Here is a 57,671-nt window from a genome sequence, read left to right as displayed (position 1 = left end):
TTCCGGGGAACAGAGGAATCCAACGGCGGCGGCCACCTCTTCAGGCCGGCCCAGGCGCCCGGCAGGAACGGTTTTTGCCACTTCCTCAATGTTGAGTCCCTGGACCATATCTGTTTCAATGAATCCGGGGGCCACGGCATTCACCGTGATGCCCCGGGAGGCGATTTCCCTGGCCAGGGCCTTGGTGGCACCGATGAGTCCTGCCTTTGACGCCGAATAGTTGACCTGGCCGGACTGTCCCATCTGTCCAGAAGTGGATGCGATGTTGATGATACGGCCCTGCCGTTTGGACAGCATTTTTTTCACCACGGGTTTGGTGACGTTGAAAAAACCGGTGAGGTTGGTATCCACCACCTTTTGCCAGCTGTCGGCTTTCATCATGGCCATGAGCATATCCGCCTTGACCCCGGCGTTGTTGACCAGAATATCAATCCGGCCTTTTTCTTTCAGGATTGTTTTAACGGCGGCCAGGGCAGCCTTTTCATCGCTGACGTCAAAGGGGAGCAGGGCGCCGTCCCCTCCTGCCTCCCGGACCATTTCCAGGGTGGTTTCAGCCGCCTGCCCGGCAGACTGGAAATTAATATAAACAAACCGGCCCGAGGCCGCCAGCATCCTGGCAATTGCCCTGCCGATTCCGCGGCTGGCACCGGTAACAAGGGCGATTTCATGTGAAGCCGTCTTGGCATCCGAAGTCATTAAAGCTCCTTTTGTTTTAAAATCTGCAAAATACTCAGATGGCGGTGGCACCTGAGCAATCATATGTCGTATCTGCTTTTTTGGGCGGTTTGTCAAGATGCCCCGGACGAGCTTAAAAGACCATGGCGTAGATTTGCCCGTGGGCTTTCCAGATGCAGGTGTCGCAGCCTTTGGTGCTGGAATTGAAGCGGGAATCGTCGGCCATGGGGAATTTGACCTGGTCCGTACCCATGATAAACAGGGAGCCCGGCCTGCCGTTTTTTTCCACGGCAAAATAGGCGGCCCGACACTGCCCGACGGCACAGAGGCGGCAGCCCAGAACGGTGCATCCAAGTTCTGCCGGATCCGGCAGGATGAGGGGAAAGCCCAGTTCCTTTGTCATTACGGCAAGGGCGTGTTCGGTCTGATTTGCATTAAAACTGAAGCTTCGGTTTCCCTTGAGGTGACAGGCTGCTGCCTGGCGGGAGAGTTGGTCCAGGTTTTCAAAATTTCCAGGGGAGAGGAAATTCAGGAGCAGAAAAACGGTGAGGGCGAGCCCGGCGGTTAGGGTTGTGATGATGGTTTTCCGGTTTTGTTTCATAGGCCTGGAAAGCCGGCTTTCCCCATCAAGGGCGTCATTGATCCGCCGGGCCATGCCGCCGGGTATCTTTTCTTGCTGGAAGGCGGCGGCAATGCATTGTTCCAGCAGGCTGTCCTTTTCAAAAAGCTGCCGGCACCTGGCACAGCGGGCCATGTGTCCGGCGGCGCCGGGGGGGATTGTTTTTTCATGGATATCGCTGCTGGTAAGCCAGTACTGAAATTCTTTGCAGTCCATTCTATCTTGCAGTTTGTTTGGTTAAATTAATGTCCAAAATGTTCTTCCCCGATGTTTTCATTGTTTTCAGCAGGCGGGTTTTCACCCCTTCCCTGGCCCTGGTCAGCCTGGACATCACCGTCCCAATGGGGATGTCAAGGACTTCGGCGATCTCTTTGTACAGCAGGCCGTTCATGTAGTAGAGGGTGAGTACCTCCCCGTATTTTTCCGGCAGCCTGTCGATGGCGGCCCGGATTTCCCTGGTGCCGGTGTGTTCTACCAGAAGCGCTTCGGCATCCTTCTGCCGGATATGGGCCTTGAGATAATCAATATACTCCCCCTGTTCCAGCCGCTGCCTGGCCTTGTCTTTCTGGCAGCTTTTCAGGAAATTATTTCTTAAAATCCTCAGCAGCCAGGGTTTGCACCTTGAGGTGTCCTTTAACTGGTGGAATTTGTTAAAGGCCATCAAATAGGTTTCCTGTACGATGTCTTCGGCATCAAAAGTATTCCCTGTATATTTTAGGGCCACATTGTACAGCAGCTTCATATGGGGGAAGGTCAAGGTTTTGAACTTCCGGGCCGGCCTGTTCTTTTTTAATATCATGGACTCATTTCCCTGCACCTCCTTCGCCTTACTTTGTAAGTTAAGCAGGAAACAGTCCGATGCAAACTATAATTTATTTTTATGACAGGCCGTTGCCCGGGTTTATTCCATTTCTTTTGGCTGGGAAAATGGTTCCAGATGGACCATAACGGTTGAATGGTAAGTGGTTGATATCACCAATAGATTGAAATTAAAGATAATAAAAATGCTTTTTTGCCCTACACACAGAGGAAAATTAATTCAAAGATCACCCAGTTATCTTGTCAAAGACCCATCCACTTTCTATTTCAGGATAGAGTGCCAAAAGATTTAAAAATTAATCGAAAGGAGTTGAGGTTTTATTTAAAAATCGGTATGTTGTCCGATGCAAAATTGAAATCGAGATATTTGGCTGGACAGTTTCAGCTATTGTTTAGGAAAATACAGCATATGAACCTCACAGAAGAGCAGATCAATCAATTGATCAAGGAATTCAGAGACAGTCTCTATGAGCAGTGGGATAACCAAAGCACCCAAAAGCAGACATTGGATTATCTGTGTATCCATTCAGAAGAGATTAAAAGTGTGTATTTTAATGAGTTGTGACGTTTACCTCTACAAAGTTTTGAAAGAGAATAAAAAATGATCATTATTTAAAATTCATTTGTGAGGAGAATTTGATAGGGATTTACGAAAATATGGTTCCAGGATCCCCGCTCCAGCAGAAGCCAAATCCTCCGACGTGGCAGATTGAAGGGCCCATTCTCGGATCTGGCTTCTACTTCCGCTGGCGCCGAGGCTGATCTTGGCATCCAACCCGTGACACAAAATTTTGAAAACTCCCAAATACTACATTTAAAATGGATATATCTGAGTCCACCTTTCATCATTCCAATGGTTTTCTGGGAATATTTTTTTAAAAAGACTTTGAACTTCACTATATTTTTCAGACCTTAATATATTGCTGTTTTCACTTGTAACTTTCCAATTAAAAGTTCCAATATTTGTCACCCCGTCACTCTCACCTAAAATAGTGTAGTATACTCTGCTAGAATGACTTGACCATGCACCACCAATGGTCCTTTTGATTTGGAAACGAATTATTCTATAATAATCCTTAGATGTTCCATAAAAATAGAATAGTCCCTCATCTCCTGTTTTCACTGTAAATTTTTCGGATTGATTCTTGATTGTTACTTCTAGGTTTTTTAGTGCCTTACCATTCAAACTCACAGCACCGCCTCCTACCCCGGAGCCTTCATAAATTACCCTTCCAACGAAAAGAGTTTTTCCTTTTTCTGGAAGAGCTTTTGGAGGAGTCATAGGAACACATGAGGACAAGAACAACACCATTAGAACCAAAGGCAACTTTTTCATCATCAACAATCTCCATTCAGATAGTAGTAATTAGCAAATCACGAAAAGCCTTATAGCATAAACACAAAAGCAAGCACATCAGGGAAACCCTGAAAAACTATCTTTTTTTGACATTCATATATTTCAAATGACACTCATTTGTGAAAGTCTATTACCCAACCCAAAGAATTCTATGCAAGCAGGAGAGCCTTCTGTGTCATGTTTTAGAGAGACACTTTTTCATTCTTTCCGAATATAGATCTCGGTTTAAAAAACTCTCAGAGCCAAACAAGACATTTCAAGATGAATTTTAGCAATTGAGTTATCCCAGTGTTCAAATGGCAGGATAATGTCTCTTGGTTTAGATCGTACGGAAAAGTGGATACTGACTCCCATTTTTTAGGCTGGTATGGTTTGGATGTATGGGCTTATTTGGAAAAAAGAATTTACACATTACCCATAAACACAGGAAATTAACGGCAAAAGAACCTTTTCTGCTTTGCTAATAATTTCAGTCAATTATTGCTCCCTTCTCAATGCCATAGGGTTCCAGATGGACCATGACGTCGATAATCCAGTCGTTTTGGGCCATCAGGACCCGTTTGACCACTTCGGAAATATAGTGCCCCTTGGATACGGTCAGGCTGCCGTCCACCTCAAGATGGAGGTCTATGTAAAACGAGCCGGCCAGTTTCCGGGTCCGGATTCTGTGGACCCCCAGGACCCCCGGGATCTGGGTGATCGTGGATTCAACGGTTTCAAGGTCCCTGGCGGACATGCCCATGTCCAAAAGCTCCCCCAGGCCGGAAAAAATAATATCCAGTCCGACCTTGATGATGAATATGGAGACCACGATGGCGCCGACCTGGTCGAGGAAGGCCAGCTTCGGGTTGGCCAGAGATGCCAGAACCGCGGCCAGGACCGGGATGGAGGAGAGGGCGTCGGTCCGGTGATGCCAGGCATTGGCCTTTACAGATGAGGATCGGGTTTCCACACCGACCTTGTAAGTGATTCTGAAGAGGAACTCTTTTACAATGAAGGAGAGCAGTGGAGCCAGGAAGGTGACCCAGGAGAGGGGCGCCTGTTCTTCCGGGGCCATGAGGGTCAGGACTGCGTTGTAGCCGATTCCCAACGCCACGCCTATGAGGATGAGCCCGATGCAGAGGGTGACCATGGATTCGATTTTATGATGGCCGAAGGGGTGGTCATGGTCGGCCGGCGCGGTCCAGTATTTTACCCCGAAAAGGATGACGAAATCCGAAGAGGTGTCTGAAAAACTGTGGAGGGCGTCGGCGACAACCGCCTGGCTGTTGCCGGCCAGGCCCATGGCAAGCTTGGCCAGGGACAGGATAATATTGGCAAAGAGACCTGCCAGGGTAATGTTCCGGATTTTAATTTCTGCGTCTCTTCCGTTTTCCATTGGGTGTTTTCCTAGTTCTCATTGGTGATTAAAGGCATGAATTTCAGGTTGGCTTTGGGGAAGGGATAGTTGCGAAGTTCATCAATGGCGGCCCATCTGTGGTCAATGGGGCCGTTGAGGGTCACCCTGCCGGAGAGATAATTGCAGTAAAAGACGTCCATTTTTATTTTAAAATGGGTATAGGCGTGGGAAATCCGGGTCAGGAATGCGGCGGTTTCGGCTTTTATGCCGGTCTCCTCCAGTATTTCCCGGATACAGGCCTGGCCGGCGGTCTCCCCTTTTTCCACCTTGCCGCCCGGAAATTCCCACAGCCCGCCCAGAAGCCCGTCCAGTTTCCTGCGGGTGATAAGCACCCGTCCCTGTTTCCGGACGATGCCCACGGCAATGTGGCGGGTGGGTACCTGTTGTTTTTTGATGCGTACCGGGAATTGGTCTGTGAGGTGCCGCTTAAAAGCACGGCATTGCCGGGAAAGGGGGCAGCCGCCGCAGTCCGGGGATTTCGGGGTGCAGACCAGGGCGCCCAGCTCCATGACGGCCTGGTTGTGGGTTCCTGGATCCCGGGCGTCCAGCAGCCGGGTGGCCAGGGCTTTGAATGTTTTGTGGGAGCTGCTGTGATTTACCGGGGTCTCCAGGCAGTACAGCCTTGCCAGGACCCGTTTGACGTTTCCATCCACAACGGCATGGGCCTGGCCGAAGGCAATGCTCTGGACGGCTGAGGCAATATAATCCCCCACCCCCGGAAGGGATAAAAACATTTGAAAATCTTCCGGAACCCTGCCGTCCATCTCATGGGCCACGATATGGGCGGCCTTGTGAAGGTGCCTGGCACGGGCATAGTATCCCAGGCCTTCCCATGATTTGAGGATGGGTTCAAGATCGGCACCGGCCAGGTCCTGGACACGGGGGTATTGGGCCATGAAGTTCAGGTAGTATGGGATAACGGTGTTGACCTGGGTCTGCTGGAGCATGACCTCTGAAACCCATACCCCGTATGGGGAGATGGATTCCCGCCAGGGCAGGCGGCGCCGGTTGGCAATGTACCAGTTCCGCAACGCCGTTTGAATCTGTTTGGCCTCGGGGGATGAAGGTGTCACGAGTATTCCTTTTCAGGGGGGCTGGCCGGATTAAACTGTTGTATCCGGGCGGTTAATTCTGCCTGGGCTGCAGCATCATGTTCTTTTTTATACCGCAGGGCAAGGTAAAGGTCCATGACGGCAGTGATGTCATTTGCCAGGTCAGGGCGCTTTGCCGTACACATCTGTGCGAAATCGGCAGGCCCCTGTCCCGGCCTGGGGGGCATTCCCGCCTGTTCTGTCTTTTTGTAGAACCTGCCCATGGCCCGGGCCACAGGATCCGCCGGGGTGCTTTCCTTTCTGAACCGCCGGACCAGGATGAAGAGAAAAAGGGCCAGGCCTGCCAGGGTCAGGCCGGCCAGCGCCGGGGCCGCCGCCCGGTTACCCCGGATGATCCCCGATGCGGCCAGCCAGGCCTGCTGTTCCAGGTGGGAATACCCTGTGAACCAGGATTCCCATTTCAGGTTAACGGCATCCAGGGCGAATTTCAGCCGGGCGGTCATGGGGATGGACGCCTGTTGTCCGGCACTGCCTGAAGGGGAACCGTCCGGATTGACCAGGACGCGTTCCGGCGAAACTGCCCCAGTGGGGTCCATCCGGGTCCAGCCCCGGTCCGGGTCGAAAAATTCCACCCAGGCATGGGCATAGGCCTGGCGGACAATGAGATAGGCCCCGAAGGGGTTGAGTTCTCCGCCCAGGTAGCCCCCCACCACCCGGGCCGGGATCCCTGCCCCGTTGAGCATAAAGGCAAAGGCAGAGGCATAGTGTTCGCAGTATCCCCGCCGGGTATCGAAGATAAAGGTGTCCAGGGGATGGGGCCCGGTGAGCGGCGCGTTCAGGGCGTAGACAAAGGGGTTTTCCCTGAAATAATCCAGGATGTGCCGGGCCTTTTCCACGGTGGTGCCCTCTTTTTCCGCAATTTTCCGGGCCAGGGCCAGGGTCCGGGGGTTTCTGGGGCCGGTGCCGGCGAGAATTTGTTCCGCAAGACGTATGGGGGAGGTTAAGCCAGTATTGCCGCTTTCCGAGAGTTGCGACACCACGGTGTACTGGGTTTTTTTTATGATTTTTTTTCTTGATTTCAGTGTCTGCCGATTCCCCAGTACTGCCCAGGGCGGTCCCTGCACCGGCCGGTCCAGGGCCATGAGACGGCGGCTGTTGCTGGGTTCCATGATGATGGTATGGCTGACGCCGGTGCCGGTGGCTGAAAGTTGTCCCGAAGGGACCGGCACGGTTTCCCAGTCCGGGGCGGGACGCCATGCACTGCCGTCAAATTTTTCAAATACAATGCCCCGCCAGTAGAGTTGCTCCGGTGCCGGTATATTTTCTTTAAAGGTCACCCTGAACGCCGGTGTGTTATCCCTGGCCATGGCGGAAATCCGGCCCGGCTGAAGGCTGTCGGTGAATCCGCTTCTGCCCCGGTCCGGATCCTGGATGCCGAAGACTGAATCCGGCAGCCTGGGGAATACAAGGAAAAGGACCGCCACCATGGGCAGGGCCTGGGCCAGGATGGTGCCGGCCAGTTTACGGCTCCTGGAGAAGCTTGCCCCCGGCGAATTGATCCGCACCATGGCCGTAGTGGTGACATAAACGCTGAATAGCATGTATATGAGGGTGAACAGGGAATCGGACCGGAACAGGGAGGTGATAATCATGAAATAGGTGAGCAGAATGGTGATCATCCGGTGGCGGTGGGAGGGCATTTCAAAGGGTTTGATGGCGGCCATCAACGCCATGAGCCCCACAAAGGCATCCCCGCCGATGCCCCTGCGGAAGGTGAGCAGAAGCCCTGCCAGCCCGGCAAAGGTCAGCAGGTAACGAATCACTGCCGTGGGAAGGGGCCATCCGGTTTTCAGCCGGGCCAGCATATATCCCCACATGGTAAAGCACCATAGGTTGATCCACAGGGGAAGGCCTGCCACGTGGGGGGCGACTGCCGCAATCAGGGCCGCAATGATGGGCAGGACTTCTTTGCGTTCTTTTTCCAGGGAAATGATATTTTCCGGTGCCGGGGTCATTGGGACACCTCTCCGGGAGAATAGAGGGCCAGAGCCTTGAGACAGCGGTGAAAATGCTTTTTCCCCGAGGCCGGCCGGATTTCGGTGGGGCCCAGGCGGATCCCGTACCTGATGTTGCATTTTTCCGCTTGGATCACCCCGTTGCAGACAAGGGAAAGCTTTTTTTCAAGGTCTGTTCCCTGGATCAGGGAGAGGTCCATTACTATTTCACTTCCCTTATCCGCCGTAAAATTCTTGATGAACATGCCCCGGCCCCGGGAAAATGTCTTCCATGAGATCCGGCCCATGGGACTGCCTGGAATATAGGGTTTCAGTCCCTGGAAATCGTCCGGTCCGCTTTCCTCTGCCTTTTGATCCCCCCCATCCCCATCCCCTGCCGCAGCCGTGGGAAAGGTTCCGGAAACCGGGGCCGGATAGACCAACCCCTTTGCGGGGAAAGGGAGTTCGGCCCTGAGCCGGAAAAGACCGAAGGGATAGGCCGATACCAGGATAAGTGGCCCCGGGCGGTGGTAGCCCCGCCGGGAGGCGGGCAGGGGCAGGTTGAGTACGCCCTGCCCTGAAAAGGATTGCGGCGGTTCCTTTCCCAATGCCAGGGAAAGGGCCTGGCCCTGGTCCGGGTGGCGGCCGGTTTTGATCCTGGCGGAAAAAACAAGGGACTGCCCCATGAATACAGGCTGGACATGCATGGGGGAGATGGCCAGGCCCGTCAGATTCCTGTACGAGTGGAACAGGGAAATCGCGGTCATGGTGCCCAGTAAAAATACCAGAATGAATCCGGCATTGTTGTTGTAGTTGATAGACCCCAGGAGCATGGCGATGAGAATGCCCAGGAAAAGCAGTCCGGCCTGGGTGGGGCGGATGGACAGGTCTTTTCGCCCGATCTCCATCACACCGGAATCCGGACCTGGCTGAACAGCTCCATAAACCTGGCTGCGAGCTGTTCCCCGGACTGGGTATCTATGTCCCGGCTGAACCTCAGCCGGTGACCGGCGGCCCAGGGCAGGATTTCCTGGAGGTCCTCCGGGATGGTGTAGTCCCTGCCCGTAACATAGGCCCAGGCCCGGGAGGCCTTTAGGATGGCCATGCCCGCCCGGGGGGAGAGGCCGATTTCAAATTCCGGGGAGGTCCGGGTGAAGTCCAGGATATTCTGGAGGTATTCCAGGAAATGATCCGAGGCATGGACCGCTTCCACCTCGTTCTGGATGCGGATCACATCCGGTTTTCCCATGCAGCAGGCCAGCTCCGCCATGACCCGGTCGCTGCCTTCGCCTTTCAGAATCCGGTTTTCCGCTTTCCGGTCCGGGTATCCCAGGGAGATGCGCATGAGAAAGCGGTCCATCTGGGATTCGGGCAAGGGAAAGGTGCCGGCCTGTTCCAGGGGGTTCTGGGTGGCAATAACGAAAAATGGGCTGTCCAGGGGGCGGGATCGGCCCTCAATGGTGACCTGCCCCTCTTCCATGGCTTCAAGCAGGGCGCTCTGGCTCTTTGGCGTGGCCCGGTTGATTTCATCCACCAGAAAAATCTGGGTGAATACCGGGCCGGGATGGAAATTAAAGCCGCCGGTATTCCGGTCAAATACCGATACCCCAAGGATGTCGCCCGGCAGAAGGTCCGATGTGAACTGCATCCGCTGGAAATCCAGCCCCATGCACCTTGCCAGGGTTTTGGCCAGGGTGGTCTTGCCGATGCCAGGAAAATCCTCGATGAGCAGGTGACCCCGGGCGAAAAAGCAGGCCAGGGCAAGTTTGATTTCCTTTTCCTTGCCGAGAATAACCCGGGAGACCTCCTTCACCATTTTTTCTATTTCCTGGGACATGGCTTCTCCGTTATTTTTTATCCGGTTTTACCCGGCCGGTCTTCCAGTTCCGGATCAGGTTGATAAATGTCCGGGTGGCGGTTCCCGAAGGTCCTTTGGGGATATAGGGCTTTTCAGTGAAATCCCAGGCCGTCCCCGCGATATCCAGGTGGGCCCAGGGCGTGTTGTCCACGAAATTGGACAGATAGGCCGCCGCCGTGATGGTGCCGCCGGGCCGGCCTCCTGTGTTTTTAATGTCCGCCACCTTGGATTCGATCTGTTTTTTATAGTTTTTATCCAGCGGCAGCCGCCAAACCGGTTCGCCTGCTGTGCTGCCGGCCGCTTGAACCTGCTTGACCAGTTCGTCGTTGTTGGATACCAGGCCGGTGTAATGGTGGCCCAGGCCGATGATCACGGCGCCGGTGAGGGTGGCGGCATCGATAACGCAGTCCGGTTTGTAGGTTTTAATGCCGTAGGCCAGGGCGTCTCCCAGGATGAGCCGGCCTTCGGCGTCGGTATTGATAATTTCCGAGGTCACCCCGTTGAAGTGGCGGATGATGTCTCCGGGGTGCATGGCATTGGCCCCGGACATATTATCCGTTGCCGGCACCAGGGCCACCACACCCACGTCGGGTTTTTCCTCGGCCACCGCGGCCATAGCCGACAGCACGGCGGCTCCGCCGCACATATCGTATTTCATATCTTCCATACCGGACGAGGGCTTGATGCTGATGCCGCCGGAGTCAAAGGTGAGGCCCTTGCCCACCAGAAGGATGGTTTCGCTTTTCTTTTCTGGCTGATATTCCAGGATCACCAGCCGGGGCGGCACAGAAGACCCCTGATTCACCCCCAGGATCCCGCCCATGCCCAGCTGGACCATCTCCTTTTTTTCGATGCACCGGTAGGAAAGGCCCGTTTCTTTGGCCAGGGCCTTGGCCCAGGTTGCAAAATCCGCCGAGGTCCAGCCGTTGCCCGGCTCGTTGGCCATGTCCCGGGCGGCGCAGGCGGCAAAGGCCGCGTTTTTCCCTTTTTGCACCCCTGTCCGTACGGCGGCCAGTTCTTCTTTGCATACGAATCTTAAAGCCGTAAGGCCGGGATAGTCATCCTTTTTTTTGGTGGTTTCCTTGTATTTGACAAAGCGGTAATCCCCCAGGATGATCCCTTCGGCAAATATTTCCGCGGCCGTGGGAAGGTCAGAAATTCCCGGGGCAAGGTGTTTTGGGGCGGGCAGGGCAACGACGATTTCCTTTGCCTTTGTTTTTGCCGCTGCCTTTGCCATGCTGCCGCCGCCCTGTCTGAGCATATCCAGGGCCAGGGCCTGGTCTTTCTCCTTGTTTACGGTTCCCAGCCCAAGGACCAGGATTCTTTTGGCCGCCGTTTTTGAACTGCCGGCCGGGTAGAATAAGAGTTCCTCCCCGGCTTTCCCGGTAAAGTCTTTGAGTTCATATGCTTTTTTAACCTGGGCCTGGACGGCTTTGTCACAGAGGGGGGCCTTATCTTTCACTTCCACCGCAGGATAAATGAGCAGATCAGTTTTAAAGGTTTCAGCAGCTTTGTTGGTTGTCGTGATACGGTTCTTTTTCATGGAGTCCCCTTTGCTATGGTATGAAAGAAACTATCTGTAATCAGTAAATCTACCATAGAAGATGGGTCGGCAAAAGAAAATTTCAATGGGGCGTGGGGCGCAGATATTTCAGTTTTTGTGATCGGGTCAGGTACCGGTGAGTGTGATTTCTATTTTCCGGGTTCTGGGGCCCAGATCATGGTTGATGACCACCACCTGCTGCCAGGTGCCCAGGGCCGGGCGCCCCTCTCTCACGGGTACGGAGAGGGATGGACCCAGGATGGCCGCCTGGATATGGCTGTGCCCGTTTCCGTCGTGCCAGGCCAGCTCATGGTCATAGAGCCGGTCCGGCGGAGCCAGTTCATTGATAGCCCGCTTCAGGTCCTCCACCACCCCTGTTTCATACTCAATGGCCGTGACCGAGCCGGTGGAGCCGGGGACAAAAATGTGCAGGATACCGGTGGTGATGCCTGAATCGTATACCAGGGCGTTAAGTTCCTCCGTGATATCGCAGATATCCGGTCCGGCGTCCATTTCACGGCTTACAGTATGGGCAGCGATTTTAAGGGAATTCATGACAAGTGACATACCAGCATTGAAAAGATTCGTAAAGGGACAATATTTCTTTGTATGGGACCCATGCTTGATGTAGGATATCGTAATGGACAACCCATGGGGAATGCAATGACAAAAAAACCGACCTATGAAGCACTTGAAGCCCGGATCCGCGAACTGGAATCTGAACGCTCCGCGGATGACGGCATCTCCCTGACCCGCATCATGGAAAACAGGGCGGTCGGGTTTTACCGGAGTACGCCGGAGGGGCGTTTTATCTGGATAAACCAGGCGTTTGCCGAAATGCTCGGGTATGATTCTCCCCAGGCCGTGCTGGATAATGTTTCGGATATTGCGGTGCAATTATTTTCAAATGCATCGGATCGGGGGCGGTTTACCCGTGTCATGGAAAAACATGGGAAGATTGAGAATTTTGAATATCCCATACAACGCCGGGACGGACAGATCCTCTGGGTATCGGAAAGTGCCCGGAGCATCCGTGATGCGATGCAGAATATTATTGCCCATGAGGGCATGGTGGTTGATATCACCAGACGGCGGCAGGCGGAAGAGGAGAAAAAAGGGGCCGAACAATTCATCTTGTCTCTGATTAACGCCTTGCCCGTTCCGGTATTTTACAAAGACAGGGCGGGGCGGTACCAGGGATTTAACGATGCCTTTGAATCTTTTTTCGGACAAAAAAGAGAGGCGTTGATCGGGAAATCCGTCTTCGATATCAATCCGGAGGCACTTGCAGAAATTTATCATGCCAAAGATGAGGCCCTGTTTGAATCCGGAGGCACTCAGCGTTATGAATCCCAGGTCCAGAACGCCCGGGGAGAGATCAGGGATGTGATTTTTGATAAATCCGTATTTATGGACAAGAAGGGACGGATTGCGGGGTTGATCGGAACGGTTCTGGATATTACCGAAAAAAAAGAATCCTTGCGGGCGCTCCAGGAGAGCGAGGCCCGTTTCAGAGCCATCTTTGATGACGCCAATGACGGCATACTTGTGGCCCATTCGGAAAAAAAGACATTTGTAATGGCCAACAATGTGATCTGCCGCATGCTGGGATATTCAAAGGAAGAGCTTTTCAGCCGTTCCGTCCATGACATCCATCCTGAGCAGGAACTGCCCGATGTGTTAAGGGTCTTTAAAAAACAGGCCAGGCAGGAAATAAAAATTGCGCCCGACATCCCTGTGAAGCGGAAAAACGGTAGCGTATTTTATGCCGATATAAATACCGTTCTCCTGACCATCGGAGAGGATAAGCTCCTGGTGGGCATTTTTAGGGATGTCACCCAGCGCAGAGAGATGGAAGCGGCCCTCAAAAAGAGCGAAGAGCGGTTCAGGGAAATGGCGGATCTTCTGCCCGGTGCCGTTGTGGAAACCGATGAAGCGGTCAATATCACCTATATGAACCGCATGGGAATGAAGATGTTCGGCTATGATCAAGTCGATATTGCATTGGGGATGAACGGCCTGGACCGGGTCTGCCCCGAGCAGCGGGATCGGGCGGCCCGGCGGCTCCAGGAACGAATCCAACGGCAGTCTGTTTCCCCCACTGAATACAGGATGCTCTCAAAAGACCTAAAGGAATTCTGGGTCTATTTAAACGCCTCCCCAATAATAAAAGACGGCCAGGTAAAAGGGTTCCGCATCGTTCTGACGGACATCAACGAACAGAAAAAGATGGAATCGGAAAGGGAAGACCTCATCGGTGAACTCCAGGATGCCCTTGCCGAGATCAAAACCCTGAGGGGAATCGTTCCCATCTGCTCTAAATGCAAGAAAATCAGGGACGATAAGGGCTATTGGAATATCCTGGAGAATTTTATCCAGGAGCACTCCGAGGCCTCTTTCAGCCACAGCCTCTGCCCGCAATGCTCAGATGAATTGTACGGAAATGAAAGCTGGTATCAGAAAATGAAAAAGGGCAAAACCGGGGATTAGTCCTTGGGTGGAAAATTAACCCCCGGGTGATGTCAGGCTCTCCCTTTTACAAACTCCATTAGAAATTCAATGTGCTTTTTCATGACCGAAAACGCCCGGGACGGATCACGTTCCTTGATGGCATCCAGGATATTCTTATGCTGTTTGATGATCTCTTCAATATTGCCGGGTGTCTCATATAGGCCGATGCGGCTCTCTTTGATGCCGTGGAAGAGGTAGTCATAGAAGTTTTTCATGATCAGGATGTTCAGGGAATTTTTTGCAGCATAGGCCAGGGCCATATGGAAGGCGGTATCCGCTTCCGCACCCAGGTGGCCGGAATCGGCCGCTTCTTCCATCTCAATGATGCTCTGTTCCAGGGCTGATATATCCGCCTCATCCGCCCGCCGGGCTGCCAGGGCCGCTGAATTGCACTCCAGGCCCATACGGACTTCAAGGAGCTCTTCAAGGGACGCGTCCTGGGTTTCCATTGCCCTGGCTATGGGACCGGACATGGGGCCTTCCATGGGTTTTACAAAGGTGCCCTGGCCCTGTTTCTGGATAATCAGCCCCATGGCTGCAAGGCGCTGGACCGCATCCCGGATGGTTGTCCGGCTGACCCCCATGGCCTGGGCCAGTTCACGTTCCGTCAACAATTTCTCCCCGGGCTTCAGTTTTCCCCTGTAGATCCATTCTCTGATCTGGTCAAAGACCTGGTCGGAGATCCGTTTGGGCTTTATGGGCTTTATGGAGATTGTCATAATAATTATATTCTATTTATTAGGCGTCGTTTCTAAATAATTCATATGTAAACATATCATCACGGGTAACCATAAAAGTATATATTTTTTTAAAAATAGCTGGCGTTTGAATAGTTTAACCCGAAGTCTAACCATGCCTGAGCTGCCGCCTTGGCGGTACGGCCCTTCAGCCGCCGTAGCTATTGGCGGCACCATATCATTTGCCCCTTACTCATCCCCGGAGGCACTGGCGGACAGGGAAATATATTTGGTAATACCAATTTTTAAGATTGGGTCGTATTCGGTGCTGTTTTACTTGTTGTCAAATTGGTACTACCTATTTCCTGTTATGGGGTGTCAAATATGGATTTGCCTGATTTAATAGAGATTATACCATAATCATGATGAAAAAATAAATAACCAATAAAAAAGCTTTTTCCTTGACAAATATTGATTTCGGTTTGTATACATTGGTCATACCAAATGGGCAATGGTGTTCTTATTTCTGATTTCTGACAATTTGGTTTGCTGGTTCTATGATTTAAAAAAGGAGGCTGCCGAGGAGGCAGGCAATGAAAGATTTAGCAGAAGAATTTACGGAAAAGGCGAAACTGGTTTCGGCCCGGGTCTACCCGGTGTCGACCATGGCGGCGGCTTTTGACAAGGTCGTTGAAATCTGTTTGGGCAAAGCGGCCCTGGAACCCCAGATGGAGATGGGAAATGCAGCAGATCTGTCCAATGATATGCGGATCATGGCGGCCCCAAATCTGGACGGAGACCTTTTTGCGGCATTATCTGAAAAGTGCGAAACCGCCGGCAATATTTCTCTGGTCCGGGACGGCCTGCGCCGTTACCCCGGCGGCATTGATGTGGGGGTAACCCTCACGGATTTCGGTATTGCCGAAACCGGCACCCTGGTTCTGGATTCTGCTTCCGAAGAGACCCGTCTGGCTTCGATGCTTTCGGAAGTGCATGTGGCCCTGTTGCCCAAGTCAAAGATTAAACCATCAGCCCTTGAAATGACAGAAGAACTCAGGGAAATGCTTGAGGATTCCGGTTCCTATACTGCCTTTATCACCGGTGCCAGCCGGACTGCCGATATTGAGCGGGTTCTGGCAATGGGGGTTCACGGTCCCCTTGAACTTTACATCATGATGGTGGAGGAGGAGTAAGCCATGTCAGGTAATCAGTCCGTTGAAAATTTAAGCGCCTATAAAAAAAGGCTGGATTCAGCCCTGGATAATGAATTCCTGCGCAAGGCCATGGATAATTTTGCCGTGGCCTACAGGGCGTCCCGGGAAAATGCCTTTGCCGGCATGGATACCGAGGGCCTGATACGGGCGGCGGCCGATGCCAAGGCCGATGCCGTCCTCCGTAACCAAGCGCTCATGGCCGCTTTCAGAAAAAAAGCAGAAGAAAAAGGGATCCATGTCCACATCGCTGCGACTGCAGAGGATGCCAACCGGATTATTGCAGAAATTGCAAAAAAGACCGGCTCCAAGCGCATCGTAAAATCCAAATCCATGACCGCCGAGGAGATCCACCTGAACAAATGGCTGGAAAACGATGGCCTGGAGGTGACTGAAACCGATCTGGGGGAATGGATTGTACAGCTCCGCAAGGAAGGCCCCTCCCACATGGTCATGCCGGCCATCCATCTTTCCCGCTACCAGGTGGCCGATCTTTTTTCCGATGTGACGGGAAAGGAACAGGACGCAGAAATCCAGCGCCTGGTCAAGGTGGCCAGAAAGGAGCTGAGGGAAAAATTTGTCCAGGCCGACATGGGCATCACCGGCGCCAATTTTGTGGTTGCGGACACCGGTTCCATCGGCATTGCCACCAACGAGGGCAATGCAAGGCTGGTCTCCACCCTGCCCAGGGTTCATGTGGCCCTGGCCGGCATCGACAAGCTGCTGCCCACCATGAAAGAAGCCCTGGCCGTGAATAAGGTGCTGCCCAAAAACGCCACGGGTCAGGCCATCACCTCCTATGTGACCTGGATCACCGGGCCCTCGGAGTGCAAAACCGCCGAGGGCGGAAAGCGGGAGATGCACATGGTCTTCCTGGATAACGGCAGGAGCAAAATAGCTGAAGACCCGGTATTCGCCCAGGTCCTCCAATGCGTCCGCTGCGGGGCCTGCGCCAATGTATGTCCGGTCTACCGCATGGTGGGCGGCCACCAGCTGGGCCATATCTACATCGGGGCCATCGGCCTGATCACCACCTATTTTTTCCACGGCAGGGAGCATGCAAAGAACCTGGTCCAGAACTGCACCAACTGCGGGGCCTGCAAGGCCATCTGCGCCGGAGGCATTGATCTGCCGGCCCTGATAAAGGAAGTCCATGCCAGAATCCAGGATGAAGAAGGCCATCCCCTCCAGAGCCTGCTGCTCGGCAAGGTGCTTAAAAACAGGAAGCTGTTCCACACCCTGCTGAGGACGGCAAAGCTGGCCCAGGGCCCCATGACCAAAAAAGAAAAGGGCGTGCCCTACCTGCGCCACCTGCCCATGATTTTTTCCCCGGCCCATAATTTCAGGCGGCTGCCGGCAGTGGCGGAAACGCCCTTCCGCGACCGTTTTGCCAAATTGAACAGGCCTGTGGATAAACCGGAATATAAAATCGCTCTTTTCTCCGGATGTGTTCAGGATTTTGTCTATCCAGAACAGCTGGAAGCGGCCATGAGGGGGTTCCGGAAAGCCGGCGTCCAGGTCTCCTTCCCCATGGACCAGTCCTGCTGCGGCCTGCCCGCCGTAAGCATGGGGGAAACCGCAGCCGCCCGGGACGTGGCCCTTCAGAATATCGAGGCCTTTGAGTGCGAGGATGTGGACTATATCGTCAGCCTCTGTGCCTCCTGCGCCTCCCACCTCAAGCACGGCATACCTAAGCTGGTAAAGGATTATGCGCCCCAAAAGGCCGCAGCTTTTGCTGATAAGGTGATTTCATACAGCCAGTTCATGGCTGAAGTGGTGGGTATTGAATCCGGTCACAGGAGCGGACCGGCAAGGAAAACAGCCTTCCATTCCCCCTGCCACCTCTGCCGGGGGCTGGGGGTGAAAGAGGCGCCCAAGGCGATGATCGCCGCATCTGGCAGCGATTATGTACCCACGGCCGAAGAAGAGACCTGCTGTGGGTTCGGGGGCAGTTTTTCAGTAAATTTCCCGGCGGTATCCAATGAAATTCTCACCCAGAAACTGGATGATGTGGAAAAATCCGGAGCCGGCCTCCTGGTCACCGAATGCCCGGGCTGCGTCATGCAGTTGAGGGGCGGGGCCTTGAAACAGGGCCGCAAGCTTGAGGTGGCCCATCTGGCCGAGCTGCTTTACCCTGAATAGGGGTGAATAAAAATTCCCCTTTGCCTGGCATCTGACCGGTTTGTCCGGCTGGGGGAACATTAAAAAAGGCGCCTTCCCTTCAGGGAAAGCGCCTTTTTTCATTCCGGAGCAGGCCTATACGGCCTTGTCGTTAAAAAATCTCATGACATACCCGATGTGTTCCCTCATGGCGGCATAGGCTTTGGCCGGGTCCCGTCCCTTAATGGCCTCCAGAATTGCCTGATGCTGCTTGAGAATTTCATCTATGTTGCCGGGTTCCTCGTAGAGGCTGGCCAGGTTTTCCTTGATCCCGTGGAAAAGGTAGTCGTAGAAATTCCGCATGATCAGGATGTGCAGGGGGTTTTTGGCGGCATAGGCGACTGCCATGTGAAAGGCGGTGTCCGCTTCGGTGCCCAGGCGGCCGGAGTTGACCTCTTCGGTCATCTCAATGATGCTTTGGTTCAGGGCTGTGATATCGGTTGCATCGGCCCGTTTGGCCGCCAGGGCCGCAGCGTTGCACTCAAGGCCCATGCGGACTTCAAGAAGGTCTTTCAGCGAGGCATCCTGGGCTTCCATGGCTTTGGCCAGGGGGGTGTCCATTGTCTCGTCCACGGTTTTGACAAAGGTGCCCTGTCCCTGCTTCTGCACAATCAGCCCCATGGCGGCCAGTCTCTGGATGGCGTCCCGTATGGTTGTGCGGCTGACCCCCATGGCCTGGGCCAGTTCCCTTTCGGTCATCAGTTTTTCACCGGGTTTAAGCTTACCCCGGTAAATCAATTCCCTGATCTGGTCAAAGACCTGATCCGAGATCCGTTTGGGCTTTATGGGCTTTATGGGTATTGTCATAATCCTAATCGTATTCTTGTATTTATTTCTTCAAGCCAGACAGTATTAACCATTCCCTCCCGTATATCAAGAGTTTTTCAATGCCGGCGCCGGCTTAATAGGTCAGGACCATGCCGCCGTCAAAAAGCAGGTCGCCGCCCACCAGGTATTTGGCAAATTTCGAAAATCCGTGGACAAAGAGATTGGCCACCTCCACCGGGGCCATCATTTCCTTGATCCGTGAGGCCCCCATCATCACATCGGTGACCACCTGCTCCGGGGTGATGCCCCGCTGTTCGGCCTGGGCCCCGATCTGGTTCAGGGCAAGTGGGGTTTTGACAAAGCCCGTGCTCACGGTAAAGGAGCGGATCTTTCCTTCCCCTTCTGCTGAAATGGACTGGCTCAGTGCCCGAAGGCCGAATTTTGTAATATTGTAAACCGGTTTGTTTTTTGTGCAGATATGGGCGTGGACAGAGGCCATATTGGCAATAACGCCGCATCCGTCCCCTGATTTTTTCATGTGGGGGATGGTCAGCTGGGACAGAAGAAATGGGGCCCTGAGCATGATTTTCTGCATACGGTCGTAGGTTTCCATGGGAAAATTTTCCACGGCATCGATGTGCTGGATTCCGGCGACATTTGCCAGATACCGGATCCGGCCCATATCTGCGGCCCTGGCCACGGCGGATTCCACTGCAGAGTCGTCGGTGATGTCGGTATGAATAAATTCCATGTCCCCACCTAGGGCGGCCGCCTTTTTGCGGGTGGTTTCCCCCTCCTCTGGGTTGATATCCAGGCCCACCACCTTGAGGCCGTTGGCTGCGGCGGCAATGGAGACTGCCCGGCCGATACCGGTGCCGCATCCGCTGACAATGCATAGGTTTTCCCTGCAGAAATCCGGGTCGTCCAGCATCAGAATCTCTTGTTTGGTAATTTCAGGTTCCCTGATATCCATTGCCGCCCTCCTTCAGTATGGGTTATGGGGAGCATTGCCCTGCTCCCCGCGTTTTATGCGTGGCTAAATGGTCTCCGCGTAGAGTTCTACGGGATGGCGCACTCTTATATTGGTCCCGGCCTTGGCCAGCATGTCTGAAATCTGCATCATGCAGGCTGGGCAGCCGGTGGAAAGGGTGGTGCATCCGGTGTCTGCAATGTTCTGCTGCTTGAGTTTTCCGATGGAGGCGGAAAGATCGTAATGGTAGACGTTGAAGCTGCCGCCCATGCCGCAGCATTTGTCCGATCCTGCCATTTCCACCAGGTTGAGGCCGGCCGCCCGGATCAGCTGCCTGGGCTGGGCCGCCACTCCCAGGGATTTTTTCAAATGGCAGGGGTCGTGGTAGGTTACGGTTTCCCCGGCCCGGCTCCCTTGGGCGTCTCCCAGTTCCGGTGCCACCCTGTCCACCAGGAATTGGTTGATGTCCATGGTCTTCCGGGAAAGGGCTTCCAGTCGTTGTTTTATGCCCGAGTCGGGATTCTTGTATACGGCGGGCCAGAGTTTTTTGATGGTGGAGGTGCAGGTGGCGCAGGCCGTGACCAATACGTCGAATTTTTCCTTTTCAAATAGGGCCAGGTTGTGGTCCACCAGCCGGGTGAAGGTCTCCCGGTCCCCCGAGGCCAGGGCGGGGATGCCGCAGCATCCCTGGCCGGAAGGGATGGTCACGCCCACCCCGTGGTGGTCCAGCACCTTGATGGATGCCCTGGCAATATTGGGAAAGACCTTGTCGATGAGGCAGCCGGTGAAGATGGCGGCGTTCATTTTTTTTCCCGATTTCCTCAGCCCCTGATCCGGTATCTCCCTGTGGAAAGGGGTGGATGCCAGGGGCAGAAAATGCCGGTCCGAAAGCAGGGGGGAGACCAGGCGGGCGCAGGAGGTGCCCTGGGCATTTTTATCCGGTTTGGTGAACAGTCCCTGGAATTTTCCGGCCCAGGCCACCAGGGTGTCGAAGGTGCCGGGATTGGCCAGCATCTTTTTGAAGATGATCTGTTTGGCCGGCGAGAGCCCCTTGTACTCGGACAGGATGGCCCGGGCCTTGATGAAGATCTCAAGGACATTGACCCCGGAGGGGCAGTTGGCGGCGCATGAGCCGCAAAGGAGACAGCGGTTGAGCCGTTCATCCACACCGTCGGGGTCGGAAAAGATATTATCCATGAGTCCGGTGAGCAGGGCCAGTTTCCCCCGGGCCACATCCGATTCCTTCCGGGTCTGTTCGAACAGGGGGCAGACCGACTGGCACATGCCGCACCGGATGCAGGTCACCAGCTGCTCTTCAAGTTCTTTGACCAGATTGGCCAGTTCATTCATATTTGACATATTTAATTTACCTGTTTGTACGTCATCATTGAGTCGAACTTCTTTTATCAGTTTGATGGGGTTTCGGAAACCCCGGTTATTTTGCCCGGGTTAAGAATGTTGTCCGGGTCCAGGGCCTTCCTGAGCTGACGGGAAAAGAGGATGGAGGAATATCCCGCCTCTTTTTCCAGGAAAGGCGCCTTGGCAAGTCCGGTGCCGTGCTCCCCGGAAAGGGTGCCGCCCATGGCAAGGGCCTTGTCGAATATTTCCTCAATGGCCGCTTCCACCCGGTGGAATTCTGCTGTGTTCCGCTTGTCCGTAAGAATGGTGGGGTGGAGGTTGCCGTCCCCGGCATGGCCGAAGGTGCCGATGTCGATTTTGTATTTTGCGGCGATCTCCTGGAGGGCCCGCACCATATCCGGGATCCTGCTCCTCGGGACGGTGGCGTCTTCAAGGACCAGGGTGGGTTTGAGCTTGGCCAGGGCCGAGAGGGCCGAACGCCGGGCCGCCCAGATTTTGTCGCGCTCTTCATCGGTTCGGGCCACATTGACGGAGGCGGCCCCCAGTTTTTTGCACAGGGCTTCCACTTTTTCCCCTTCTTCTTCAACCACCGCCGGGTGGCCGTCCACCTCGATGAGGAGCAGGGCGGCCGCATCCACCGGCAGACCAGCTCCGGAGAAGTCTTCCACCGCCCTGATGGTGAAATTGTCCAGGATTTCCAGAGTGGCCGGAACGATTCGGGCCGCAATGATGGCAGCCACCGTCTCCGATGCCTTTTCAATGGTATTATACACTGCCACCATGGACTTCCTGGCCTGGGGGGCCGGGATCAGCTTGAGGGTAATTTCATCCAGCACCCCCAGGGTGCCTTCTGACCCCACCATCAATCCGGTGATATTGTACCCGGTGGCGCATTTTACGGTGCGCGATCCGGTTTTTACATAATTGCCCCTTGCGTCGAAGAATCGCAGCCCCATGACATAATCCTTGGTAACCCCGTATTTTAGGCCCCGCAGGCCCCCTGCGTTTTCCGCCACATTGCCGCCGATGGTGGAGACTGCCTGGGACCCGGGATCCGGTGGATAGAACAGCCCTTTGGCCTCCACAGCCGCAGCCAGTTCCGCCGTGACAACGCCGGGCTGGACCACGGCATACATGTCAGCCTCGTTGATCTCTATGATTCTGTTGAGCCGGCCGGTGGAAAGGACAATCCCGCCGACCTCCGGAATGGTGCCCCCGGACAGGTTGGTCCCGGCCCCACGGACAGTCAGGGCTAGCCTGTGCTCATGGCATATCTTAACAATCTCGCCAATTTCCTCGGTGCTGCCGGGGATCACGACGGCTGCGGGCATCTGTGCATCAAGCACGGCCGCATCGTAGGAATAGGTCAGCATGTCTTCTTTCTGGGTCAGCACATTTTCCTGGCCGAGGATTTCGTTGAACCTGGTGACGATGGACGGGTCGATCATAGTTTTCCTCTCTTATCTGTCATTGGTAAGACCAATTTTTAGCCGGCTTTCTGCTGCCGTTTTTTCCGGAATGGCGGGGGAGGTACGACCTTTCCGGAAGCGTGACGCTTAAAATGGTAAAACCGTTTGATTTTATAGGATAAAAAATCTATAGCAGAACCGACAGCAAAAAACAAACAAAATAATTTTTTTCTTGACAAATGAAAAATATGGATCTTAAATATTGGTCATACCAAGAAAAGCGATGTGATTTTATCTCTGCCATAGGACGATTGGTTTGCTGGAATACCCGTGATTCACGGCTCCGGGAAAGGAGGAATGCAGGTTTTATGCGAGTGTTTTTGGGGTTTGGGAAGACTCAAATCCCAGGTCTTTTATAAAGTTTTTACCTTGAGGCAAATTAAAGGATGGAGGAAAAGATGAAAAAAAGATTGACGATTCTGTTAACCTGCCTGGTGGCACTCTCTTTTATCTGTACAAGCGCCTATGCCGGCAAACGTGAAAAATTCGGTGAAGACCCCCGCCATAAGATCGCAAAACGGGTAAAGTTCAAAACCTCAGACCAAAAAATCAGATGGAAAATGGTCATGCCCTGGTCCAAGGGCCTTCTCTTCTACGATATTGCCACCCATTTCGCAGATTCCGTCCGCCTGGCCTCAGCCGGCCGCCTGGATATCAAACCCTTTTCCGCCGGCGAACTGGTCCCGGCCATGCAGAGCTTTGACGCCGTAAGCCAGGGCGCTGCCCAGGTCGGTCATGACTGGCCCGGTTACTGGAAGGGAAAAAACGAGGCCTTTGTCGCCTTTGCCTCTGTCCCCTTCGGCCTTGATGCAGAAGGATACAACATCTGGCTCTATGAAAAAGGCGGGCTCGAAATGATGCAGGAAATCTACGGCAAGTTCAATCTCTTTGCCCTTCCCGGCGGCCAGTGCGGCCAGGAGATGGGGCTGTTCTCCAATAAAAGAGCCACCAAAATGGAAGATTTCAAAGGCATGCGCCTGAGAACCCCGGGCTGGTTCATGGATATCATGAACAACCTGGGCGCTTCCGTATCCCCCCTGCCCGGCGGCGAAGTTTACCTGGCCCTGGAACGCGGTGTGATTGATGCGGCGGAATTCTCCTCACCGGCCATCAACTATCCCATGGGGTTTGATGAAATCACCAAATATGTAATTGAACCCGGCGTCCACCAGCCCGGCATCCAGTGTGCCCTTTTCTTCAACAAAGACGCCTATGAAAAACTCCCCGAAGACCTGAAATGGATCGTTGATATCTGCGCCAAGGAGACTCAACTGTGGAGCTACAACTGGATCAACTCCCTGAACGCCAAGGCCATCCGTCTGTTCAAGGAAAAGGTTGAATTCGTCCACATGGACGAAGCCACCCGGATTGAGTTCAGAAAAGTTGCCAAAAAGTATATCGATTCCGTTAAAGCCAAGTATCCCGACGTGAAAAAGGTGATGGATTCCCAGGAAGCATTCATCAAAGACTATGCCGACTGGAGAGAGGCAAGGGGCGGCGCTGCTCCATGGCCTTATGAAACCTATATTGGCGGAAAAACTTACGAATAAGCGACCATCCGGCCACAGGATACGGGGTGTTGCCGTATCCTGTGGCGGCCTGAGGTCCTGAAAATGAGGCCCGGCAGCCTGTGACAAAAATAATCCCGGTATAACAAAGGGCTGCCGGGCCTGATTTCTAAGCAAACATTTTTGCGATAAAGGACGTTCCCATGCTGGAAACCCTGTCAAACAAGCTGGAAAGCATCGTCAGAAAAGAGGGGGATATCACCTCTCTTCTCATTTATCCGCTGCTTATTGTGGTGGTGTATGAGGTGTTTATGCGGTATGCGTTCAACTCCCCCACCACCTGGGGGTTTGAAGCCACCACCTTTCTTTACGGCCTCCATTATATGTTCGGGCTGGCTTACACCGATGTCTATGACGGCCATGTGAAAGTTGATATTTTTACCACCCTGGCCCCTGAAAGGGTCCAATCCTTTTTAAGGATACTCACCAACCTGGTCTTTTTCATGCCGGTGATTGGGTGCATGACCATCTGGTCCATTAAATTCGCCTATGTTTCCACCATGGGCGCAGAGGTGAATTCCACCTCCTGGGCGCCGCCCATCTGGCCCCTGAAAATTCTCATGGCCCTTTGCTTTGCCTTTCTTCTGATCCAGGGCATTGCAAATCTTCTAAAAGATATCAACGCACTTAAAAACTAAGGAAATTTCCCATGAGTCTTGAATTCATGACAGTGGCCATGTTCGCCACCCTGATTGTGGCCATCACCTTCGGGCACCCCCTGGCCTATACCCTGGCGGCGGTGGCCACCCTCTTCGGCCTCATTGACAACGGCTTTGCCATTCCCGCACTCTTTGAAATGTTCGTCAATAATTGCTGGGGGCTGATGAACAATTATACCCTGGTGGCCATCCCGTTATTTATATTAATGGCCCAGCTCCTGGACCGTTCCAAGGTCTCCGATGCCCTGTTCGAATCCCTTTATGTGGTTCTGGGCGGCATCAAAGGGGGCCTTGGGCTTGCCGTTGTGGTGGTCTGTACGGTATTTGCGGCCACCACCGGCATCATCGGTGCCTCTGTTGTGGCCATGGGGCTTCTGGCCACCCCGGCCCTCATCGGTAAGGGATACCAGAAAGAATTGACCTCGGGCATTATCTGCGCTTCGGGCACCCTGGGGATTCTGATTCCGCCGTCCATCATGATGGTTGTCTACGGCGGGCTCACCGGGATGAAGGAGACCTCGGTGGGGAACCTTTTTGCCGGCGCCATTTTCCCGGGCCTGGTGCTGGCCGGTCTTTACTTTGTCTATATTTTCATCCGGTGCAATATCAATCCCCAACTGGGCCCCCCCATTTCAAAGGAAGAGGCCTCGGCCTATAGCGCTGCCCAGAAATGGGCCATGACCCTTAAATCCCTGGTGCCGCCCCTGGCGCTGATCCTGGCGGTCATGGGCACCATCCTTGCCGGCATTGCAACCCCAACGGAGGCGGCCGGCCTGGGAGCGCTGGGCGCCATGATCCTGGCCTTCTTCAATAAAAAACTGAATATGACGGTCCTGAAGGAGTCGGCCTTTGCCACCCTTAAGACCACCTCCATGGTCATGATGCTTTTTATCGGCGGAAAATTTTTTTCCACCGTATTCCTGAGCATGGGCGGCGGAGACGTGGTGGCTGACCTGCTCATCGGTTCCGGTATGAACCGCTGGCTTATTCTCTTCCTGATGATGGGCATCGTATTCATCATGGGGATGTTCATCGACTGGGCCGCCATTCTGCTGATCACGGTGCCGGTGTTCATGCCCATCGCCATGGAACTGGAGTTCGATCCCCTCTGGTTTTCCCTGCTCATGTGCGTGAATCTCCAGACCTCTTTTCTGACGCCGCCCTTCGGCTATGCCCTGTTCTACTTCAAAGGGGTTGCCCCGGAGGGGTATACCATGATGCATATATATAAGGGCATTATTCCCTTTGTATTGCTTCAGATTGTCAGTATTGCCATGCTGTGCCTCTTTCCTTCACTGGTCACCTGGCTGCCGTCCATCTTTTTCGGGGCCTGATACGGGCACCTATGGTTTAAAAAAGGAGAATGATGAAAGCGTTATCCCGGACATTTTCGGAAAAGGCCAACCTGGTATCCGCCCGGGTTTATCCGGTACCCACCCTTGGGGCGGCCTTTGACAAGGCTGTGGATATCTGCCTGGCCAAGGCCCCCTTGGAACCCCAGATGGAGAACCCTGAACCTTTGGGTGCCAAAGCCCATGGGGTGCGGATTATGGCCGCCCCAAATCTGGATGAACGGGGATTTGACTCCCTGGCTGAAAAATGTGAGAGCGCCGGAACGATTTCTTTGGTACGGGAGGGGTTACGCCGCTATCCCGGCGGCATTGATGTGGGCCTTACCCTGGCGGACTATGGCATCGCCGAAACCGGTACCCTGGTTCTGGATTCGGCATCGGAAGAGACACGCCTGGCGTCCATGCTGTCGGAAATTCATGTGGCGGTTCTGCCATTGTCAAAATTAAGATCCACGGCCCTGGAAATGGCCGATGAACTGAATGGCATGATTCAGGACTCCGGGACCTACACCGCCTTTATCACCGGAGCCAGCCGCACCGCCGACATTGAGCGGGTATTGGCCCTGGGGGTGCACGGCCCCCTTGAACTGCATATCATGCTGGTGGAGGAGGACTAGACCATGGCCGACGAGCGGCAGGAAAGTTTAAAATCATATAAGGAGCGTCTGGACGCCGCCCTGGGGAATAAATTTCTGCGAAAGGCCATGGACAATTTTGCCGTGGCTTACCGGACTTCCAGGGAAAATGCCTTTGCCGGAATGGATACCCGGGAGTTGATCCGGGTGGTGGCCGATGCCAAGGCCGATGCCGTGGCCAGAAATGAAGAACTCATGGCCGCCTTCAGAAAAAAGGCTGAAGAAAAGGGGATCCATGTCCACCTGGCAAAAACCGCAGAAGAGGCCAACAAAATAATTGCCGGCATTGCAAAGGACACCGGCTGCCGCCGTATTGTAAAATCCAAATCCATGACCGCCGAGGAGACCCACCTGAACAAATGGCTGGAAAACGAGGGCCTGGAGGTGACAGAAACGGATCTGGGCGAGTGGATCGTCCAGCTTCGCAAGGAAGGCCCCTCCCACATGGTCATGCCGGCCATCCATCTTTCCCGCTACCAGGTGGCCGACCTTTTTTCTTCGGTGACCGGCAGGGAGCAGGATGCCGAAATCCAGCGCCTGGTCAAGGTGGCCAGAAAGGAGTTGAGGGAAAAATTCGTCCAGGCGGACATGGGGATTACCGGGGCCAATTATGTGCTTGCCGAAACCGGTTCCATCGGCATCGCCACCAACGAGGGCAATGCAAGGCTGGTTTCCACACTTCCCCGGGTCCATGTGGCCCTGGCCGGCATCGACAAGCTGCTGCCCACCATCAAAGAAGCCCTGGCCGTTAATAAGGTGCTGCCCAAAAACGCCACGGGCCAGGCCATCACTTCCTATGTGACCTGGATCACCGGGCCCTCGGAATGCAAAACCGCCCAAGGCGGAAAGCGGGAGATGCACATGGTCTTCCTGGACAACGGCAGGAGTAAAATAGCCAGAGACCCGGTGTTCGCCCAGATCCTTCAGTGCGTCCGCTGCGGTGCCTGCGCCAATGTCTGCCCGGTCTACCGCATGGTGGGCGGCCATCAGCTGGGATATATCTATATCGGTGCCATCGGCCTGATCACCACCTATTTTTTCCACGGCAGGGAACATGCAAAGAACCTGGTCCAGAACTGCACCAACTGCGGGGCCTGCAAAGACATCTGCGCCGGAGGGATTGACCTGCCGGCCCTGATCAAAGAGGTCCACGCCAGGATTCAGGATGAAGAAGGCCATCCCCTCCAGAGCCTGCTTTTAGCCAAGGTGCTGAAAAACAGGAAACTTTTCCATACCCTGCTGCGGACGGCAAAACTGGCCCAGGGTCCCATGACCCAGAAGGAAAAGGGAGCGGCCTACCTGCGCCACCTGCCCATGATTTTTTCCCCTGCCCATAACTTTCGGCGGCTACCGGCCATTGCGGAGGTTCCCTTTCGGGACCGGTTTGAAAAATTAAACAGGACTGTTGATCATCCGGCGTTTAAAATTGCCCTGTTCTCCGGATGTGTCCAGGATTTTGTTTATCCCGAGCAGCTGGAAGCGGCCATGAAAGGGTTTCGGGAGGCCGGCGTCCGGGTAAGTTTTCCCATGGGACAGACCTGCTGCGGCCTGCCCGCCGTGAGCATGGGGGAAATGGCTGCCGTCAGGGATGTGGCCCTGCAGAATATCTCTGCCTTTGAACACGAGGATGTGGATTATATTGTCACCCTCTGTGCCTCCTGTGCCTCACACCTCAAGCACGGGGCTCCCAAACTGGTAAAAGAGTATGCCCCTGGCAAAGCAGCGGAGTTTTCAGATAAGGTGCTTTCCTACAGCCAGTTCATGGCCGATGTGGTCGGCATCCAGCCCAAAACAGGCGAGGGGAAAAAGATTGCCTTCCATTCCCCCTGCCACCTTTGCCGTGGACTGGGGGAAAAAGAGGCGCCCAAAAAGGTGATTGCCGCCTCGGGCAATGACTATCTTTCCACAGAAGAAGAGGAAACCTGCTGCGGCTTCGGCGGCAGTTTTTCAGTCAATTTCCCCTCCGTTTCCAAAGAGATCCTTACCAAGAAGCTGGATGATGTGGAAAATTGCGGCGCCGAGCTTCTGGTCACCGAATGCCCGGGCTGTGTCATGCAGCTGCGCGGCGGTGCCCTGAAACAGGGGCGGGACATAAAGGTGGCCCACCTGTCCGAACTGCTTTATCCAGAGTAGGCTGCAAGTTTGGGGGGATATTGCCCTGCACACAAGATCCCCTCCAAGGAGACCTCTCCTCCACGTACAAAGGCGTTTTCCCTGCAGGGAAAAACGCCTTTGTATTTTATCTTATTATTTCCTTGATATTTTAGGGGTTTTCCTATATCTCTTTCTGGTTTTTTTAATAATTTTGGAGGAAAAATGAAAAAGATTTTTGTATTGGTTGTATGCCTGCTGAGCCTGGCCTCCCTTTCATATGCCGCGGATACTTCCTTTGACCGGATTAAGGCTGAAGGAAAACTGGTCATCGGACTTGACGATTCCTTTCCGCCCATGGGATACCGGGTGGCCGACGGCACCCTGGTGGGATTTGACGTTGATGCGGCGGAAGAACTGGGCCGGCGCCTGGGAATCAAAATCGAATGGAAACCCACTGCCTGGTCCGGCGTGGTCCACTCCCTGAATTCCAAGATGTTCGACTGCATCTGGAACGGGATGACCATCACCCCTGAACGCCAGGAAAAAGTCGCCTTTACCAAGCCCTATATCATGGACGGCCAGATTGCGGTTGTCCGGTTTTCTGAAAAACGGTTTAAATCCTACAAGGACCTGGAAGGTGCCGTGGTCGGTGCCCAGAAGGATTCTTCCGCGGTAAAGGCCATTGAGAAAATGACGGCCAAACCCAAGGAAGTGAAAGAGTATGCCGATAACCCCAAGGCCCTTCTGGACCTGGAAGCCGGACGTACCGACGCCGTGGTTATCGACAATGTGGCCGGCCGCCATTTTATCTCCAAACGGATCGGCAAGTTCAAGGTCCTTCCCGGTAATATCTCCAAGGAACCCTTTGGCATTGCCTTCCGCAAGGCAGACGCCGAATTGCTCAACATGGTCCAGAAAACCATTGATGAAATGATTGCCGACGGCACCCTGGCGAAAATTTCCACAAAATGGTTTGGCGACGACATCACCAATCCTGAAAAATGGTAATTTCTATACTTAAATGCCGGGCAGTCCGGGCCGTTTTGGCCCTGGCCTGCCTGGCCTTTTTTTACGGCACGGCATGGGCCGGGGCTCCGGATACGGGCAAGATTTTTCTCAAGGCCGATAACATGATTGCCTCCGGCGACTATGAAAATGCCATTGAACTGGTCATGTCCATTCCCACGCCCGGCCCCGGAGAAGATGGGGCTGCATTTGCCAAATCCAGGATGCTGGCCGCCTCCCTCTTCCATGCCCTGGAGAATGTTAAGGGTGCCAGGGCCGCTTGCGAGCAGGTCCTCACCGTTTTCCCGGAACATGCCGAGGCCAAAAATTATCTGGCCTCCCTGGCCGAGGCCGAGGCCTCGTTTTTCGAGGCTTTCTGGCGGGACTGCCGCAGGTTTATGCCCTCCCTGCTGCAGGGGGCGGTCATGACCCTGGGGCTTACCCTGGGTACCATGTTCATTTCCCCTGTGGGGGGGCTGTTCATTGCTCTGGGCCGGATTTCATCCTTTGCGCCCCTGTGGGGAAGCTGCTGGTTTATTATCTGGTTTTTCCGGGGAACCCCCCTGCTGCTTCAGCTCTTTTTTATCTATTACGGCCTGCCCTCCTTAGGCATTACCCTGACCCCCTTTGCTGCGGCCATCATCGGTCTTGGGCTTAATTATTCGGCTTACCTGGCCGAGATCATCCGGGCCGGCATCCAGAGTATCCCCGGGGGACAGATGGAAGCGGCCAAGGCCCTGGGCATGAATTATCCCCAGGCCATGCGCCGGATCATTGTGCCCCAGACCTACAAACGGATCCTGCCGCCGGTGGGCAACGAATTCATCGCCCTGATCAAGGATACGGCCCTGGTGTCCACCATTGCCATGGTGGAACTGATGCGGTCCGCGGACCAGATTTTCAATACCTATTTCAATGTGAACGTACTTATTATTGCCGCCATGATCTACCTGGGGTTCACCACCGTGTTCACCCTGGTGTTTGAAAAAATTGAGCGAAAGGTGGGGGCCTATGAAAAACGCTGATGACTGCATTCTAAAGCTTGAAAACCTGACCAAGCGCTTCGGCGACACCCTGGCCGTGGACAAGGTGAACCTTTCGGTGCGCAGGGGGGAGAAAATTGTGATTGTGGGCCCGTCGGGCTCCGGCAAATCAACCCTGCTGCGCTCGGTGAACATTCTGGAGCAGATTGATTCGGGCAAGATAATTTTCAAGGGCCGGTCCGTTGGCTATGTGGAAAAAAAAGGCAAGCTGGTCCCTGACCATCCCAAAAATATCTGTGCGCTGCGGTCCGAAATCGGCATGGTCTTCCAGAATTTCAATCTCTTCCCCCATATGACGGTGCTGGAAAATGTGATGGAGGGGCCGCTCACCGTGCTCCGCCACAAAAAGGAAGCGGCCAGAAACACTGCCCTGGCCATGCTTGAAAAGGTGGGGCTGTCGGAAAAGGCCGGTGTCTTCCCTGCCACCCTGTCCGGGGGGCAGCAGCAGCGGGTGGCCATTGCCCGGGCCCTGGCCATGAAGCCTGAGATCATGCTCTTTGACGAGCCCACCTCTGCCCTGGACCCCGAGCTTGTCGGGGAAGTGTTCAATACCATCAAATCCCTGGCCGGGGAGGGCATGACCATGATCATCGTCACCCACCAGATGGGATTTGCCCGGGAGGTGGCCGACCAGGTGATTTTCATGGAAAATGGCGCCTTTGTCGCCCAGGCGCCGCCGGCTGAATTTTTCGGGGACTGCCTTAAAAATCAGAGAATCGCGGATTTCATCAGTAATATATTATAGCAGGCGCTCTGTTCAGCCTCTGCTATATTTTTGCATGCATTCGCCCTGTACCGGGTTGCAGTTTTCACCCCAAGGTGAGATGATACCCCCTGTAACAGCCGGAACGGAGGAGAATGCAATCCATGCAGCCCCACACAACAAGGCGTCTTGGACTCTTTATCATTATAACAGCCCTTCTGTGCCTTTGTCCCGTTCCGGGTACTGCCGGCCAAATCCTGCTCACCGAAGCTGAAAAGGCGTTCATAAAAGCACATCCAACCATCCGGGTGGCCAATGAAATGGACTGGACACCCTTTGATTTTGCTGAAAACAATACCGCAATGGGGTATTCCATTGACCTGCTCAATATCATCGCCGGTAAAACCGGATTGAAACTGACCTATGTCAACGGATACAGCTGGGATGACTTATTGGATATGGGCAGGGCACGCCGGCTGGATGTTTTCCCGGCCATCTGGAAGACGGAAGAGAGGAAAAAACATTTCCATTTTACCACCCCCTATATGGATACCCCCTATATCCTGGTCACCCGTCGGGATAATCATGATGTCGGCGGCATTGACAGCCTTAACGGCCGTATCCTGACGGGCATTAAGGGGTTTGCCAGCACGGAGCAGGTAAAAAAATATTATCCGGATATCATTGTCAATGAAGTGGGCAGTGCCGTGGAAGGATTGAGGCTTGTTTCCTACGGCAGGGCCGATGCCTATCTGGGCTCCATGGCCGAGACCAATTATGTCATTAAACAGCACCTGGTACAGGATTTAAAAATTGCGGGTGAAACAGATCTCGGCGGGAGGGTGGAATCCCCGCTGCTTTATATCGGCATCAGAAAAGACTGGCCCATTCTTTTACAGATCATCCAGCGGGGCATGGATGCCATCACCCAGACCGAAAAACAGGTTCTTCACATAAAGTGGCTGGAATTCAGCAAACAGGCCGGCATATTGGTGCTGAACGAAGCGGAGCGTTCCTATCTTGCATCCCACCCGGTATTGCGGGTGTCCTTTGATCCGAAACGGCCGCCTGTTTCCTATTTGGATAAGAACGGGCGAATGAGCGGCATGGCAGCGGATTACATGGGGATCATCAGCCGTAAGCTGGGCGTGAAGATAGAGCCTGTTGCCTCAACCGGCGGTGCCGGCGAACCAGGGGGGCTCGGAAAGGGGCAGATTGATTTTATTTCAGCCATTTCACCCTCCGAAAGGGAAAGCCATGGGCTGATATTTTCCAATGTTTACTTAAGTTTCCCCATCGTGATCGTGACCCGGGATGATGTGCCCTACGTCAGCAGCCCGGCACTGCTGAGGGACAGGACCATCGCCGTGGTAAAAGGAAGGACCTTCCATAAGCAGTTTGCATTTTCCCACCCCGGCATCCGGATTCGGGAAGTTGACAGTGTAAAGGACGGCCTGCTGGCCGTGGCGGGCAGGGAGGCGTTTGCCTTTGCCGGAAGTCTGGCCGCCGTGGGGCACGTCATCGGGCGTGAGGGGTTTACAACCTTGAAAGTCTCGGGAGAAACCCAATATCGGGTTGAGGTCGCCCTGGGATGCAGCCGCGCCAATGCGGTGCTGCGGGACCTGCTTCAAAAGGCCCTGGCCGGCATCACCGTTGAAGAAGAGAACGCCATATACAGCAAATGGTCCAGCGTCACCTTTGAATACCAGCCGGATTATTCCATCGTGTGGAAAATCGGCAGTGTCGGCATTGTTTTTGTGCTGCTGGTGCTCTATTGGAACCGCCGGTTGAGGCGGATGGCCAAAGACTTAAAATCAGCCAGGGACCAGGCGGAAGCCGCCAACAGGGCTAAAAGCACCTTTTTGGCAAATATGAGCCATGAGCTCAGGACGCCGCTCAATGCCATTTTAGGCTTTTCCCAGATCATGGCCGATGACCGGGGGCTGGACCGGACCCAGAAGGAAAATCTGAGAATCATAAACACCAGCGGCGAGCACCTGCTTTCTTTAATCAGCGATATATTGGACATGTCGAAGATTGAAGCCGGGCGGATCGTACTCAAATTGTCGGTATTCAACCTTAAGGATTTTATGTCCCATATCGACGATATGCTCAAGGCCATGGCCAATGAAAAGGGGCTGTATCTGAAATTTCGCCTTTCCCCTGGCCTGCCGGGAGGTATCCGGGCGGACAAGGCCCGGCTGCGCCAGGTCCTGGTCAATCTTATTGTCAATGGCATAAAAAATACAGGCAAAGGCGGTGTTATCGTCACCGTTGCGCCGGCAGAATCCCCTGCCAGTCCCGGCCACTGCCGCCTGCACTTTACGGTCAGCGATACAGGCAGGGGGATCGCCCCGGAATATCGGGACAGAATTTTTGAGCCCTTTGTGCAGGCCGGCCATGCCAGCCAGGCGGCTGCCGGCGGCAGCGGTCTCGGGCTGTCCATCTGCCAGACCCTGGTAAAGATGATGGGGGGAACCATCGCCCTTGACAGCAGCCGAGACAGCGGATCAAGTTTTTCTTTTTCCATAGAAACCTCCAGCCACGAGAGCCCCCCAGGGCCGGGAGATCAAAGGCGGGATAACTTCCGCACCGCCCCTTATCTCCAACTGGCGCCGGGTCAGCAGCGATACCGGGTGCTGGTGGTGGATGATGCAGACAATAATCGTATGATTTTGACCGCCATTCTGGAGCGGGCCGGTTTCTCGGTCCGGAGTGCCGCCAGCGCTGAAGCCGCCCTGGAGATGATCCGCGAGCGGGCGCCCCACCTGGTATGGATGGACATCCAGATGGAGGGGATGGACGGACTGGAGGCCACCCGGAAAATCCGGAAAAGAGTAGACAAGGGCATCAAAATCATCGGCATTTCCGCATCGGCCTTTGAAGAGGACCGCCTGGCCGCCATGGAAGCGGGGTGCAACGATTTTGTCAGCAAGCCCGTGGACCGGCATGAGGTGCTGGACAAAATGACCCAACACCTGGGGGCGGCGTTTATCTGCCCTGAAGATGGAGCGCCGGAGCCGCCGCTCCGGGAAACCCCGGATAATGCCCCCTGGGGACCGGAACTCCTGGACGCGATTCCCCGGGACATTGCCGGCCAATTGAAGCAGGCCGTATTTTCATTTGACTATGAAATGACCCTGGCGGCCATTGATAAAATTTCTGCCATTGCCCCGGACCTGGGCCGGCGGCTGTCGGCCTGTGCAGAAGTCTACCGGTTTGAAACCCTCCAGGCACTTTTCCACCAGCAGGAGCAAGAGGAATGAATACCACCGAGCCTGTCAATATCATGATCGTGGATGATGAACCCAATAATCTGAGCGTGCTCAGGCAGATGCTTTCTGCCAAAGGGTACAAGGTCCGCCCCATCACCAACGGCCGGACCGCGCTGAAGGCGGCCGAAACCCTGGTCCCTGACCTCATTCTTTTGGATATCATGATGCCGGACGGGCCGGACGGTTTCACTGTCTGCAAAAGGCTCAAGGAGATGGCCCCGGTCAAAGCGGTGCCCGTTATCTTCCTGAGCGCCCTGGATGATACGGAAAACAAGGTGCGCGCCTTCCGGGCCGGCGGGGTGGACTATATCACCAAGCCCTTTGAACGGGCTGAGGTGCTCTCCCGGGTCCATACCCATATTCTGCTCCACCGGTCCCAGCAAGAGCTTGAGGAGAAAAACAGGCGCCTGGCCGAAATGAACCGGGAGCTGATCCGGGCAATGGAGGAAATAAAAACCCTTAAGGGGATTCTGCCCATATGCAGCAACTGCAAAAAAATCCGTGACGATAAAGGGGACTGGAACCACCTGGAAGTCTATATTGAGACCCATTCAGAGGCCTCCATGAGCCACGGCATGTGCCCCGAATGCGCGGATCAGCTTTACGGAGATGAAGACTGGTATATGGAAATGAAAGCCAATAAGGAAAAATAGCCACCACACAGGGTGGGAAACCTTGGCCCCATGTATTTGCTTTTAGGCCTGATCCTTCCCGAATTCTTCGGCAGGAGCCGTCAGCACCGGGGCGGTGAGGATGATGGTGCTGCAGTTGACGGACCTTGGCCCCGGCAATACCTTGATCTCCCCTCCCAGCCGTTCCATTCGTTTTGAAAAGTCCTGGTGGCCTGAGATATCGCCGGCTGGAACCGTTGCCTGTTTCAGGCCCAGCCTCAGTCCGGTAACGTCCACCCTTATATACAGCCGGTCATCAATTGCCGAGAGTTCCAGCCGGGCTGCGGGGGGATCCTGGGCATATTCCAGAATATTGTTGATAATGGTTTTTACGGCCCTGTAAAATGTCAGTTTTACTGCCCTGTTCAAAGAGATGGGGCCGCCGATGGCATTGGTGAAATCAAAATGCGCCCCGTTCCTTTCATTGATTTCCTCGACGAGGAATTCAATGGCCACATCAATGTCGAAATCATCCAAAATGGGCGGTGCCAGTTCATACATCAGGGTCCTGACTTCCTTTACCCCATTTTCCAGAAATGCCCGGGCTTCGATCAATTCCTCACATCCGGTTTCATCTTCGCATGAGGCGATCAGGGTTTTTATTCTCGACACCCCCAGGCCCAGGGTCTGGGCAATGGTGCCGTGGATTTCCGATGCAATGGATTTCCGCTCTGACTCTTCAAAATAAACCAGGTATTCGTTGAGCTGCTTGAGCTGGAGGGTCTGCCGGCCAAGGTCTTCAATATATGCCTTTTCCTGCTCCTGGTACCGGCCCAGCTGCCGGGCCATCCTGTCCAGGGCCCTGGCCAGATCGCCCAGTTCATCGGCCCGTTTTATCCTGGACCGGTAATTGTATTTTTTTGCGGTGATTTTTTGGGTCATGCGGGTAAGGTGGCGGATGTGGCGGACAACCCTTGTCACCGAAATATATATGCACAGGGCGCCCAGGGCCATTGCCAGGCAGGCATAGACAATAAATTCTCCTGAAACCAGGGAAAAAATCGTCCCTCCGCCCAGGTCTTTCAGCGCCTGGTTAACCAGGATAAAAAGGGGCGTCAAGACAATCAGGGCTGCAACCATGAAGGTTGCACTTAATTTGCCGGCGATGGATAATCTACAACTCAACGTATGCCTGTCCCGTTCCTTATTTAAATAGGTGCCGATTTTCTAATAACAGCTTTCTGCCATGAGTTAAACACCAAAAAAAACATAATCATGCAAAGAACTCACAAAAACGCAATAAACTACCTATAAATAATCGATTCTGGCCTTGCCTTTTTATAGGATAGAGACTATCACTGTCAGAATTCGGGTTTTGTCTTTCAAAAACGTGTTCGTTGGCAGGTAACGCAAAGACGCTGATAAAAATTGGGAAGATTTGAAACGGTTTGCCGTGAACCTGATGGTGTGACCGACAGTGCGGAGCTATTTGTATCTTCAGTTTCACCATGCCGGTTTAAACCATAAAACAATGTAAGGAGTATGCGATGGAGATGTCCGTAAAAAGAATGCTGCTGGCCGTGGTCTGTATGGTCTTTCTGACGGGGGTGCCTGCGGCCTTTGGGGAACCCTATAAGATTGGCGCCGGCGATATTCTGGATATCAGTGTCTGGAAAAATCCCGATCTGACCCGGCAGGTGATTGTCCTGCCCGATGACACCATTCGTTTCCCATTGATCGGCGAGATCAAGGTTGGGGAGCAGACCCTGGCCTGGCTGGAAGAAAACCTGAGGGCGCGGTTGGAAAAATATGTGCCCGACCCGGTGCTGTCGGTGGCCGTGACCCAGACCGGAAGCCTGTCTGTCTACGTCATCGGAAAGGTGAACAAACCCGGCCGTTTCCAGATCAACAACAATGTCGACGTGCTCCAGGCCCTTGCCATTGCCGGGGGCCTGAATCCCTTTGCCAGGGAAAAGGAGATCAAGGTATTCAGGAAAAAGGGTGAAGAGACCCTTATTTTTGATTTTAATTATGACGCCGTTTCCGAGGGGGAGCACCTGGAACAGAATATTATGCTCCGGCGCGGGGATGTCATTGTGGTGCGTTAGGCGGCCCCGATGAAAGCGCTTTATTTCATCATACTTCTGGTACCGGTGCTGGCCGGATCCGCCTTTTGTGACCCCTTGAGCATCACCCCCTATGTGGGAATTAAGCAGGAATATTCGGATAATATCCTCTTTTCGTCTAACAATGAAAAATCCGATGCCGTTACCGTCCTGCGTTCCGGCCTGGAGGTGAAACAGGATGAGGAACGGCTGGACGCCCGGATCAATGCGGAAGCCAACCAATTCCTGTATTGGGAATTTGACGGGCTCAACGCCCTGGACTACCGGGTAGACGGAAGTGCCTCCTACCGGGTCACCGAGCGCTTGGGTACCCGGGCCTCGGCCCGGTACGCCAAAGATTCCCGGCGGGACGCCGATGCCGATACAACGGGCCTCATCCTCTCCGGCGACCGTAAAAGCTATTCCCTGTCGGCGGGATCGGATTATATGCTCTCGGAACTGGATCAGGCGGATATCTCCTTAAGCTTCCGGCACAGCGACATCGAAGAGATAAACTCCGATGAAGACAATGATACCATCGGGGTGGATTTTTCCTATACCCGGAATCTGTCGCGATGGCTGGAAAACACCTCGGGTGTTTTTAATCTGAGTTATATGCATTATGCTGCTGAGTCTGAAGCCTGGGCATCAAGCGTCTTTGCCAATGTGGACCAGGTGACCTACCGGGAATACCTTTCGGATATTGCCCAGTTCTCAACGGGACTCTCCTATAATGTCACGGAATTGTATAATCTGTTCTGTTTTGTTGGGGCCAGTTATACCAGCACTACGGAAAAGCCTGGTTCCAGGCTTGTCCATAGGTCCACAGGAACGGTTCTGTCGGATTCCCCGGGAACCCAGTCTGAAAATGACACCATCGGCGGGGTATTGTCCACCGGCGTCAATTATGACGGGCTGTACTATGACATGAACCTGACCCTCTCCCAGGATGTCAGGGGGGGCAGCGGCACCTCCGGCGCTGTCCAGCGGACCTCCTTGTCCGGCCGGATCAACCGGAAGGTGACCGATGAATTCTCCCTCTCCCTCAACGCCTCCTGCTACCGGAATCAAAATGAGCGCCGGACGGCCGCAGATACCGACGAACTCACCTTTAATATCCAGCCGGGATTCCGGTACAGGCTGGCCCGGGATTTTTTCCTCTCCGGCATTTACCGGTTCACATCGGTGGAGGACAGGGAGACGGACACCGTCAGCGAGCGCAGCCTGGTATATCTCCAGCTGAAAAAGGAATTTGAACTCCATTAACTGCCAAATCAATTGCCAACCTGAGGAAATGCCATGGAAGAACAAGTTTTAACCCCTCAAGACTATATCAATATCCTGAAACGGAGAAAATGGTCCCTGATTGTTCCCTTTATTCTCATTGTTGCCATTGCCGCAGTCACTGCCTGGCTGCTGCCGGCCATTTACAAGTCCACGGCCACCGTGCTCATTGAGCAGCGGGAGATCCCTGCGGAATACGTCATGTCTTCCCAGACCTCCTATGCGGAACAGCGGATGCAAAATATCAAGCAGCGGACCCTGACCTCCAAACAGCTCCAGCAGCTGATCCGGCAGTTCGACCTCTACCGGGAGGACCGGGATAAACTGACCATAGACGAGATTCTGGATAAGATGCGGGAGGAGATCAGCCTGACCCCGGTGAATGTGGAAATCACCGATAAACGCTCGGGCAGGGCCGCCACGGCCACCATCGCCTTTACACTGAGCTATGAGGGGAAACATCCGGAAAAGGTCCAGCAGGTCACCGACCGCATCGTCACCCTTTTCCTTAAAGAAGACCTCAAGGAAAGAACGGACCAGGCCTCGTCCACCCATGAGTTTTTAAGAAAAGAAAAGGAGAAAATCAAGCTTCAGCTGGACGAGACCGAGGCAAAGCTGGCGGCCTTTAAGAAAGAAAATTCCGATTCCCTGCCCGAACTCTTCCAGGTCAACATGCAGGCCCTGAATGCCATTGACCGGAATACGGAACAGGCAAAGGAAAACCTGCGGGCGCTGAAAGAGAAAAAAGAAGCCCTGGAAGAGGAGCTTGCCAATACCACGGTAAATCTTGAAGATGAGATCACCCGCAACCAGAAAGAGGATGATGAGAAACGGCTGGAAATGCTGAAAATGGAACTCATCAACCTTAAAACCAAATTTTCCGACCTTTATCCGGATGTGAAAAAGCTCCAGCGTGAGATCAATGAACTGGCTGTTTCCATTGCACAGCGGAAAAAGGAAGACAAGGAAAGAGCGGCTGACCTGGAAAACGATAAAGATATGGTGCGGAATCCCGCCTATGTCACCCTCTCATCACGGCTGGCCGGCCTGAGATCCGATATCGACTCCGTGGAGACCCGGATCAGGGACCTGGATGAAAAGGCCGAAGAGTACCGGCGCCGCCTGGCCGCCACCCCGGATGTGGAAGCTGTCTACAACGATATGGTGACCGAGCGCAACAACCTCATGCTTAAATATAAGGATATGCAGGCCAAGATGATGGAGGCCAAAGTGGCCCATGCCCTGGAATCCCAGCAGAAGGGAGAACGCTTTTCCCTCATCGAATCGGCCACCCTGCCTGAAAAGCCCTTTAAGCCCAACCGTCTGGCCATTGTGCTCATTGGCTTTGTTCTGGGCATCGGCGCCGGCATCGGCATGGCCGCAATTACAGAATTTTCCGATGATTCGGTAAGGGATGCGGATACCCTGGAGCGGGTGACCGGATTCCCGGTGTTGACGACCATTCCCTGCATCATCACCCGGGAAGACAGGGTAAAGGCCATGAAGATAAGAATGATCTGGCTGGGCTCATCCCTCGCCGCCCTGGTGCTCCTGGTCTTTATCTTTGATACCTATGTCATGGACCTGGATGTATTCTGGAGTAAACTGGTTCGAAAACTGTCCTAGACGGCGGGAAACTAGAGGATAACCTATGAAACTGAGAAAAGCATTGGACAGGGCCAAGGCCCAAAGAGACGAACAGGCGCCGGAGGCGGACATGGGGGCCGCCCCCAGCGAATCATCCAACGGGCAGCCAAGCAGGCAGTGGCAGTCTCCGACATATGCCGATTCCGCCACCTGCCGGCTGGATCCGGCAATTGCGGAAAAAAACAGGGGGGTCTGCCTGAATCCGGACCCCGCAGAGGTGGAGCGGTATAAAATACTGAGAACCCGGATTTCCAACATGTCCCGGCAGCGGCCCATGAATACCATCATGGTCACCAGCCCCGCAAAAGGGGAGGGCAAAACCGTGACCTGCATCAACATGGGATTTACCTTTGCCCGGGCCATGAACCAGACCGTACTGCTGGTGGACTGCGATTTCAAGGGGCAGGATATCCACCGGTATCTGGGCATTGACAGCCGGGGCAGCCTCATTGACTACTTTCTGGATGACCGGCCCATCAAGGATCTCATTGTCTGGCCCGGGGTGGAAAAACTTACCCTGATATCCGGTAACCGCACCATTTCCGATTCCACAGAGCTGCTCTCGTCAGAAATGATGGAGTCCCTTGTCAAAGAGATGGGATCCCGGTATGATGACCGGTATGTTTTTTTTGATGCCCCTCCGGTTCTGGGCCATTCGGAAGCCATATCCATGGCGCCCCTGATGGACGGCATCCTCATGGTGGTTGAGGCGGGAAAAACCTCAAAACGTGACATCAGGAACGCCTTGGCCTTGTTGCCCAGGGAGAAATTTTTAGGATTTGTACTGAATAAACAGACAGTCTGATTATATGTACACTGAATTTTTCGGATTCAGGGAAAAGCCCTTTAATCTGGTGCCCGACCCTAATTATCTTTTTTTAAGCTCCAGGCATGAAAATGCACTGACCTTTCTGGAATACGGACTTTCAGAAAAGGTGGGCTTCATCATGCTCACCGGAGAGGTGGGGATGGGCAAAACCACCCTGATCCGCCATCTGCTGAACCAGAATGAAGCGGAAACGGAAACGGCGGTGGTGTTCAATACCAATGTGGATGCCCTTACCCTGCTGCGCCAGATCCTCAATGAATTCGAGATCCCCCATGGCGGAGTGGAGAATAAAGCCGATCTGCTGGAGCTGCTTTACGGATTCCTTATTGAAAAATTCGCAGAGGGGCGACGGGTTTTTCTCATCATTGACGAAGCCCAGAATCTGTCCAACGATACCCTTGAAGAGATCCGGATGCTGTCCAACCTACAGACCGATAAGGAGCTGCTGCTCCAGATCATCCTTGTAGGCCAGCCCAATCTCAGGGATAAAATCCGTTCCCCCGAGTTGGAACAATTTGCCCAGCGCATCGCGGCCAGTTTCCATCTCTCCGCAATGGACCGTGACGAAACCCAGGGATACATTGTCCACCGCATGCAGACCGCCGGCGGTGACCCCGGCCTCTTTTTACCGGCACTTTATGACCGGCTCTTTGAGGTCTCCGGGGGGATTCCACGCACCGTCAACCTGCTCTGCGACGGCCTGCTGGTGTATGGATATGCAGAAGGGGCAAGTGTTCTTACGCCGGCGCTTCTGGATCAGGTCATTGAAGACAAGGGCGGGATGGGCATGTTTACCCCCGGGAACCGTGATTCGGCAGGTGACGGGGCCGGCATTGACAGCCGCCCCGGTTTTGAAGAGAGACTCGCCGCCCTGGAAAACAGAGTGGAAGACCTTCGCCGGACGCTGGACGACAGACTTGAACTCGTCTCCACCATGAAACGGCTGTACGCGGAAGAAAAGAAAAAAAACAGGATCCTGGCATACCGGTACGGAAAGCTTAAAGAAAAGTACGACCGGCTCCGGCCCGGCCGTGAGCCGGTATCGGATATACCCATTTCATTGAATGAGGTTGTCAAATGAGTGCGATAAGAATGCTGATCGTCGATGACCATGAGGTGGTCCGGGACGGGGTGGGCCATTCCCTGGAATCCCTTGATGAATTTACCCTTGTGGGCCGTGCGGGCACCGGCAGGCAGGCCTTGAAGCTTGCAGAGATGCACCGGCCGGACCTGATTCTCATGGATGTGAGCATGCCGGATATGAATGGCATTGAAGCCACCCGTCAGATTACGGCAATGCTTCCGGATACCAAAGTTGTTGCCCTGACCATGCACACGGCCAAGCCCTATGTGGTGGGGATGCTGGATGCCGGGGCGGCCGGGTATATTCTTAAGACCTCTTCCTTTGAAGAGGTGCTTTCCGGGTTGCGGACCATTTTATCCGGCAGCGCCTTCCTCAGTTCGGAAATTACCCATATTGTCCTTGAGTATGCCAAAAACAGAACAAATGCCACCGAGGATTCCCTCTCCCTGCTGTCCACCCGGGAACGTGAGGTGCTCCACTTCATTGCCGAGGGCCATACCAGCAAAACCATTTCCCGGAGTATGAAAATCAGCGCTAAAACCGTTGATGTCCACCGGAATAATCTGAAAAAGAAATTGAATATCCATTCCATTGCAGGACTGACCAAATACGCCCTTTCAAAGGGGCTCACTGACCTGTCCGAGGTTGAAGGATAAAGAGGAGTATTATGCAGGCGGATCTGCAACGTAAATTAGACGAAAAGAAATATCACTGGCTGGTGACCGGCTGTGCCGGGTTCATCGGCTCCAACCTGGTTGAGACCCTTTTGAAATCAGGTCAGAAGGTGACCGGGCTGGATAATTTTTCCACCGGGTTCCAACACAACCTGGACCAGGTAAGGGACATCGTGGGGGAAGGCAACTGGGCGCAGTTTAAATTCATAGAAGGGGACATCAGGAATTATGACACCTGCAGGTCCGCCGCCGAAGGAGCGGATTTTATCCTTCACCAGGCGGCCCTGGGGTCTGTCCCCCGTTCCATTGAAAATCCCATCAATACAAATGAAAACAATATCACCGGGTTCCTGAATATGCTGGAAGCCGCACGCCATGCCGGGACAGACCGCTTTGTTTACGCGGCATCCAGCTCCACCTACGGAGATCATCCGGGGCTTCCCAAACAGGAAGATACCATCGGCAGCCCCCTCTCCCCCTATGCCGTGACCAAGTATGTCAACGAGTTGTATGCCAAGGTGTTTGCCTCAACCTACAATATGAAAACCATAGGACTCAGGTATTTTAACGTGTTCGGCCGCCGGCAGGACCCCAACGGCGCCTACGCCGCCGTTATTCCCCTGTGGTTTTCCGCCCTGATCCGGGGCCGGGAGCTTTTCATCAACGGGGATGGAGACACCTCCAGGGATTTCTGTTATATAGACAATTGTGTCCAGGCCAATATTCTGGCCTGCCTTGCCCAAGATAAGGATGCCGTCAACCAGGTCTATAATGTCGCCTTCGGGCAGCGGACCACCTTAAATGAACTCTTTGCCATGGTCCGGGACCGGGTGGCGGGCAGATATCCGGAGGCGGCCGGGGCAGAACCGGTGTACAGGGCGTTCCGGCCCGGGGATGTCCGGCATTCCCTGGCGGACATATCAAAGGCCCGCGACCTTTTGGGATATGACCCTGCATATTCAGTTGCCCAGGGGCTGGACCTGGCGGCCCAATGGTATATGGATAATCTGAGTTAATCGTTAGAAGGATATAGAAGATCATGAAACAAGAGATGAAAATTGCAGTCGTGGGCCTCGGATATGTGGGGCTTCCTTTGGCCGTTCATTTTGCCCGCCTTTACGATACGGTGGGCTTTGATTTGAAACAGGCCATTGTGGACAACAGCCTGGCCCATGAGGATCCCACCGGAGAAGTTTCAACGGAAGAGTTTGAAAAGGCGGAATTTTTTACCCCCACCACAGATCCCCAGCTCATGTCCGATGCCGACATCATTGTGGTGGCCGTACCCACCCCCATTGACAAGGCCCGGCGGCCGGATCTTTTCCCCGTGGAAAGCGCCTCCCGCACCGTGGGCCGGGTAATGAAAAAAGGGGCCATCGTTGTTTTCGAGTCCACGGTATATCCCGGGGTCACCGAAGACATCTGCGTACCCATCCTTGAAAAAGAGTCGGGAATGACCTGGAAAGAGGATTTCCATGTGGGCTACTCCCCGGAACGGATCAACCCCGGCGACAAGGAACATACCCTGACAAGGATCGTTAAGGTGGTCTCCGGGGATGACGAGGATACCCTGGAAAAGGTGGCGGCCCTCTATGAATCCATCATTGAGGCCGGTGTCCACAGAACCCAAAATATCAAGGAAGCCGAAGCGGCCAAGGTCATTGAAAACACCCAGCGCGACCTGAACATCGCATTGATGAACGAACTGGCCCTGATCTTCGACCGCCTGGGGATCGATACCAAGAACGTGCTTGAGGCCGCCGGCTCCAAATGGAATTTCCTCAAATTCTTCCCCGGCCTGGTGGGGGGACACTGTATCGGTGTGGATCCCTATTACCTGACCTACAAGGCCCAGAGCGAAGGCTACCACCCGGCCATCATCCTGGCAGGACGCCGGATCAACGATGATATGGGCAAATTCGTTGTGGAAAAAACCATCAAAATGATGATCGCCGCCTCCCAGCATATCAAGGGCAAAAAGGTCGGCGTCCTGGGCCTGACTTTTAAGGAGGACTGCCCGGACCTGAGAAATACCCGGGTGGTGGATATTATTGAAGAGCTGGAATCCTACGGCTGTGATGTCCTGGTTCACGATCCCATGGCAGATCCAGCCGAGGCGCAAAAATATTATGGCGTGACCCTGCATCCCTGGGACGACCTGCAGGATCTGGGCGCCCTCATCCTGGCCGTTCCCCATGCCTGGTATAAGGAACAGCCCCTGGAAGCCTTCTCCGGCAAGCTCAATGACAAAGGCTGCCTCATTGATGTCAAGTGTATGCTGGATGTGGATGAAGTGGAAAAATCCGGCGTTCAATTCTGGAGATTATAGAAGATGGCCGGGGACAGCGGTTTACGCAGGGAACTGCTCATTGACAGGGACAAGTATCCCCTGTTCAAGTCTCTCATTTCTAAAATGCCGGATGTGGTGCTCAATGACCGACAGATCTGTGATTTTGAGCTGCTGTCCACCGGGGCGTTTTCTCCTTTGAGGGGGTTCATGCGCCAGATTGACTATGAGTCCGTCCTGGACCGCATGCGCCTTGAAACCGGCGAACTCTGGCCCATGCCCGTCTGCCTGGATGTCACGGAAAGCTTTGCCCAGACCCTTGAGACAGGCCAGTCTGTGGCCCTGAGGGATAAAGAAGGATTTCCTTTGGGCATCATGGGTGTCGAAGATATTTGGCAGATGGACGTTGAAAAAGAAGCCCGGGCCGTCTACGGTACCACAGACCGCTCCCATCCCGGTGTGGATTACCTGTTCAGCCGCTCCGGCAAATATTATATCGGCGGCAAAGTCCAGGCCATGAACCTGCCCATCCATTCGGATTTCAGGCAGATGCGCAGAACCCCGGCCGAAGTCAGGGCGGCCACGCAAAAAATGGGCTGGAAGCGGACCGTGGGCTTTTATACCCGTCAGCCCATCCACCGGCCCCAGTTTGAAATGACCCTCCAGGCCATGGCTCAGGCCAAGGCCAATTTACTGCTGCTGCCCATTGCCGGCATCCCCAAACCCGGTGATTTCGACCACTTTACCCGGATGCGCTGCTACCAGAAAGTGGCGGCCAATTATCCTCCGGATTCCTATATGGTCAACCTGCTGCCCATGTCCATGCGCATGGCAGGGCCAAGGGAGGCCCTGCTCCATTTGATTGTGGGCAAGAACTACGGCTGTACCCATTTTGTCATCGGCGACAGCCATGCTTCACCGGGGAACGGTCGTGACAATGCGCCTTTTTATCCCAAGGACCAGGCCACTCGGTATGCCGGAGAGGCCTCGGGAGAACTGGGCATCCAAGTCATCTCCTTTGACGAAATGGTCTATCTTCCTTTTGAGGATGAGTTCAGATTCACCCGGGATGTCCCGGAAAAGACTGACACCATCTCCTTTTCAGGGGATGATATCCAGAAACGGATCCGTAAAGGGAAAAATGTGCCGGCATGGGCCTCATTTCCCGAAGTGATACGGGAACTGCAGAATTCCTATCCGCCGCCGGGCAAACAGGGCTTTACCGTTTTCTGCACCGGCCTCTCCGGCGCGGGCAAGTCCACCATCGCAAAAATCCTCTATGCAAAATTTCTGGAAATCGGCACCCGGCCGGTTACCCTTCTGGACGGGGATATCGTCAGGAGGAATCTGTCTTCCGAACTGAATTTTTCCAAGGAACATAGGGACATCAATGTCCGGCGCATCGGATATGTGGCCGCGGAAATTACAAAGAACCGCGGCATTGCCATCTGCGCCCCCATTGCCCCCTATGAGAAAACCCGGGCCGGGATCAGGGCGGCCATAGAGGCCCACGGCGGATTTTTTGAGGTCCATGTCTCCACTCCCATCTCCGAATGCGAAAAACGGGACAGAAAGGGGATGTATGCCAAGGCCCGGGCTGGCCTGATCAAGGATTTCACCGGGGTCGGCGACCCCTATGAAGCCCCTGGGAGTCCGGAACTCCGAATAGACACCACCAACCTCACCCCGGATGAGGCTGCCCAGGAAGTAATGGTCTACCTCAGCCAAAAAGGATATATTTAGGTCATGAAAAAAATAATGCTCATCGCCGGCGCCAGGCCCAATTTCATGAAAATTGCTCCCATGGCCCGTGCCTTTGACAATCGTCCAGATAAGATCGATTATAGGATCGTCCACACCGGCCAGCACTATGACGCCAATATGAGTGATGTTTTTTTTGAAGAGCTGGGTATCCGGCAGCCCGACTACCACCTGGGCGCCGGCGGCGGCTCCCATGCCCGGCAGACTGCAAAAATTATGACTGGGTTCGAGGAGATCTGCCAGAAGGACAGGCCCGACCTGGTTGTGGTGGTGGGGGATGTCAATTCCACCCTGGCCTGTTCCATCGTGGCCAAAAAACTCTGCATTGAGGTGGCCCATGTGGAAGCCGGGTTGCGCTCCTTTGATCTGGCCATGCCCGAAGAGATCAACCGCATGGTCACCGATTCCATCTCCGACCTGTTTTTCGTCACCGAAGAGCAGGGCCTGGAAAACCTCATCAAAGAGGGCAAGCCCCAGGACAAAATCCATTTTGTGGGCCATGTGATGATCGATAATCTCTACTACCAGATGGAGAAATTGGAGACCATGGACACGGCCGGGTTCCCCACGGCGGCTTTTAAAAAGGATCACGGCGAATACGGAGTGGTCACCCTCCACCGCCCGTCAAACGTGGATGATAAAGCAACCCTTGAAGCGATTTTTAATACCCTTAACAAAATTTCCCAGCGGCTGCCCCTGATTTTTCCCATCCATCCAAGGACCCGGAAAAATATGGAGGCCTTCGGCATCACCCCGGGCAGAAGCATTCAGCTGACCGAGCCCCTTTCCTACATGGAATTTTTAAATCTCTGGAAGGACAGCCGGGTGGCCCTGACCGATTCCGGCGGCCTCCAGGAGGAAACCACGGCCCTGGGCATTCCCTGCCTCACCATCCGGGAAAATACCGAACGCCCCATCACCGTCACCCAGGGCACCAATGAACTCATGGGCAATTCCCCGGAAAAAATCCTGGCCGCCTTCGAACGGATCATGGACAACGGCTGGAAAACGGGGCAGAGGCCCAAATTCTGGGACGGCCGGGCCGCCGAGAGAATAGCGGAACTTATTTTAGCGTAAGAAGGGGAAATTGGATAATGCGTAAAGGTATCATTCTGGCCGGTGGATCCGGCACAAGGCTTTATCCGCTGACCCTGGCGGTGAGCAAGCAGCTCATGCCCGTCTATGAAAAACCCATGATCTATTATCCTTTGTCCACCCTGATGCTGTCGGGCATCCGGGATATCCTTGTCATTACCACCCCCCATGATGCGGATAGTTTCCAGAAGGTGCTGGGGGACGGGTCCCAATGGGGCATCAATCTGGAATACGCGGTCCAGCCCTCACCGGACGGCCTGGCCCAGGCCTTCATCATAGGGGAGCAGTTCATCGGGGCCGACCGCGTCACCCTGGTGCTGGGAGACAATATTTTCTACGGGGAAGGCCTGTCCGAAAGGCTCCAGGTCATTGCCGGCCGAGACCGGGGGGCAACCGTGTTCGGATATTACGTAAAGGATCCGGAACGCTACGGCGTGGTCGAATTCAACGGCGACGGCCGGGTCATGAGCATAGAAGAAAAGCCCAAAGTTCCCAAATCCAATTATGCCGTCACCGGTCTTTATTTTTACGATAACGACGTGGTGGAGATCGCAAAGCAGTTGACCCCGTCGGCCCGTGGGGAACTTGAAATCACCGATGTCAATAAGGCCTATCTTGAGCGCCAGGACCTCACGGTGGAGCTACTCAGCCGCGGCACGGCCTGGTTGGACACCGGCACCCACGAGTCCCTGCTGGATGCCGGTATCTTTATCAAGGTGGTGGAAGACCGCCAGGGGCTGAAAATCGCCTGCCCCGAAGAAATTGCTTTCCGTATGGGCCTGATTGATGCCGATAAATTGACCGAAATCGCAGAATCAATGAATAAAAACGGATACGGACAATACCTGCTCGACCTGGTCAAGCAAAAGGGAAATTAATAGATGCAGTTGACACCCCTGTCCATACCCGATGTGGTTATCATGGAACCCGAGGTCTTCGGCGACCGCCGGGGCTATTTCATGGAAACCTTTAGGGACAGTTTTTTCAGGGAAAATGTGGCGGACACCGCCTTTGTCCAGGACAATCACAGCCGCTCCACCCAAGGGATTCTCAGGGGGCTGCACTACCAGGTCAAGCATTCCCAGGGTAAACTGGTCCGGGTGATTGCCGGCGAGGTATTTGACGTGGCCGTGGATCTGCGCCGCAGTTCTCCCTTTTTCGGCCGATGGGTGGGGGAGATTCTCTCTCAGGAGAATAAAAAACTCATGTGGGTCCCTCCCGGATTTGCCCATGGTTTTTACGTTCTCAGCAAAGAAGCGGAATTTGTATACAAATGCACCGATTACTACGCACCGGAGCATGAACGTTCCATCCTCTGGGATGATCCGGATATTAATATCCAGTGGCCTCTGGTTTCCGGCAGCCGCCCCCTGCTCTCGGAAAAGGACGAAAAGGGTGTCGCTTTGAAAGAGGCGGAGGTCTTTAATTGAAGGTTCTGCTGCTCGGCGCCGGCGGCCAACTCGGCATGGAGTTGACCCGGACCTGCCCGGTCCATGTTTCCCTTGCGACATGCGACTATCCCAAAGTGGATTTTCTTTTACCGGACAGTATCCGTTCCTGCATTGACACTTCAGCACCGGATATGATTATCAATGCCGCCGCATATACCGCCGTTGACCGGGCGGAAAAAGAAACAAAAACGGCCTTTCGCATCAACCGGGATGCTGTTTCTGAAATTGCGGTCCTGGCCGCCGAATCCGGCATCGGCCTGGTTCACATCTCTACGGATTATGTTTTCAGCGGCCGCCATTACACCCCCTGGCTGCCCCAGGACAAGCCTGATCCCCAATCCATCTACGGCCGGTCCAAACTCGGCGGAGAAACCGCCGTCCGGGATAGGCTACAGGGTAAAGCCCTGATTATCCGGACAGCCTGGCTCTATTCCGCCCATGGCCAAAATTTTGTTAAAACCATGCTGAAACTCATGTCCGACGGAAAGTCCATTAGCGTCATCGACGATCAGGTGGGGACTCCCACCTGGGCCAATGGGCTGGCCAGGGCCGTCTGGACCTGCCTTGATAAAGGTGTCCTGGGCGTTCACCATTGGACCGACGCCGGCACCGCTTCCTGGTACGACTTTGCCGTGGCCATCCAGGAAGAAGGCCTTGCCCTGGGCCTGCTCAAAAACCCAGTGACCATAACACCGGTCGGCTCCGACCAATACCCCACTCCGGCCCAACGGCCCTGCTACAGTATTCTGGACAAAGGGTCCATGTGGGAGGCCACCGGCATTACGCCTGTCCACTGGCGGATACAACTCCGCGCCATGCTCAAGGAAATGACAAAATGAAAACCCTGCTTGTGACAGGAGGCGCCGGTTTTATCGGCACCAACTTTGTATATTATTGGCTGAACAATTATCCCGAAGACCGGGTCATCGTACTGGACGCCCTGACCTATGCCGGAAACCGGGAAAGCCTGGCAAAGGCAGAAAAAAATCCCAACTGCGAATTCGTCCACGGTAACATAAATGACCAGGCCCTGGTGGAACGCCTCCTGGAAAGCCACGCTATCGACACCATCGTCCATTTTGCCGCAGAGTCCCATGTGGACCGTTCAATTTCCGGCCCAGACGCCTTCATCGACACCAATGTGGTCGGTACTCACAGCCTCCTCAAGGCCGCAAAAAAAATCTGGCTGGACAAAAGCGTAAAACCCCACAGGTTCCACCATGTGTCCACGGATGAAGTCTACGGCACCTTGTCGCCGTCGGATCCGGCATTCTCGGAGACCACTCCCTATGCCCCCAATTCTCCCTATGCAGCCAGCAAAGCCGCCTCGGACCACCTGGTCCGGGCCTACCACGAAACCTACGGCCTGGAAGTGACCACCTCCAACTGTTCCAACAACTACGGCCCCTTCCAGTTCCCGGAAAAGCTAATTCCCCTGATGATCACCAATATCTTCAACAACCGGCCCATTCCGGTCTACGGTGACGGCCGGCAGATCCGGGACTGGCTTTACGTGGATGACCACAACCTGGGCGTGGACCTGATCCTCAACCGGGGCAAAGTCGGGGAAACATACAACATCGGCGGAAACAACGAACAGTTCAACCTGGACATCGTCCATCTGGTCTGCACTATCATGGACGACACTTTTGCCGAAGCCCCTGAACTAAAGCAAAGATTCCCACAGGCCCCCCCGGCCAACAGCACCAGTTCTTCGACCCTGATTGCCCACGTCACGGACCGGGCCGGCCATGATCGCCGCTATGCCATCAATGCGTCCAAAATTACTACTGATCTCGGTTATAGCCCAAAGACATCCTTCGATGCCGGCATTCGTAAAACTGTTCAATGGTATCTAAACCATGAAGATTGGTGGGAAACGTTGATCAAATAAAATTACCTCATGCTGAGAAGACAAAAATGAAAAAAGCACTCATCACCGGTATTACTGGCCAGGACGGTGCTTACCTGGCGCAGTTCCTTCTTGAAAAAGGCTACGAAGTTCACGGCATCAAGCGCCGTGCCTCCCTTTTTAATACAGACCGCATCGACCACCTCTACGAGGACCCCCACACAGACAACCGAAAACTGATCCTCCACTACGGAGACCTCACCGATGCCACCAACCTCATTCGTATTCTTCAGCAGGTTCAGCCGGACGAGGTCTACAACCTGGCGGCCCAAAGCCATGTTCAGGTTTCCTTTGAATCCCCGGAATACACCGCAGATACAGATGCCCTGGGCGCCATGCGCCTTCTGGAAGGCATCCGGCTCCTGGGTCTGGAAAATAAAACACGATTTTACCAGGCCTCCACTTCGGAACTCTACGGCAAGGCACAGGAAATCCCCCAGACTGAAAATACACCGTTTTACCCCAGGTCCCCCTATGCCTGCGCCAAACTTTACGCCTACTGGATTACGGTCAACTACAGGGAAGCTTATAATATCTACGCCTGCAACGGCATCCTGTTTAACCATGAATCCCCTATCCGTGGGGAAACCTTTGTCACCCGGAAAATCACCCGGGCGCTCTGCCGAATCCATCTGGGCATGCAGGACTGCCTCTATCTTGGCAACATGAATGCACTGAGGGACTGGGGTCATGCCAAAGACTATGTGGAGATGCAGTGGCTCATGCTCCAGCAGAAAATTCCGGAAGACTATGTCATCGCCACGGGCGAGCAGCATTCGGTCCGGGAATTTGTGGAACTCTCTGCCAAAGAACTGGGCATGGCCGTCGAGTGGCAGGGGAAAGGCATTGATGAAAAGGGCATCAACCCGGCCAACGGTAAGACCATCGTTGCTGTAGACCCCAGATATTTCCGCCCCACAGAGGTGGACACCCTCCTGGGAGACCCATCCAAGGCCAAGCAGAACCTTGGCTGGGAACCAAAAATCAGTTTTAAGGAATTGGTTCGTGAAATGACCCGGACCGATCTTGATGAGGCAAAACGAGATGAACTCTGCCAGCGGGCCGGATTTAAGGTAAATACGCCCAATGAATAAGACAGATAAAATCCTCATCGCAGGCGCCTCCGGCATGGTGGGTTCCGCCATTATCCGCAACCTAGTAAAAAAAGGGTATACCAACCTTATCGGCACCTACCACTCTTCAATCCTTGATGAGCAGAAGGATATGCCGATTAACCACATCCAGGCTGACCTCACGAGGCAGGCTGAAGTAGACAGCCTATTCAAGACTGAGACGCCAGCGTATGTCTTTCTTGCGGCAGCCAGGGTCGGCGGCATCCATGCCAACAACACCTACCCGGCCCAGTTTATCTACGAGAATCTGGCTATTCAGACCAATGTCATCCATGCGGCCTATGTCCACAAAGCGGCAAGACTCCTCTTTCTGGGTTCCTCCTGCGTCTACCCCAAAGACGCCCCCCAGCCCATTAAAGAGGAATATCTGCTCACAGGCCCGCTGGAACCCACCAACGAACCCTATGCCATTGCTAAAATAGCCGGCATCAAAATGTGCGAAGCCTACAACCGGCAATACGGCACAAGATTTATGGCAATCATGCCCACCAACCTCTATGGCCCCAATGACAATTTCGACCTTGAAACTTCCCATGTACTACCTGCCCTGATTCGGAAATTCCATGAGGCCAAAATGGCAGGTGCACCAGAGGTGGTTGTTTGGGGGACTGGTAATCCACGCAGGGAATTTCTGCATGTTGATGACATGGCGGATGCGAGCACTTATATAATTTCCATGACGGAAGATGATTGGGGTATGGCTTTGATAGTTAACCAAACTCTCTGTTTTTTCAATGTGGGCACTGGCATTGACTGTACCATTAAGGAACTTGCCCAAATGATTAAAAATCAGATAGGTTATGAAGGGCGCCTTGTCTGGGATGAAGGCAAACCCGATGGGACGTTCAGAAAGATTTTAGATATATCAATACTAAAATCTTTGGGTTGGGAGTATTGCACCCCTTTAAAAAAAGGAATTAAATTAACATATGACTGGTTTCGAAGTAATAATCATTGAAGACTCTTCATCCCCTGGCTACAATGGAAATTGGATTTAAAAAGAAAATACTTTGAAAATTCGCAAAAACAGGGTTCTAATTTTGGCTATAGTTTGAGATTGAAGAAAGAATTATAGAACCTCCCCAAAGCCCCTTAACTCAATCACTTAAAATTCCTTATGCATAATCCACAGTTGATGAATCCTTCCAACCAATCATTGTTCAAGAAAAGTGTGTCCGCAACCAAGTTTACAGTAGTCTTCCGACTCCTGGCTCAAGTAGGAGGCATGGCCGTAACAGTTCTTCTTGTTAGAGCACTATCCGAGCACGATTATGGGATATATAATCTGCTATACTCTTTAATTGCCTTGATGGGCATGGTTTTTTCCTTTGGTATTGCCAATACGCTTCAACGCTATATGCCGGAGTATTACAGCAGGGGGGAATACGAGATTGCCCATCGATTGTACAGAGTAGCCTCGTTTCTACGCCTTGTTTCCAATATCACGGCGCTTGCGATCTTTTTACTGCTTTGGGATTTTGCAGCTCCTATCTTGGACGTAGCAGCTTATAAAAATTATTTTTTATTGTTCTGTTTTATAATCATTTTACACCTTCAAAGGAGCATACTTGAAACATGCCTGAATTCCTATTTTCTTCAGAAATATTCCCAAGGGTTCTCGTTGTTGTTTGTTTTGATCAAAGGTGTAGGGTACGGTAATGCAATCTGGTTTTCATGGAACCTTTGGCATATCCTGGTTGTTGATCTACTTGCCTATATTATTATTTTTATATTGTTAGAAATTGTCTATTGGCTAAAAGTACAAAAGGCCGGCGGCGATCATGAAAAAATTCCTCCCCATGAGCGAAAGCGCATCACGCGGTATGCTCTTTTTTACAATTTCAACGATGCGGGAGCAGGGCTTTTGGATTCAAATTTTGATAATTTCATCATTGCCATGTATTTGAATCCGATAGCTGTTGGAGCCTATAGTTTTTGTTATCGGATCACTCGGATGGCTGATCGGTTTCTGCCCATCAATTACCTCCTGCAGGTGATTCAGCCCAGTTTTTTTAGCGGGAACCAAGAGTCATCTAAACAGCAAATCACTCAAAACTATCAACTCCTTTTAAAATTGACATATCTCTTCCAGGTTCCACTCTTTTGCTTTTTCCTTTTGTACAGTCAGGAAATGATTATTGTCTTTTTTTCAGGAAAGTTTTTAGATTACTATTTGATATTGGTAGCCGTTTCAATAATATCCTTATTGAATGCATTTCAAACTCCACTAGGGTTAACTGCTCAGCTAAAAGAAAAAGCGGAGATTATTTTATACAGCAAGGTTTTCGCTGTGTACAATATCTTTGCCGATATTGTTTTGATTCATTTTTTTGGTATCTGGGGTGCGGTTATAGCTACAGGAAGTGCGACTCTGGCAAAAAATTTGTTTATCTGGTTTTTTGTAAGGGAATTTGCCAGTTTTTCTGGCATGTCGTCATTTTTTTTCAGTTTAGGTCTATACTGGACTGGGGTTGCCGGAACTGGGTGGTTACTCGGATGCTTGATACAGAACCATTTTACTATGCTTGGCGCAGGAATAGTATTAATCAGTATGGCATTTGCGATTCAGTTTCGGTTTCTATTCTTCAGTGAAAAAGAGAGAGCCTTTTTTTATCGTTTTGGCAAACAGAACCCTAAAGTAAGACTTTTATTATCGGTGATTGGATTGATAAAAAAGAATCAACAAAGAGTCGGATAGTGGAGCCTGATCTTTATGCTACTGATGGATATTTATAGAGAAAGCCTGGGATTTTTCTACAAACGTGTGTTCAACGGACCATCCTCAAATCTGCGTGTGACCGGGACGATTTCTTTTGTAAACAGAAAAAAAATTTGGATTGGTGATAATGTGCTATTAAAGAATAATTGTGCCCTATTGCCTGGATCTAATTCAAAAGAATTTGCCATTAAAATAGGTGATTTTTCTGAAGTACACGAGGATTGTGTGCTTCGCACCTTCCAAGGTTTTATTTATATTGGTAAAAAATGTAGTCTTAATCGTCACTGCTATCTCTTGGGAAGTGGTGGGATTACCATTGGGAATATGGTGCGCATAGGTCCTAGGGTCAACTTAATAACAAATAATCATATATTTAAGGAGCGAGATAGGCCTATTATGGAACAGGGTGAAAGTCATGCGCCTATAAATATAAAAGATGATGTTTGGATTGGTGCTAATGCTACAATTTTACCAGGCGTAGCAATACCCCAAGGATGTATCGTCGCGGCCGGTGCTGTTGTGACAAAAAGTATCCCTCCATTTTCAATTGTGGGTGGTGTGCCGGCAAAGGTTATCGGTCAAAGATAATAATAAAAATATATGGTGTGTTATATAAATAAAAAATTCAGGGCGACCTTTTCGAGGTTTCTATTGCTCTTTATCCTTTCAGGTCTGCAAGTCAATATCTGTCATTCTGGAACCTACTATGTAAATAATTTGTTAGGGAAAAACATTAATTCAGGAGGCAAAGAGGCTCCGTTTAAAACCATTAAAATGGCGCTAAGAATGGTACAACCCGGCGATGTTATTGTTATTTTGTCTAACGGCTCTAAAAAACCGTATCTGGAGAATATCGCAATAAAAACTTCGGGAGTGAAAGGGGCAACGATTACTATACGAGGTGAGTCCTCAGATCGGAAACCCTTGATATTAGGTGATGCGACAGGAAGCATTTTAAGGTGTTTTGGTAAACATCACCTGGTGTTCAAGGATTTAATAATTAAGGGATCAAAAGATCAGGGGCTTGGATTTGCAAAGGGATGTTCGAATATTTTGATAAAGAATCTTGAGATATACGATACCAGCAAGAATGGAATACTGATTAATGACGGTGGAAATAACTTCACTATATCCAATTGTATCATTCGGCAGGTTGGCAATACCGGTATCGCCATGATGGGGGACCCAAATAGCAAACTTACCCAGACTGTGGTGGAGGGCTGCACCATAAGCGATGCACTCACCAATGACGGTATTTCCCTTCATAGAGATCAATTAGAAAGCGATATTGGCAGAAGTCACATCATTCGCAACAATCGGATAAGCAACTGTGCTGAACAGGGGATTGATATAACAGCTGGCAGCGATATTCTGGTTGAAGATAATCATACCCAGGAAAATCATGACAGCGGAATCCTTCTCGGGCACGGGACATCAAATGTAACAATTAGGCGACACAATTCTGTAAACGAATTTAAATATGGTATCATTATTGGTAGGGCTCGAAACGTCACCCTCACAGATTCTGTGTTTAGAGGAGGATATGAGAAAACCGTTTTGACTATTACCGGTGCGGAAGATTTAATAGTTGAAAATTGTGTCTTTGAATCCACTGCATTGAGCAGGACACGGCAAATTATTGATTTTGGGAAATCAAATGCTTTGGGAGGAAAGATAGTTTTTCGAAGAAACGTTTTTTGGGCATCAAAAGGAAAATCCCCTAAAGGCGTGATGCTTCGGTTTTTAAAAATTTGGCCGGGGGATATGGACGTGAGATGGGAGGGAAACACCTGGTACAACCAAGAAGGAGACAGCCGGGTGTTTTATGACCCTTTAAACGGTAAATATGATTTTGAACGATTCCAGCATAAATACGCACCAGACGATTCATTTCCAACCCCTTAAAGCCTCTCAACAAAACTATCCGGGGATTCGGTTTGGGTTTCGGCAAGATTATTAAGTATTTTAAGATGGTTAAAATGAATAAGTCAACCAAGGGGATATTGAAATTCTGTTACATCAAACCAGGAGATGTTGCGGCTGAATTGGTAAGTATTGATGAAACTTCTTCCACCGTAACCGGCGGTCAATTGTATTATATTCACTCAATTTATAGGCTGATGGAAAGGCGGGGAAGCCTGCTACTACTTTCCTGGGGGAAATCGACTAAAAAAGTAAAAAGAAAGCATTGTGTTGCCAAAACCTTAACGATAAAAACCAATCCAAAATTTTTAAATATATGCAGGCGTATCGTTTTTCCTTTTTTGGTAGGGTTCGAACTGCTTAAATTTAAACCAGATTATA

Annotated in this window: 51 protein-coding genes (2 of these 51 only partly in view); 34 read left to right on the top strand and 17 right to left on the bottom strand. The window is 53.0% G+C overall.

From position 1 onward, the window contains the following. The 3 genes from fabG to HUN04_13175 form a co-directional block, all read right to left on the bottom strand. A protein-coding gene (gene fabG / locus HUN04_13185; GenBank protein ID WDP90595.1) for a 3-oxoacyl-ACP reductase FabG crosses the window boundary here: on the bottom strand, positions 1–696 show its 5' portion. Its footprint begins 51 nt before the window's first position; 696 of the gene's 747 nt are visible here — the first part of the coding sequence; the start codon lies at positions 694–696; its stop codon lies off the left edge, out of view. A 112-nt stretch (positions 697–808) separates the two neighbouring features. Further along, the gene (locus HUN04_13180; GenBank protein WDP90594.1) at positions 809–1,510 is read right to left on the bottom strand and encodes a hypothetical protein; all 702 of its coding nucleotides are present in this window, start codon (positions 1,508–1,510) and stop codon (positions 809–811) included. A gap of 1 nt (position 1,511) precedes the next feature. Beyond that, complete coding sequence (locus HUN04_13175) at positions 1,512–2,093, bottom strand: sigma-70 family RNA polymerase sigma factor (protein ID WDP90593.1); 582 nt, start codon at positions 2,091–2,093, stop codon at positions 1,512–1,514. Positions 2,094–2,522: 429 nt separating this feature from the next. Between HUN04_13175 and HUN04_13170 the strand changes: the two genes are divergently transcribed. Further along, complete coding sequence (locus tag HUN04_13170; GenBank protein WDP90592.1) at positions 2,523–2,678, top strand: hypothetical protein; 156 nt, start codon at positions 2,523–2,525, stop codon at positions 2,676–2,678. 249 nt (positions 2,679–2,927) lie between these two features. Here the strand turns inward: HUN04_13170 and HUN04_13165 are convergent, their stop codons facing one another. From HUN04_13165 to HUN04_13130, 8 genes are all read right to left on the bottom strand, one after another. Next, entirely contained in the window at positions 2,928–3,452 is a 525-nt protein-coding gene (locus HUN04_13165) for a hypothetical protein (protein WDP90591.1), read from the bottom strand. 487 nt (positions 3,453–3,939) lie between these two features. Further along, the gene (locus HUN04_13160) at positions 3,940–4,848 is read right to left on the bottom strand and encodes a cation transporter (GenBank protein WDP90590.1); all 909 of its coding nucleotides are present in this window, start codon (positions 4,846–4,848) and stop codon (positions 3,940–3,942) included. An 11-nt stretch (positions 4,849–4,859) separates the two neighbouring features. Then, complete coding sequence (gene mutY / locus HUN04_13155) at positions 4,860–5,942, bottom strand: A/G-specific adenine glycosylase (GenBank protein WDP90589.1); 1,083 nt, start codon at positions 5,940–5,942, stop codon at positions 4,860–4,862. After that, positions 5,939–7,936: a DUF3488 domain-containing transglutaminase family protein gene (locus HUN04_13150; protein ID WDP90588.1), complete on the bottom strand. Its 1,998-nt coding sequence runs from the start codon at positions 7,934–7,936 to the stop codon at positions 5,939–5,941. The genes mutY and HUN04_13150 overlap by 4 nt, the downstream gene beginning before the upstream one ends. Next, positions 7,933–8,826, bottom strand: coding sequence for a DUF58 domain-containing protein (locus tag HUN04_13145; GenBank protein WDP90587.1), 894 nt, complete (start codon positions 8,824–8,826; stop codon positions 7,933–7,935). The genes HUN04_13150 and HUN04_13145 overlap by 4 nt, the downstream gene beginning before the upstream one ends. Beyond that, positions 8,823–9,752, bottom strand: a complete 930-nt coding sequence (locus HUN04_13140) for a MoxR family ATPase (protein WDP90586.1) — start codon at positions 9,750–9,752, stop codon at positions 8,823–8,825. The genes HUN04_13145 and HUN04_13140 overlap by 4 nt, the downstream gene beginning before the upstream one ends. A gap of 10 nt (positions 9,753–9,762) precedes the next feature. Beyond that, on the bottom strand, positions 9,763–11,316 hold the full coding sequence (locus tag HUN04_13135) for a leucyl aminopeptidase (GenBank protein ID WDP90585.1): 1,554 nt from the start codon (positions 11,314–11,316) through the stop codon (positions 9,763–9,765). A 126-nt stretch (positions 11,317–11,442) separates the two neighbouring features. Further along, entirely contained in the window at positions 11,443–11,871 is a 429-nt protein-coding gene (locus tag HUN04_13130; GenBank protein ID WDP90584.1) for a YjbQ family protein, read from the bottom strand. Between the two features lie 108 nt (positions 11,872–11,979). Here HUN04_13130 and HUN04_13125 point away from each other — a divergent pair, with 108 nt between their 5' ends. Beyond that, a complete protein-coding gene (locus HUN04_13125; GenBank protein WDP90583.1) occupies positions 11,980–13,806 on the top strand; it encodes a PAS domain S-box protein in 1,827 nt (608 codons plus the stop codon). A 32-nt stretch (positions 13,807–13,838) separates the two neighbouring features. On the opposite strand, the gene HUN04_13120 is transcribed toward HUN04_13125, so the two are convergent. Beyond that, the gene (locus HUN04_13120) at positions 13,839–14,546 is read right to left on the bottom strand and encodes a FadR family transcriptional regulator (GenBank protein ID WDP90582.1); all 708 of its coding nucleotides are present in this window, start codon (positions 14,544–14,546) and stop codon (positions 13,839–13,841) included. A gap of 551 nt (positions 14,547–15,097) precedes the next feature. Here HUN04_13120 and HUN04_13115 point away from each other — a divergent pair. Then, on the top strand, positions 15,098–15,697 hold the full coding sequence (locus HUN04_13115) for a lactate utilization protein (GenBank protein WDP90581.1): 600 nt from the start codon (positions 15,098–15,100) through the stop codon (positions 15,695–15,697). Between the two features lie 3 nt (positions 15,698–15,700). Next, positions 15,701–17,857, top strand: a complete 2,157-nt coding sequence (locus tag HUN04_13110) for an LUD domain-containing protein (GenBank protein ID WDP90580.1) — start codon at positions 15,701–15,703, stop codon at positions 17,855–17,857. A gap of 114 nt (positions 17,858–17,971) precedes the next feature. Here the strand turns inward: HUN04_13110 and HUN04_13105 are convergent, their stop codons facing one another. The 4 genes from HUN04_13105 to HUN04_13090 all read right to left on the bottom strand — a co-directional run bounded on the left by HUN04_13105 (position 17,972) and on the right by HUN04_13090 (position 22,420). Continuing rightward, positions 17,972–18,682, bottom strand: a complete 711-nt coding sequence (locus tag HUN04_13105) for a FadR family transcriptional regulator (protein WDP90579.1) — start codon at positions 18,680–18,682, stop codon at positions 17,972–17,974. 94 nt (positions 18,683–18,776) lie between these two features. Then, positions 18,777–19,616, bottom strand: coding sequence for an SDR family oxidoreductase (locus tag HUN04_13100; GenBank protein ID WDP90578.1), 840 nt, complete (start codon positions 19,614–19,616; stop codon positions 18,777–18,779). Between the two features lie 63 nt (positions 19,617–19,679). Beyond that, on the bottom strand, positions 19,680–20,972 hold the full coding sequence (locus HUN04_13095; protein ID WDP90577.1) for a (Fe-S)-binding protein: 1,293 nt from the start codon (positions 20,970–20,972) through the stop codon (positions 19,680–19,682). Between the two features lie 47 nt (positions 20,973–21,019). Further along, a complete protein-coding gene (locus tag HUN04_13090) occupies positions 21,020–22,420 on the bottom strand; it encodes an FAD-binding protein (protein WDP90576.1) in 1,401 nt (466 codons plus the stop codon). A gap of 419 nt (positions 22,421–22,839) precedes the next feature. Here HUN04_13090 and dctP point away from each other — a divergent pair, with 419 nt between their 5' ends. From dctP to HUN04_13040, 10 genes are all read left to right on the top strand, one after another. Further along, entirely contained in the window at positions 22,840–23,991 is a 1,152-nt protein-coding gene (dctP, locus tag HUN04_13085; GenBank protein WDP90575.1) for a TRAP transporter substrate-binding protein DctP, read from the top strand. A gap of 161 nt (positions 23,992–24,152) precedes the next feature. After that, the gene (locus tag HUN04_13080) at positions 24,153–24,647 is read left to right on the top strand and encodes a TRAP transporter small permease subunit (GenBank protein ID WDP90574.1); all 495 of its coding nucleotides are present in this window, start codon (positions 24,153–24,155) and stop codon (positions 24,645–24,647) included. Positions 24,648–24,658: 11 nt separating this feature from the next. Further along, complete coding sequence (locus HUN04_13075) at positions 24,659–26,002, top strand: TRAP transporter large permease subunit (protein ID WDP90573.1); 1,344 nt, start codon at positions 24,659–24,661, stop codon at positions 26,000–26,002. Between the two features lie 29 nt (positions 26,003–26,031). Continuing rightward, positions 26,032–26,637 (top strand): lactate utilization protein, encoded by a 606-nt coding sequence (locus HUN04_13070; GenBank protein WDP90572.1) that lies wholly within the window; start codon positions 26,032–26,034, stop codon positions 26,635–26,637. Between the two features lie 3 nt (positions 26,638–26,640). Continuing rightward, a complete protein-coding gene (locus HUN04_13065) occupies positions 26,641–28,788 on the top strand; it encodes an LUD domain-containing protein (protein WDP90571.1) in 2,148 nt (715 codons plus the stop codon). 183 nt (positions 28,789–28,971) lie between these two features. Continuing rightward, positions 28,972–29,757 carry an amino acid ABC transporter substrate-binding protein gene (locus tag HUN04_13060; GenBank protein WDP90570.1) on the top strand — a complete coding sequence of 262 codons (786 nt, stop codon included), beginning with the start codon at positions 28,972–28,974 and terminating at the stop codon, positions 29,755–29,757. Further along, positions 29,751–30,779, top strand: a complete 1,029-nt coding sequence (locus HUN04_13055) for an ABC transporter permease subunit (protein ID WDP90569.1) — start codon at positions 29,751–29,753, stop codon at positions 30,777–30,779. The genes HUN04_13060 and HUN04_13055 overlap by 7 nt, the downstream gene beginning before the upstream one ends. A 7-nt stretch (positions 30,780–30,786) precedes the next feature. Further along, positions 30,787–31,542, top strand: coding sequence for an amino acid ABC transporter ATP-binding protein (locus tag HUN04_13050; protein ID WDP93282.1), 756 nt, complete (start codon positions 30,787–30,789; stop codon positions 31,540–31,542). 122 nt (positions 31,543–31,664) lie between these two features. Beyond that, positions 31,665–34,766: a transporter substrate-binding domain-containing protein gene (locus HUN04_13045; protein ID WDP90568.1), complete on the top strand. Its 3,102-nt coding sequence runs from the start codon at positions 31,665–31,667 to the stop codon at positions 34,764–34,766. Then, positions 34,763–35,428: a response regulator gene (locus HUN04_13040; GenBank protein ID WDP90567.1), complete on the top strand. Its 666-nt coding sequence runs from the start codon at positions 34,763–34,765 to the stop codon at positions 35,426–35,428. Before HUN04_13045 ends, HUN04_13040 begins: the two co-directional genes overlap by 4 nt. Before the next feature lie 42 nt (positions 35,429–35,470). On the opposite strand, the gene HUN04_13035 is transcribed toward HUN04_13040, so the two are convergent. Further along, positions 35,471–36,571 (bottom strand): HAMP domain-containing protein, encoded by a 1,101-nt coding sequence (locus HUN04_13035; GenBank protein WDP90566.1) that lies wholly within the window; start codon positions 36,569–36,571, stop codon positions 35,471–35,473. 368 nt (positions 36,572–36,939) lie between these two features. On the opposite strand from HUN04_13035, the gene HUN04_13030 reads away from it, so the two are divergent. The 20 genes from HUN04_13030 to HUN04_12935 all read left to right on the top strand — a co-directional run. After that, positions 36,940–37,494, top strand: a complete 555-nt coding sequence (locus HUN04_13030) for a polysaccharide export protein (GenBank protein WDP90565.1) — start codon at positions 36,940–36,942, stop codon at positions 37,492–37,494. Positions 37,495–37,503: 9 nt separating this feature from the next. Next, the gene (locus tag HUN04_13025; protein ID WDP90564.1) at positions 37,504–38,757 is read left to right on the top strand and encodes a hypothetical protein; all 1,254 of its coding nucleotides are present in this window, start codon (positions 37,504–37,506) and stop codon (positions 38,755–38,757) included. Positions 38,758–38,790: 33 nt separating this feature from the next. Next, the gene (locus HUN04_13020; GenBank protein WDP90563.1) at positions 38,791–40,401 is read left to right on the top strand and encodes a chain-length determining protein; all 1,611 of its coding nucleotides are present in this window, start codon (positions 38,791–38,793) and stop codon (positions 40,399–40,401) included. Positions 40,402–40,426: 25 nt separating this feature from the next. Then, complete coding sequence (locus HUN04_13015) at positions 40,427–41,227, top strand: AAA family ATPase (protein WDP90562.1); 801 nt, start codon at positions 40,427–40,429, stop codon at positions 41,225–41,227. 4 nt (positions 41,228–41,231) lie between these two features. Further along, positions 41,232–42,332, top strand: coding sequence for an AAA family ATPase (locus HUN04_13010; protein WDP90561.1), 1,101 nt, complete (start codon positions 41,232–41,234; stop codon positions 42,330–42,332). Next, positions 42,329–42,991 carry a response regulator transcription factor gene (locus HUN04_13005; GenBank protein ID WDP90560.1) on the top strand — a complete coding sequence of 221 codons (663 nt, stop codon included), beginning with the start codon at positions 42,329–42,331 and terminating at the stop codon, positions 42,989–42,991. Before HUN04_13010 ends, HUN04_13005 begins: the two co-directional genes overlap by 4 nt. 11 nt (positions 42,992–43,002) lie before the next feature. Beyond that, positions 43,003–44,025 carry an SDR family oxidoreductase gene (locus HUN04_13000; protein ID WDP90559.1) on the top strand — a complete coding sequence of 341 codons (1,023 nt, stop codon included), beginning with the start codon at positions 43,003–43,005 and terminating at the stop codon, positions 44,023–44,025. 23 nt (positions 44,026–44,048) lie between these two features. Next, on the top strand, positions 44,049–45,338 hold the full coding sequence (locus tag HUN04_12995) for a nucleotide sugar dehydrogenase (protein ID WDP90558.1): 1,290 nt from the start codon (positions 44,049–44,051) through the stop codon (positions 45,336–45,338). A 3-nt stretch (positions 45,339–45,341) separates the two neighbouring features. After that, complete coding sequence (locus tag HUN04_12990) at positions 45,342–47,039, top strand: bifunctional sulfate adenylyltransferase/adenylylsulfate kinase (GenBank protein WDP90557.1); 1,698 nt, start codon at positions 45,342–45,344, stop codon at positions 47,037–47,039. 3 nt (positions 47,040–47,042) lie between these two features. Then, the gene (gene wecB / locus HUN04_12985) at positions 47,043–48,134 is read left to right on the top strand and encodes a UDP-N-acetylglucosamine 2-epimerase (non-hydrolyzing) (protein ID WDP90556.1); all 1,092 of its coding nucleotides are present in this window, start codon (positions 47,043–47,045) and stop codon (positions 48,132–48,134) included. A 17-nt stretch (positions 48,135–48,151) separates the two neighbouring features. Next, the gene (gene rfbA, locus HUN04_12980) at positions 48,152–49,030 is read left to right on the top strand and encodes a glucose-1-phosphate thymidylyltransferase RfbA (GenBank protein WDP90555.1); all 879 of its coding nucleotides are present in this window, start codon (positions 48,152–48,154) and stop codon (positions 49,028–49,030) included. Between the two features lie 3 nt (positions 49,031–49,033). Then, a complete protein-coding gene (gene rfbC, locus HUN04_12975) occupies positions 49,034–49,582 on the top strand; it encodes a dTDP-4-dehydrorhamnose 3,5-epimerase (protein ID WDP90554.1) in 549 nt (182 codons plus the stop codon). Next, complete coding sequence (gene rfbD / locus HUN04_12970) at positions 49,579–50,442, top strand: dTDP-4-dehydrorhamnose reductase (protein WDP90553.1); 864 nt, start codon at positions 49,579–49,581, stop codon at positions 50,440–50,442. Before rfbC ends, rfbD begins: the two co-directional genes overlap by 4 nt. After that, positions 50,439–51,497 (top strand): dTDP-glucose 4,6-dehydratase, encoded by a 1,059-nt coding sequence (gene rfbB, locus HUN04_12965; protein WDP90552.1) that lies wholly within the window; start codon positions 50,439–50,441, stop codon positions 51,495–51,497. The genes rfbD and rfbB overlap by 4 nt, the downstream gene beginning before the upstream one ends. Before the next feature lie 26 nt (positions 51,498–51,523). Further along, the gene (gmd, locus tag HUN04_12960) at positions 51,524–52,609 is read left to right on the top strand and encodes a GDP-mannose 4,6-dehydratase (protein WDP90551.1); all 1,086 of its coding nucleotides are present in this window, start codon (positions 51,524–51,526) and stop codon (positions 52,607–52,609) included. Beyond that, positions 52,602–53,606, top strand: coding sequence for a GDP-L-fucose synthase (locus HUN04_12955; protein WDP90550.1), 1,005 nt, complete (start codon positions 52,602–52,604; stop codon positions 53,604–53,606). Before gmd ends, HUN04_12955 begins: the two co-directional genes overlap by 8 nt. A 267-nt stretch (positions 53,607–53,873) precedes the next feature. Then, positions 53,874–55,346, top strand: coding sequence for an oligosaccharide flippase family protein (locus HUN04_12950; GenBank protein ID WDP90549.1), 1,473 nt, complete (start codon positions 53,874–53,876; stop codon positions 55,344–55,346). 15 nt (positions 55,347–55,361) lie between these two features. Then, positions 55,362–55,955 carry an acyltransferase gene (locus HUN04_12945; GenBank protein ID WDP90548.1) on the top strand — a complete coding sequence of 198 codons (594 nt, stop codon included), beginning with the start codon at positions 55,362–55,364 and terminating at the stop codon, positions 55,953–55,955. A 63-nt stretch (positions 55,956–56,018) separates the two neighbouring features. Continuing rightward, positions 56,019–57,272, top strand: coding sequence for a right-handed parallel beta-helix repeat-containing protein (locus tag HUN04_12940; GenBank protein WDP90547.1), 1,254 nt, complete (start codon positions 56,019–56,021; stop codon positions 57,270–57,272). 74 nt (positions 57,273–57,346) lie between these two features. After that, positions 57,347–57,671: the 5' portion of a glycosyltransferase family 4 protein gene (locus tag HUN04_12935; protein WDP90546.1), read on the top strand. The gene runs 869 nt beyond the window's last position; 325 of the gene's 1,194 nt are visible here — the first part of the coding sequence; the start codon lies at positions 57,347–57,349; the stop codon falls past the right edge of the window.

Origin of the sequence: Desulfobacter sp. (genome assembly GCA_028768525.1) — a bacterium.
Lineage (GTDB): Bacteria > Desulfobacterota > Desulfobacteria > Desulfobacterales > Desulfobacteraceae > Desulfobacter.
Note: the sequence above shows the minus strand (reverse complement) of the source record. Positions and strands in the feature narration are given on the sequence as shown.

Excerpts from the sequence above, each read along its gene's own strand:
- HUN04_13180 (WDP90594.1), bottom strand. The coding sequence starts at position 1,510 with ATGGACTGCAAAGAATTTCAGTACTGGCTTACCAGCAGCGATATCCAT.
- HUN04_13175 (WDP90593.1), bottom strand. The coding sequence starts at position 2,093 with ATGATATTAAAAAAGAACAGGCCGGCCCGGAAGTTCAAAACCTTGACC.
- HUN04_13170 (WDP90592.1), top strand. The coding sequence starts at position 2,523 with ATGAACCTCACAGAAGAGCAGATCAATCAATTGATCAAGGAATTCAGA.
- HUN04_13165 (WDP90591.1), bottom strand. The coding sequence starts at position 3,452 with ATGATGAAAAAGTTGCCTTTGGTTCTAATGGTGTTGTTCTTGTCCTCA.
- HUN04_13160 (WDP90590.1), bottom strand. The coding sequence starts at position 4,848 with ATGGAAAACGGAAGAGACGCAGAAATTAAAATCCGGAACATTACCCTG.
- HUN04_13150 (WDP90588.1), bottom strand. The coding sequence starts at position 7,936 with ATGACCCCGGCACCGGAAAATATCATTTCCCTGGAAAAAGAACGCAAA.
- HUN04_13140 (WDP90586.1), bottom strand. The coding sequence starts at position 9,752 with ATGTCCCAGGAAATAGAAAAAATGGTGAAGGAGGTCTCCCGGGTTATT.
- HUN04_13135 (WDP90585.1), bottom strand. The coding sequence starts at position 11,316 with ATGAAAAAGAACCGTATCACGACAACCAACAAAGCTGCTGAAACCTTT.
- HUN04_13130 (WDP90584.1), bottom strand. The coding sequence starts at position 11,871 with ATGAATTCCCTTAAAATCGCTGCCCATACTGTAAGCCGTGAAATGGAC.
- HUN04_13125 (WDP90583.1), top strand. The coding sequence starts at position 11,980 with ATGACAAAAAAACCGACCTATGAAGCACTTGAAGCCCGGATCCGCGAA.
- HUN04_13120 (WDP90582.1), bottom strand. The coding sequence starts at position 14,546 with ATGACAATCTCCATAAAGCCCATAAAGCCCAAACGGATCTCCGACCAG.
- HUN04_13115 (WDP90581.1), top strand. The coding sequence starts at position 15,098 with ATGAAAGATTTAGCAGAAGAATTTACGGAAAAGGCGAAACTGGTTTCG.
- HUN04_13110 (WDP90580.1), top strand. The coding sequence starts at position 15,701 with ATGTCAGGTAATCAGTCCGTTGAAAATTTAAGCGCCTATAAAAAAAGG.
- HUN04_13105 (WDP90579.1), bottom strand. The coding sequence starts at position 18,682 with ATGACAATACCCATAAAGCCCATAAAGCCCAAACGGATCTCGGATCAG.
- HUN04_13100 (WDP90578.1), bottom strand. The coding sequence starts at position 19,616 with ATGGATATCAGGGAACCTGAAATTACCAAACAAGAGATTCTGATGCTG.
- HUN04_13095 (WDP90577.1), bottom strand. The coding sequence starts at position 20,972 with ATGTCAAATATGAATGAACTGGCCAATCTGGTCAAAGAACTTGAAGAG.
- HUN04_13090 (WDP90576.1), bottom strand. The coding sequence starts at position 22,420 with ATGATCGACCCGTCCATCGTCACCAGGTTCAACGAAATCCTCGGCCAG.
- dctP (WDP90575.1), top strand. The coding sequence starts at position 22,840 with ATGAAAAAAAGATTGACGATTCTGTTAACCTGCCTGGTGGCACTCTCT.
- HUN04_13080 (WDP90574.1), top strand. The coding sequence starts at position 24,153 with ATGCTGGAAACCCTGTCAAACAAGCTGGAAAGCATCGTCAGAAAAGAG.
- HUN04_13075 (WDP90573.1), top strand. The coding sequence starts at position 24,659 with ATGAGTCTTGAATTCATGACAGTGGCCATGTTCGCCACCCTGATTGTG.
- HUN04_13070 (WDP90572.1), top strand. The coding sequence starts at position 26,032 with ATGATGAAAGCGTTATCCCGGACATTTTCGGAAAAGGCCAACCTGGTA.
- HUN04_13065 (WDP90571.1), top strand. The coding sequence starts at position 26,641 with ATGGCCGACGAGCGGCAGGAAAGTTTAAAATCATATAAGGAGCGTCTG.
- HUN04_13060 (WDP90570.1), top strand. The coding sequence starts at position 28,972 with ATGAAAAAGATTTTTGTATTGGTTGTATGCCTGCTGAGCCTGGCCTCC.
- HUN04_13055 (WDP90569.1), top strand. The coding sequence starts at position 29,751 with ATGGTAATTTCTATACTTAAATGCCGGGCAGTCCGGGCCGTTTTGGCC.
- HUN04_13045 (WDP90568.1), top strand. The coding sequence starts at position 31,665 with ATGCAGCCCCACACAACAAGGCGTCTTGGACTCTTTATCATTATAACA.
- HUN04_13040 (WDP90567.1), top strand. The coding sequence starts at position 34,763 with ATGAATACCACCGAGCCTGTCAATATCATGATCGTGGATGATGAACCC.
- HUN04_13030 (WDP90565.1), top strand. The coding sequence starts at position 36,940 with ATGTCCGTAAAAAGAATGCTGCTGGCCGTGGTCTGTATGGTCTTTCTG.
- HUN04_13025 (WDP90564.1), top strand. The coding sequence starts at position 37,504 with ATGAAAGCGCTTTATTTCATCATACTTCTGGTACCGGTGCTGGCCGGA.
- HUN04_13020 (WDP90563.1), top strand. The coding sequence starts at position 38,791 with ATGGAAGAACAAGTTTTAACCCCTCAAGACTATATCAATATCCTGAAA.
- HUN04_13015 (WDP90562.1), top strand. The coding sequence starts at position 40,427 with ATGAAACTGAGAAAAGCATTGGACAGGGCCAAGGCCCAAAGAGACGAA.
- HUN04_13010 (WDP90561.1), top strand. The coding sequence starts at position 41,232 with ATGTACACTGAATTTTTCGGATTCAGGGAAAAGCCCTTTAATCTGGTG.
- HUN04_13005 (WDP90560.1), top strand. The coding sequence starts at position 42,329 with ATGAGTGCGATAAGAATGCTGATCGTCGATGACCATGAGGTGGTCCGG.
- HUN04_13000 (WDP90559.1), top strand. The coding sequence starts at position 43,003 with ATGCAGGCGGATCTGCAACGTAAATTAGACGAAAAGAAATATCACTGG.
- HUN04_12995 (WDP90558.1), top strand. The coding sequence starts at position 44,049 with ATGAAACAAGAGATGAAAATTGCAGTCGTGGGCCTCGGATATGTGGGG.
- HUN04_12990 (WDP90557.1), top strand. The coding sequence starts at position 45,342 with ATGGCCGGGGACAGCGGTTTACGCAGGGAACTGCTCATTGACAGGGAC.
- wecB (WDP90556.1), top strand. The coding sequence starts at position 47,043 with ATGAAAAAAATAATGCTCATCGCCGGCGCCAGGCCCAATTTCATGAAA.
- rfbA (WDP90555.1), top strand. The coding sequence starts at position 48,152 with ATGCGTAAAGGTATCATTCTGGCCGGTGGATCCGGCACAAGGCTTTAT.
- rfbC (WDP90554.1), top strand. The coding sequence starts at position 49,034 with ATGCAGTTGACACCCCTGTCCATACCCGATGTGGTTATCATGGAACCC.
- rfbB (WDP90552.1), top strand. The coding sequence starts at position 50,439 with ATGAAAACCCTGCTTGTGACAGGAGGCGCCGGTTTTATCGGCACCAAC.
- gmd (WDP90551.1), top strand. The coding sequence starts at position 51,524 with ATGAAAAAAGCACTCATCACCGGTATTACTGGCCAGGACGGTGCTTAC.
- HUN04_12955 (WDP90550.1), top strand. The coding sequence starts at position 52,602 with ATGAATAAGACAGATAAAATCCTCATCGCAGGCGCCTCCGGCATGGTG.
- HUN04_12950 (WDP90549.1), top strand. The coding sequence starts at position 53,874 with ATGGCCGTAACAGTTCTTCTTGTTAGAGCACTATCCGAGCACGATTAT.
- HUN04_12945 (WDP90548.1), top strand. The coding sequence starts at position 55,362 with ATGCTACTGATGGATATTTATAGAGAAAGCCTGGGATTTTTCTACAAA.